This window comes from Rhodococcus sp. KB6 (assembly GCF_001445685.1).
In the GTDB taxonomy this organism is placed as follows: domain Bacteria; phylum Actinomycetota; class Actinomycetes; order Mycobacteriales; family Mycobacteriaceae; genus Rhodococcus_F; species Rhodococcus_F qingshengii.
Genome location: NZ_LNAK01000151.1, coordinates 192,031 through 249,453, shown reverse-complemented (window position 1 = coordinate 249,453; position 57,423 = coordinate 192,031). Strand labels below are relative to the sequence as shown.

Annotated in this window: 53 protein-coding genes (2 of these 53 cut by a window edge); 30 read left to right on the top strand and 23 right to left on the bottom strand. The window is 63.1% G+C overall.

What is annotated here, in order from left to right; all coding sequences use genetic code 11:
- The 3 genes in view from ASU23_RS26845 to ASU23_RS26835 are tightly spaced (at most 7 nt apart) and all read left to right on the top strand, a layout consistent with a single transcriptional unit that may run on beyond the window.
- Positions 1 to 1,265: the 3' portion of an 8-oxoguanine deaminase gene (locus ASU23_RS26845; protein WP_253741506.1), read on the top strand. Its footprint begins 49 nt before the window's first position; only the last 1,265 of its 1,314 coding nucleotides appear in the window; the start codon falls outside the window, past its left edge; it ends in the stop codon at positions 1,263 to 1,265.
- A 7-nt stretch (positions 1,266 to 1,272) separates the two neighbouring features.
- On the top strand, positions 1,273 to 2,082 hold the full coding sequence (locus ASU23_RS26840) for an FAD binding domain-containing protein (RefSeq protein ID WP_030535037.1): 810 nt from the start codon (positions 1,273 to 1,275) through the stop codon (positions 2,080 to 2,082).
- Complete coding sequence (locus tag ASU23_RS26835; protein WP_058039076.1) at positions 2,079 to 4,787, top strand: molybdopterin cofactor-binding domain-containing protein; 2,709 nt, start codon at positions 2,079 to 2,081, stop codon at positions 4,785 to 4,787. The genes ASU23_RS26840 and ASU23_RS26835 overlap by 4 nt, the downstream gene beginning before the upstream one ends.
- Here ASU23_RS26835 and lat read toward each other — a convergent pair.
- Together lat and ASU23_RS26825 are read right to left on the bottom strand one after the other, a co-directional pair.
- Positions 4,784 to 6,112: an L-lysine 6-transaminase gene (gene lat, locus ASU23_RS26830; RefSeq protein ID WP_058039075.1), complete on the bottom strand. Its 1,329-nt coding sequence runs from the start codon at positions 6,110 to 6,112 to the stop codon at positions 4,784 to 4,786. The genes ASU23_RS26835 and lat overlap by 4 nt on opposite strands.
- A gap of 65 nt (positions 6,113 to 6,177) precedes the next feature.
- Complete coding sequence (locus ASU23_RS26825; RefSeq protein WP_003940830.1) at positions 6,178 to 6,642, bottom strand: Lrp/AsnC family transcriptional regulator; 465 nt, start codon at positions 6,640 to 6,642, stop codon at positions 6,178 to 6,180.
- Positions 6,643 to 6,672: 30 nt separating this feature from the next.
- Here ASU23_RS26825 and ASU23_RS26820 point away from each other — a divergent pair, with 30 nt between their 5' ends.
- Both ASU23_RS26820 and ASU23_RS26815 read left to right on the top strand, forming a co-directional pair.
- A complete protein-coding gene (locus ASU23_RS26820) occupies positions 6,673 to 7,968 on the top strand; it encodes a VOC family protein (protein WP_047271733.1) in 1,296 nt (431 codons plus the stop codon).
- A complete protein-coding gene (locus tag ASU23_RS26815; protein ID WP_058039074.1) occupies positions 7,955 to 9,460 on the top strand; it encodes an aldehyde dehydrogenase family protein in 1,506 nt (501 codons plus the stop codon). The genes ASU23_RS26820 and ASU23_RS26815 overlap by 14 nt, the downstream gene beginning before the upstream one ends.
- On the opposite strand, the gene ASU23_RS26810 is transcribed toward ASU23_RS26815, so the two are convergent.
- The 3 genes from ASU23_RS26810 to ASU23_RS26800 are packed head-to-tail and all read right to left on the bottom strand — an operon-like array spanning position 9,411 to position 12,629.
- The gene (locus tag ASU23_RS26810; RefSeq protein ID WP_058039073.1) at positions 9,411 to 10,196 is read right to left on the bottom strand and encodes an alpha/beta fold hydrolase; all 786 of its coding nucleotides are present in this window, start codon (positions 10,194 to 10,196) and stop codon (positions 9,411 to 9,413) included. The two genes, ASU23_RS26815 and ASU23_RS26810, sit on opposite strands and share 50 nt — an antisense overlap.
- Entirely contained in the window at positions 10,193 to 11,257 is a 1,065-nt protein-coding gene (locus ASU23_RS26805) for an isopenicillin N synthase family oxygenase (RefSeq protein ID WP_058039072.1), read from the bottom strand. The genes ASU23_RS26810 and ASU23_RS26805 overlap by 4 nt, the downstream gene beginning before the upstream one ends.
- Positions 11,238 to 12,629 (bottom strand): uracil-xanthine permease family protein, encoded by a 1,392-nt coding sequence (locus ASU23_RS26800; protein WP_007727244.1) that lies wholly within the window; start codon positions 12,627 to 12,629, stop codon positions 11,238 to 11,240. The genes ASU23_RS26805 and ASU23_RS26800 overlap by 20 nt, the downstream gene beginning before the upstream one ends.
- Before the next feature lie 134 nt (positions 12,630 to 12,763).
- Between ASU23_RS26800 and ASU23_RS26795 the strand changes: the two genes are divergently transcribed.
- From ASU23_RS26795 to ASU23_RS26785, 3 genes are read left to right on the top strand one after another with little or no spacing between them, the layout of a single operon-like run.
- Positions 12,764 to 13,327, top strand: a complete 564-nt coding sequence (locus ASU23_RS26795) for a helix-turn-helix domain-containing protein (protein WP_007727247.1) — start codon at positions 12,764 to 12,766, stop codon at positions 13,325 to 13,327.
- A 55-nt stretch (positions 13,328 to 13,382) separates the two neighbouring features.
- A complete protein-coding gene (locus tag ASU23_RS26790; protein WP_082661482.1) occupies positions 13,383 to 14,387 on the top strand; it encodes an acyl-CoA dehydrogenase family protein in 1,005 nt (334 codons plus the stop codon).
- Positions 14,388 to 14,421: 34 nt separating this feature from the next.
- Entirely contained in the window at positions 14,422 to 15,513 is a 1,092-nt protein-coding gene (locus ASU23_RS26785; protein ID WP_058039071.1) for an N-formylglutamate amidohydrolase, read from the top strand.
- A 38-nt stretch (positions 15,514 to 15,551) separates the two neighbouring features.
- Here the strand turns inward: ASU23_RS26785 and ASU23_RS26780 are convergent, their stop codons facing one another.
- Positions 15,552 to 16,883 carry an anaerobic C4-dicarboxylate transporter family protein gene (locus ASU23_RS26780; RefSeq protein ID WP_003940851.1) on the bottom strand — a complete coding sequence of 444 codons (1,332 nt, stop codon included), beginning with the start codon at positions 16,881 to 16,883 and terminating at the stop codon, positions 15,552 to 15,554.
- A gap of 106 nt (positions 16,884 to 16,989) precedes the next feature.
- Between ASU23_RS26780 and ASU23_RS26775 the strand changes: the two genes are divergently transcribed.
- On the top strand, positions 16,990 to 21,537 hold the full coding sequence (locus ASU23_RS26775) for an ATP-dependent helicase (protein WP_058039123.1): 4,548 nt from the start codon (positions 16,990 to 16,992) through the stop codon (positions 21,535 to 21,537).
- 78 nt (positions 21,538 to 21,615) lie between these two features.
- A complete protein-coding gene (locus ASU23_RS26770) occupies positions 21,616 to 22,407 on the top strand; it encodes a DNA-formamidopyrimidine glycosylase family protein (RefSeq protein ID WP_058039070.1) in 792 nt (263 codons plus the stop codon).
- On the opposite strand, the gene ASU23_RS26765 is transcribed toward ASU23_RS26770, so the two are convergent.
- A complete protein-coding gene (locus ASU23_RS26765) occupies positions 22,394 to 22,963 on the bottom strand; it encodes a TetR/AcrR family transcriptional regulator (RefSeq protein ID WP_007727263.1) in 570 nt (189 codons plus the stop codon). The two genes, ASU23_RS26770 and ASU23_RS26765, sit on opposite strands and share 14 nt — an antisense overlap.
- A gap of 87 nt (positions 22,964 to 23,050) precedes the next feature.
- Here ASU23_RS26765 and ASU23_RS26760 point away from each other — a divergent pair, with 87 nt between their 5' ends.
- The 3 genes from ASU23_RS26760 to ASU23_RS26750 all read left to right on the top strand — a co-directional run bounded on the left by ASU23_RS26760 (position 23,051) and on the right by ASU23_RS26750 (position 25,533).
- Positions 23,051 to 23,992, top strand: coding sequence for an oxygenase MpaB family protein (locus ASU23_RS26760; RefSeq protein ID WP_058039069.1), 942 nt, complete (start codon positions 23,051 to 23,053; stop codon positions 23,990 to 23,992).
- A gap of 17 nt (positions 23,993 to 24,009) precedes the next feature.
- Positions 24,010 to 24,546: a hypothetical protein gene (locus ASU23_RS26755; RefSeq protein WP_003940745.1), complete on the top strand. Its 537-nt coding sequence runs from the start codon at positions 24,010 to 24,012 to the stop codon at positions 24,544 to 24,546.
- Between the two features lie 102 nt (positions 24,547 to 24,648).
- On the top strand, positions 24,649 to 25,533 hold the full coding sequence (locus tag ASU23_RS26750) for an aldo/keto reductase (protein WP_058039122.1): 885 nt from the start codon (positions 24,649 to 24,651) through the stop codon (positions 25,531 to 25,533).
- 36 nt (positions 25,534 to 25,569) lie between these two features.
- Here the strand turns inward: ASU23_RS26750 and ASU23_RS26745 are convergent, their stop codons facing one another.
- Positions 25,570 to 26,313, bottom strand: a complete 744-nt coding sequence (locus ASU23_RS26745) for a 3-hydroxybutyrate dehydrogenase (protein ID WP_058039068.1) — start codon at positions 26,311 to 26,313, stop codon at positions 25,570 to 25,572.
- The gene (locus tag ASU23_RS26740; protein WP_003940819.1) at positions 26,310 to 27,686 is read right to left on the bottom strand and encodes an MFS transporter; all 1,377 of its coding nucleotides are present in this window, start codon (positions 27,684 to 27,686) and stop codon (positions 26,310 to 26,312) included. The genes ASU23_RS26745 and ASU23_RS26740 overlap by 4 nt, the downstream gene beginning before the upstream one ends.
- 153 nt (positions 27,687 to 27,839) lie before the next feature.
- On the opposite strand from ASU23_RS26740, the gene ASU23_RS26735 reads away from it, so the two are divergent.
- Entirely contained in the window at positions 27,840 to 28,787 is a 948-nt protein-coding gene (locus ASU23_RS26735) for a LysR family transcriptional regulator (RefSeq protein WP_058039067.1), read from the top strand.
- Here ASU23_RS26735 and ASU23_RS26730 read toward each other — a convergent pair.
- The 3 genes from ASU23_RS26730 to ASU23_RS26720 form a co-directional block, all read right to left on the bottom strand.
- Positions 28,756 to 29,472, bottom strand: a complete 717-nt coding sequence (locus ASU23_RS26730; protein ID WP_058039066.1) for a GAF and ANTAR domain-containing protein — start codon at positions 29,470 to 29,472, stop codon at positions 28,756 to 28,758. The genes ASU23_RS26735 and ASU23_RS26730 overlap by 32 nt on opposite strands.
- A gap of 50 nt (positions 29,473 to 29,522) precedes the next feature.
- Positions 29,523 to 29,990: a hypothetical protein gene (locus ASU23_RS26725; RefSeq protein ID WP_228232568.1), complete on the bottom strand. Its 468-nt coding sequence runs from the start codon at positions 29,988 to 29,990 to the stop codon at positions 29,523 to 29,525.
- 174 nt (positions 29,991 to 30,164) lie between these two features.
- On the bottom strand, positions 30,165 to 31,907 hold the full coding sequence (locus ASU23_RS26720) for a glycerol-3-phosphate dehydrogenase/oxidase (protein ID WP_003940825.1): 1,743 nt from the start codon (positions 31,905 to 31,907) through the stop codon (positions 30,165 to 30,167).
- 108 nt (positions 31,908 to 32,015) lie between these two features.
- Here ASU23_RS26720 and glpK point away from each other — a divergent pair, with 108 nt between their 5' ends.
- A complete protein-coding gene (gene glpK / locus ASU23_RS26715) occupies positions 32,016 to 33,506 on the top strand; it encodes a glycerol kinase GlpK (RefSeq protein WP_058039065.1) in 1,491 nt (496 codons plus the stop codon).
- 170 nt (positions 33,507 to 33,676) lie between these two features.
- Positions 33,677 to 35,092, top strand: coding sequence for an MFS transporter (locus ASU23_RS26710; protein ID WP_042449618.1), 1,416 nt, complete (start codon positions 33,677 to 33,679; stop codon positions 35,090 to 35,092).
- Here the strand turns inward: ASU23_RS26710 and ASU23_RS26705 are convergent.
- Positions 35,089 to 35,985: a LysR substrate-binding domain-containing protein gene (locus tag ASU23_RS26705; RefSeq protein WP_030535055.1), complete on the bottom strand. Its 897-nt coding sequence runs from the start codon at positions 35,983 to 35,985 to the stop codon at positions 35,089 to 35,091. The genes ASU23_RS26710 and ASU23_RS26705 overlap by 4 nt on opposite strands.
- An 83-nt stretch (positions 35,986 to 36,068) precedes the next feature.
- On the opposite strand from ASU23_RS26705, the gene ASU23_RS26700 reads away from it, so the two are divergent.
- Both ASU23_RS26700 and ASU23_RS26695 read left to right on the top strand, forming a co-directional pair.
- On the top strand, positions 36,069 to 36,983 hold the full coding sequence (locus ASU23_RS26700) for a CoA transferase subunit A (protein WP_003940930.1): 915 nt from the start codon (positions 36,069 to 36,071) through the stop codon (positions 36,981 to 36,983).
- Complete coding sequence (locus ASU23_RS26695; RefSeq protein WP_050654880.1) at positions 36,980 to 37,765, top strand: CoA-transferase subunit beta; 786 nt, start codon at positions 36,980 to 36,982, stop codon at positions 37,763 to 37,765. Before ASU23_RS26700 ends, ASU23_RS26695 begins: the two co-directional genes overlap by 4 nt.
- Here the strand turns inward: ASU23_RS26695 and ASU23_RS26690 are convergent.
- Positions 37,746 to 38,927, bottom strand: a complete 1,182-nt coding sequence (locus tag ASU23_RS26690; protein WP_007727308.1) for a PLP-dependent aminotransferase family protein — start codon at positions 38,925 to 38,927, stop codon at positions 37,746 to 37,748. The two genes, ASU23_RS26695 and ASU23_RS26690, sit on opposite strands and share 20 nt — an antisense overlap.
- Positions 38,928 to 39,108: 181 nt before the next feature.
- On the bottom strand, positions 39,109 to 40,512 hold the full coding sequence (locus tag ASU23_RS26685; protein WP_003940987.1) for an NAD(P)H-quinone dehydrogenase: 1,404 nt from the start codon (positions 40,510 to 40,512) through the stop codon (positions 39,109 to 39,111).
- A 154-nt stretch (positions 40,513 to 40,666) separates the two neighbouring features.
- Here ASU23_RS26685 and ASU23_RS26680 point away from each other — a divergent pair, with 154 nt between their 5' ends.
- A complete protein-coding gene (locus ASU23_RS26680; protein ID WP_003940753.1) occupies positions 40,667 to 41,137 on the top strand; it encodes a gamma-glutamylcyclotransferase in 471 nt (156 codons plus the stop codon).
- Between the two features lie 13 nt (positions 41,138 to 41,150).
- Here the strand turns inward: ASU23_RS26680 and ASU23_RS26675 are convergent, their stop codons facing one another.
- The 4 genes from ASU23_RS26675 to ASU23_RS26660 are packed head-to-tail and all read right to left on the bottom strand — an operon-like array spanning position 41,151 to position 45,299.
- Positions 41,151 to 42,227 (bottom strand): hypothetical protein, encoded by a 1,077-nt coding sequence (locus ASU23_RS26675; protein WP_030535059.1) that lies wholly within the window; start codon positions 42,225 to 42,227, stop codon positions 41,151 to 41,153.
- A 55-nt stretch (positions 42,228 to 42,282) separates the two neighbouring features.
- The gene (locus ASU23_RS26670) at positions 42,283 to 43,431 is read right to left on the bottom strand and encodes a M20 family metallopeptidase (RefSeq protein WP_003940741.1); all 1,149 of its coding nucleotides are present in this window, start codon (positions 43,429 to 43,431) and stop codon (positions 42,283 to 42,285) included.
- Positions 43,428 to 44,588 carry a M20 family metallopeptidase gene (locus ASU23_RS26665; protein ID WP_003940688.1) on the bottom strand — a complete coding sequence of 387 codons (1,161 nt, stop codon included), beginning with the start codon at positions 44,586 to 44,588 and terminating at the stop codon, positions 43,428 to 43,430. The genes ASU23_RS26670 and ASU23_RS26665 overlap by 4 nt, the downstream gene beginning before the upstream one ends.
- A gap of 12 nt (positions 44,589 to 44,600) precedes the next feature.
- Positions 44,601 to 45,299, bottom strand: coding sequence for an enoyl-CoA hydratase-related protein (locus ASU23_RS26660; protein ID WP_003940710.1), 699 nt, complete (start codon positions 45,297 to 45,299; stop codon positions 44,601 to 44,603).
- A 67-nt stretch (positions 45,300 to 45,366) separates the two neighbouring features.
- On the opposite strand from ASU23_RS26660, the gene ASU23_RS26655 reads away from it, so the two are divergent.
- Positions 45,367 to 46,164: a purine-nucleoside phosphorylase gene (locus ASU23_RS26655; RefSeq protein WP_007727315.1), complete on the top strand. Its 798-nt coding sequence runs from the start codon at positions 45,367 to 45,369 to the stop codon at positions 46,162 to 46,164.
- On the top strand, positions 46,161 to 47,753 hold the full coding sequence (locus ASU23_RS26650; RefSeq protein ID WP_058039064.1) for a phospho-sugar mutase: 1,593 nt from the start codon (positions 46,161 to 46,163) through the stop codon (positions 47,751 to 47,753). Before ASU23_RS26655 ends, ASU23_RS26650 begins: the two co-directional genes overlap by 4 nt.
- Here the strand turns inward: ASU23_RS26650 and upp are convergent.
- Complete coding sequence (gene upp / locus ASU23_RS26645) at positions 47,750 to 48,373, bottom strand: uracil phosphoribosyltransferase (RefSeq protein WP_007727319.1); 624 nt, start codon at positions 48,371 to 48,373, stop codon at positions 47,750 to 47,752. The genes ASU23_RS26650 and upp overlap by 4 nt on opposite strands.
- Before the next feature lie 82 nt (positions 48,374 to 48,455).
- On the opposite strand from upp, the gene ASU23_RS33610 reads away from it, so the two are divergent.
- The 5 genes from ASU23_RS33610 to ASU23_RS26620 are packed head-to-tail and all read left to right on the top strand — an operon-like array spanning position 48,456 to position 51,710.
- Positions 48,456 to 48,770, top strand: a complete 315-nt coding sequence (locus ASU23_RS33610) for a hypothetical protein (protein WP_082661481.1) — start codon at positions 48,456 to 48,458, stop codon at positions 48,768 to 48,770.
- Positions 48,767 to 49,777 carry a C40 family peptidase gene (locus ASU23_RS26635; RefSeq protein ID WP_058039062.1) on the top strand — a complete coding sequence of 337 codons (1,011 nt, stop codon included), beginning with the start codon at positions 48,767 to 48,769 and terminating at the stop codon, positions 49,775 to 49,777. The genes ASU23_RS33610 and ASU23_RS26635 overlap by 4 nt, the downstream gene beginning before the upstream one ends.
- Positions 49,778 to 49,786: 9 nt before the next feature.
- A complete protein-coding gene (locus ASU23_RS26630; RefSeq protein WP_007727323.1) occupies positions 49,787 to 50,128 on the top strand; it encodes a hypothetical protein in 342 nt (113 codons plus the stop codon).
- On the top strand, positions 50,125 to 50,424 hold the full coding sequence (locus ASU23_RS26625; RefSeq protein WP_037129075.1) for a YbaB/EbfC family nucleoid-associated protein: 300 nt from the start codon (positions 50,125 to 50,127) through the stop codon (positions 50,422 to 50,424). The genes ASU23_RS26630 and ASU23_RS26625 overlap by 4 nt, the downstream gene beginning before the upstream one ends.
- A gap of 47 nt (positions 50,425 to 50,471) precedes the next feature.
- Positions 50,472 to 51,710 carry a hypothetical protein gene (locus ASU23_RS26620; protein ID WP_003940713.1) on the top strand — a complete coding sequence of 413 codons (1,239 nt, stop codon included), beginning with the start codon at positions 50,472 to 50,474 and terminating at the stop codon, positions 51,708 to 51,710.
- 15 nt (positions 51,711 to 51,725) lie between these two features.
- Here the strand turns inward: ASU23_RS26620 and ASU23_RS26615 are convergent, their stop codons facing one another.
- Genes ASU23_RS26615 through ASU23_RS26605 form a run of 3 tightly spaced genes read right to left on the bottom strand, consistent with a single transcriptional unit; the run spans position 51,726 to position 54,513 of the window.
- Positions 51,726 to 52,811, bottom strand: coding sequence for an adenosine deaminase (locus ASU23_RS26615; RefSeq protein WP_050654872.1), 1,086 nt, complete (start codon positions 52,809 to 52,811; stop codon positions 51,726 to 51,728).
- A 9-nt stretch (positions 52,812 to 52,820) separates the two neighbouring features.
- On the bottom strand, positions 52,821 to 54,116 hold the full coding sequence (locus tag ASU23_RS26610; protein WP_003940738.1) for a thymidine phosphorylase: 1,296 nt from the start codon (positions 54,114 to 54,116) through the stop codon (positions 52,821 to 52,823).
- Entirely contained in the window at positions 54,109 to 54,513 is a 405-nt protein-coding gene (locus tag ASU23_RS26605) for a cytidine deaminase (protein ID WP_042449639.1), read from the bottom strand. Before ASU23_RS26605 ends, ASU23_RS26610 begins: the two co-directional genes overlap by 8 nt.
- A gap of 253 nt (positions 54,514 to 54,766) precedes the next feature.
- Between ASU23_RS26605 and sdhC the strand changes: the two genes are divergently transcribed.
- The 4 genes in view from sdhC to ASU23_RS26585 are tightly spaced (at most 15 nt apart) and all read left to right on the top strand, a layout consistent with a single transcriptional unit that may run on beyond the window.
- The gene (sdhC, locus tag ASU23_RS26600) at positions 54,767 to 55,171 is read left to right on the top strand and encodes a succinate dehydrogenase, cytochrome b556 subunit (protein WP_020969155.1); all 405 of its coding nucleotides are present in this window, start codon (positions 54,767 to 54,769) and stop codon (positions 55,169 to 55,171) included.
- A gap of 1 nt (position 55,172) precedes the next feature.
- Complete coding sequence (locus tag ASU23_RS26595) at positions 55,173 to 55,628, top strand: succinate dehydrogenase hydrophobic membrane anchor subunit (RefSeq protein WP_003940699.1); 456 nt, start codon at positions 55,173 to 55,175, stop codon at positions 55,626 to 55,628.
- Positions 55,629 to 55,643: 15 nt separating this feature from the next.
- On the top strand, positions 55,644 to 57,395 hold the full coding sequence (sdhA, locus tag ASU23_RS26590) for a succinate dehydrogenase flavoprotein subunit (RefSeq protein WP_003941011.1): 1,752 nt from the start codon (positions 55,644 to 55,646) through the stop codon (positions 57,393 to 57,395).
- On the top strand, positions 57,395 to 57,423 hold the start of the coding sequence (locus tag ASU23_RS26585; protein ID WP_003940925.1) for a succinate dehydrogenase iron-sulfur subunit. It continues 739 nt past the right edge of the window; the window shows 29 of its 768 coding nt (coding positions 1-29); it begins with the start codon at positions 57,395 to 57,397; the stop codon falls past the right edge of the window. The genes sdhA and ASU23_RS26585 overlap by 1 nt, the downstream gene beginning before the upstream one ends.

The window sequence follows — 57,423 nt, the reverse complement described above, 5'->3', positions numbered from 1 at the left end:
GCAACAAGATCGTCGACGTCGGCGCCGGAACGCTACCCGAATACCCGGGTGCGCAAGTGATCGACGGGAGTGGTTGCCTGATCACGCCGGGTCTGGTCAACACACATCATCATCTCTACCAATGGATCACCCGAGGCCTGGCCGCGGACTCGACGCTTTTCGAGTGGCTGACCACCCTGTACCCCGTCTGGGCGGGTATCGACGCCGACGCCGTCCACGTGGCGGCCACCGGCGGCCTCACGTGGTTGGCGAAAACCGGATGTACGACCACCACCGACCACCACTACGTCGTTCCCCGCGACGCCGGCGACGTTTTCGAGGCCGAGATCACCGCGGCTGCGCAGGTCGGCCTTCGATTCCACCCGTGTCGTGGGTCGATGGATCTCGGCCAGAGTTCCGGCGGCCTGCCACCGGATCACGTCGTGGAAAAACTCGATGACATCCTGACCGGCACGCAGTCGGTGATCGACCGTTGGCACGACCCGAATCCCGGATCGATGCTGCAGATCGCGGTAGCTCCCTGCTCACCCTTCTCGGTGACGGAGGCATTGCTCCGCGAGTCCGCGACGCTGGCCCGCGAAAACGGCGTGCGTATGCACACGCATCTGGCCGAGACACTGGACGAGGAGAGATTCTGCCGCGAGCATTTCGGTTGCACGCCGGTCGAATACATGGAACGAGTCGGCTGGGTGGGCCCGGACGTCTGGTACGCCCACGCAGTCCATCTCGACGACGCCGGTATCGAGACGATGGCGCGAACCGGAACTGCGGCGGCGCACTGCCCGACCTCCAACGCGCGCCTGGGAGCCGGTATCGCCCGTGCCGCCGATCTGGTGAACGGCGGGGTCACCGTGGGGCTCGGCGTGGACGGCGCGGCGAGCAATGAAGCTTGCAGCCTGATCGAGGAGTCTCGTCATGCACTTCTGTTTGCTCGCGCGAAGGGCGGACCGCAGACGATGACGGTGCGAAAAGCCTTGGAATTGGGAACGATCGACGGCGCACGAGTTCTGGGCCGCGAGGGCGAAATCGGATCGATCGAGGTCGGAAAACTTGCCGACCTGGCGGTGTGGAAACTCGACACCGTCGCGCATGCCGGCATCACCGATCCGGTGGCGGCGCTCGTACTCGGCTCGACTCCCCCGCTGAAGTTACTGCTCGTCAACGGGCGAATCGTAGTTGCCGACGGACGAGTCACCACCGTCGACGAGGACGTCGTGGCCTCGGATGTCGCACGCGCACAACGCGATCTACTCGGAAAGGCTTGAGGTCGCGATGGACCTGCACAGCGTCGACGAAGTTCTGGTGCCGCGGACCCGCGCCGAACTCCCCTGTGCCTCACCCGGCATCGGGTTCATCGGTGGCGGCACCTGGCTGTACTCGGAACCGCAGCCGCACCTGACCACCCTTGTCGACCTTGCGGGCTTCGACTGGGAAGCTGTGGCGGTCGGCGATCTCGGTCTCGAGATCGCGGCCACCTGCACCATCGAGGAACTGTGCCGCGCCGAACTTCCCGCATCCTGGCGCGCCGCAGCGCTGTTCCAACACTGCGCTGACGCACTACTCGCATCGTGGAAGGTGTTGCGATACGCGACAGTCGGCGGCAACATCGCGCTCTCCTTCCCGGCCGGAGCGATGACGACTCTGTGTACCGCTCTCGATGCCGAACTGACGATCTGGCGTCCGGACGGTACCGAATACTCGTTCCCCGTAGTCGATTTCGTTATCGACGATTCTCGAAACGTACTCAGGTCCGGCGAGATCATCCGCAGTATCCGGATTCCCGTGCATGCATTGACTGCCCGTACCGCGATGCGAAAGCTGGCTCAGACGTCACTCGGGCGATCGGCCGTAGCCGTGGCCGGACGCTGCGGCGCCGACGGTTTCACGCTGGCGATCACCGCCGCGACCCGCCGTCCGTACGCTCTCAAATTCGACGAACTCCCCGACGCCACAGCACTTGCGGATGCGTTGCGCAGCAGGATTCCGGAAGACGCCTACTTCACCGATGTCCATGGAACTGCGCCGTGGCGGAAGGCGATGACCGAGCTTCTTGCCGAAGAAATCCGAGGTGAACTGGAATGAAGTACTCGGTGGACGGAGTTCCGCGCGACGACCAGCCCCGCCCAGGACAGTGCCTGCGAACTTTCCTCCGCGAGCACGGAGCGAACTCCGTCAAGAAGGGGTGCGATGCCGGAGACTGCGGCGCCTGCTCGGTGCTGGTCGACGGACACCCCACCCATTCGTGCATATTTCCCGCCCATCGCATCGACGGCCGCGACGTCGTCACCGCCTCCGGTCTCGGAACACCGGAGAAACCTCACCCCATTCAACAGGCATTCGTGGATGCGGGCGGATTCCAATGTGGTTTCTGTACAGCGGGAATGGTAGTCACCGCATCAGCGTTGTCGGTCGAGCAAAAATCCGATCTCGCGTGCTCGATGAAAGGTAACCTGTGCCGCTGCACCGGTTATCGGTCCATTCGTGACGCTCTCGCCGGTACATCCAATACGGAGACTGCCAAAATAGGCGGGGCACAAGGGCGTTCGATCGCAGCACCGGCGTCCGCGCGCATCGTCACGGGAACCGAGCAGTACACCATGGACTTCTCCCCGGGTGAGAAGCCGGTCGACCTGCTTCACGTCGCAGTACTCGGCAGTCCGCACGCACACGCACACATAAGCCGGATAGACACGGCAGCAGCCGAAGCGGCGCCGGGCGTCACCGCGGTCCTCACTTTTCATGACAGTCCGGACGTGCTGTTCTCGACCGCCCGGCACGAGGACCGCAACGACGATCCGGACGACACGCGCGTGTTCGACAGCACCCTCCGTTTCCGCGGCCAGCGCGTAGCCGCGGTCATCGCCGAAACCCCGACGCAGGCGGAACGTGCACTCTCGCTGATCGAAGTCGACTACGAGGTACGCGACGCGGTATTCGAACCAGATCTGGCGCGTTCCCCCGGCGCTCCACTCCTGCACGGCGACAAGGACGAGAGCTCGCGGATCGCCGAGGCCCCCCGCAACGTGGTTGCCGCGCTTCACGATGGCGTCGGCGATCTGGACCGTGCGCTCGCGGATGCGACTGCAGTCGTCGAAGGTACGTGGAAAACTGCGCGAGTCCAGCACGTGGCCTTGGAAACTCACGGCGCAGTGGGGTGGCTCGACGAGGAGGGCCGTCTCGTCATCAGAAGCAGCACACAGGTGCCGTTTCTGGTTCGGGACGAATTGGCCCACATCTTCGATCTCGATCGCAGCCGAATCCGGGTGTTCGCAAAACGGGTAGGCGGGGGTTTCGGCGGGAAGCAGGAACTACTCACCGAGGATCTGGTCGCACTGGCCGTCTTGAAGACCGGCAAGCCCGTAGCCTACGAGTTCAGCCGCAGCGATCAGTTCACCATCGCACCGTCACGGCATCCGATGCGAGTATCGGTGCGTGCGGGAGCCGACGCCGACGGAACTCTCACTGCGCTCGCTATCGACGTGCTTTCCGACGCGGGGGCGTACGGGAACCATTCGATCGGAGTCATGTTCCATGGGTGCGCCGAATCCATGGCGGTCTATCGCGCTGCGACCAAACGCGTCGACGCCGAAGCGGTCTACACGAACAACGTTCCCTCCGGGGCCTTTCGTGGTTACGGGCTCGGTCAGATCATCTTCGCCGTCGAGTCGGCCATGGATCAGCTCGCGGATCGTCTCGGCATGGACCCCTTCGAGTTTCGGCGGCGCAACGTCGTCGTTCCCGGAGACGATTTTGTCGACTGGCACGTCGAGGACGGTGATCTCGAGTTCGGCAGCTACGGGCTGGACCAGTGCATCGACCTCGTCGACAGTGCACTGTCAAGCGGACGCGGAGAGGCTGCACCGACTGGGTCGCGTTGGCGGATCGGTCGGGGCATGGCAATTGCCATGATCGCGACGATCCCGCCGCGTGGTCACTTCTCCGACACCACCGTCGCGCTCGAGGCCGACGGTCGGTACGTCGTGAACATCGGCACCGCTGAGTTCGGCAACGGAACCACTACGATTCACCAACAGATCGCGGCCACCGAATTGCGGACGACAGTCGATCGCATCACGATTGTTCAATCCGACACCGATGCCGGCGGATACGACACCGGAGCGTTCGGGTCGACGGGAACGGTGGTCGCCGGAAAGGCGCTCCTGATCGCCTGCGAGCGCCTTCGCGAGCGGATACTGACCCGTGCGGTGCGATCGAGCGGTCGCGGCGCGCAGATCGACGACCTTTCGCCGGACGGTGTCGAAACATCCCACGGTTGCCTCGATTTCGCGACGCTACTCGAAGGTGGCCCGCTCGCCGCTGACGGTCGCCACGACGGTACACCGCGCTCGGTCTCGTTCAACGTTCACGGTTTTCGCGTTGCCGTCGACACGAACACCGGCCGGGTGAAGATCCTGCAGTCGGTTCAGGCCGCCGATGCCGGCACCGTCATGAACCCGGCACAACTGCGAGGGCAGGTGGAAGGCGGTGTGGGACAAGCGCTCGGCGCTGCGCTGTCGGAGGAGATCGTCATCGAAGAAGGTCGGGTGATCAATCCGCAGTTGCGCAATTATCACGTTCCCCAGATCGGGGATCTGCCGATCACCGAAGTACTGTTTGCCGACACGTACGACAAGCTCGGGCCTTTCGGCGCGAAATCGATGAGTGAGGCCCCCTTCAATCCTGTAGCACCGGCGTTGGCAAACGCGATTGCCAACGCGTGTGGAGTGCGTATGTACTCCACACCGATGACACCGGATCGAGTGTGGGAACAGCTACAGAGGCCCTAGGTCTCGCGTGCGAGCACGCGCTCGACCGCGTCGACCGCGTCGTCCAGCTCACTGGTGGTCACCGTCAGCGCGGGCCGGAATCTGATTCCCCTCTTCCCGGTGGGCAGTATCATCACGTGCTCGTCTTCACGCAGTCGCTGTACGACGCGATCGCGAAGGTCACTGTCCGCCAACGTAATCGCGCACATCAGACCACGACCGCGCGGCTCGGTTGCCGCCGCGTACCGCCCGCAGACTTCGGTCAACCGGGCAAGGAGATGCGCACCCGTGAATCGCACGCGGTCGATCAGTCGGTCCTGCTCGACGACTTCGAGTATCCGCCGGGCACGAACCATGTCGGTGAGGTTGCCACCCCACGTCGAATTGATCCGAGAACTGACGTGAAACACGTTGTCATGCACTTCATCCACGCGCCCGCCGGCCATGATTCCGCACACCTGCGTTTTCTTGCCGAACGCCACCACATCCGGACTCAGACCCAATTGTTGGTAGGCCCAGGCAGTTCCGGTGATTCCGCAACCGGTCTGCACTTCGTCGAGAATGAAGAGGGCGTCGTTTTCGTGGCACAACTCCTGCATCGCCTGCAGAAATTCCGGCCTGAGGTGATGGTCGCCGCCCTCGCCCTGGATCGGCTCGGCGATGAAACAGGCAATGTCGTCGGGGTTGTCGGCAAAAGCTCGGCGCGCTTGATCGAGAGCTTGCCTCTCCGCAGCTTCGACATCGCGGCCGTCTGCCAGGTACGGCGAGTCGATACGTGGCCAGTCGAACTTGGGGAATCGCGCGACCTTGCCCGGTTCGGTGTTGGTGAGCGACATCGTGTAGCCACTGCGGCCGTGAAAAGCCTCGGTCAGGTGCAGGACCTTTGTCCCCAGATCTGCTGACAACCCACGGCTTTCGTTCCACCGACTCTTCCAGTCGAAGGCAACCTTGAGTGCATTTTCCACCGCCAGGGCTCCGCCGTCGACGAAGAACAAGTGTGGGAGTGCCGAATCCCCCAGTACCCGAGCGAAAGCCGCAACGAAGCGCGCCATGGGTTCGGTGTAGATGTCGGAGTTACTCGGCTTGTTGGAGGCCACAACAGCCAACTCCTGTTGAAACTCCTCGTCGCCTGTGATCGCAGGGTGATTCATACCCAGGGCCGAAGAGCCGAAGAAACCGAACATGTCCAGATACTCGGTTCCGTCTCGCAGGTCACGGAGATAGGAACCCCGCGACCCTTCGACGTCGAGAATCAGATCGAATCCGTCGACGAGGATGCTGGCCTTCAACACGTCGTAGACCGGAAAGAGCGCACTGTCACCGAAGTCTCGCATCGCAGTACTCATACGCGAAGGCTATGTCAATTTTCCGGGAGTGTCGATAGAGGACCGTAAAAGTTATTGAACAAGCGTCATTCGTCGTAAAAAGTTTGTAGGATGATGGTGCTTCGTGTGTTGACGTTGGCTGCCGTACGAATCTCCTGCAGCAATCGCTCCAACGCCCGAGGTGACGCCACCCGGACCAGGAGGACGTAGCTTTCGCTCCCGGCTACCGAGTGACACGAGACGACCGCCGGCAGATGACGCAAGCGGGCAGGCGCATCGTCGGGCTGCGAGGGATCGAGAGGAGTGATGGCGACAAATGCGGACAGATTGTGACCGAGTGCCTCCGGATCGATCTTCGCGGAGTACCCACGGATCACCTTGCGAGATTCCAAACGACGCACTCGCGACTGGACTGCGGAGATCGAGAGTCCAGCCTTCTCAGCAAGACTTGCGAGAGTGGCACGGCCGTCCAAGACCAATTCACGCATCAAGAGTCGATCGGTTTCGTCGACCGGAACACCGGCAACGTCACTGGTTTCTGTTTCTCGCACCTGCGCAGGCTAACGCAATCGGACATTCGTATGGTTGAAACCTGGGAGCTACGTGCACGGTTCGCAGCGGCCCTCGCCAAGATGTATGGCGACGAGGTCCCCGCTTACAACACCTTGGTAGATGTAACGATGCAGGTGAACCGTGATTTTGCCGCCGAACATCCGGATTCTGCGGAGCGCCTGGGCAGCCTGGCGAGAGTCAGCGCCGAGCGTCACGGCGCCATCAGACTGGGGACTCTCGACGAACTACGTGACGTAGCCACCGTCTTCGGCGGATTCGGTATGTTTCCGGTCGGCTATTACGACCTCCGGCTCACCGACTCCCCCATTCCCGTTGTCTCGACGGCATTTCGCCCCACCGATCCCGCCGAACTCGCCCGGAACCCGTTCCGCGTTTTCACCTCGGTGCTGACCAGTTCCGATTCCAGGTTCTTCGACACCGACCTCGAGCGTCGGATCACCAGGTTCCTGCGTCGCCGGACCCTGTTCTCTCCCGAACTTCTGCAGTGGGCACGGCAATCGAGTCGCGAGGGCGGCCTGACGGAGCCCGAGGCGACACAGTTCGTCGATGCAGCGACCTCGGCGTTTCGGCTCGGCACCGATCCCATCGACGCGGGCTGGTACCGCGAACTCGCCGCAATCTCGCCTGTCGCTGCAGACATTGCGGGGCAGGGCTCGACCCACGTCAATCACCTCACCCCGCGAGTGCTCGACATCGACGAGTTGTACCGCCGCATGACCGAGCGCGGTATCACCATGATCGACCGCATCCAAGGCCCGCCGAGATGGAGCGGACCACCACTACTTCTGCGGCAGACGTCGTTTCGTGCATTGGCCGAAGACAGACTCTTCCGTCAGCACGACGGATCGGTCACCACTGAGCCCGTCCGCGTCAGATTCGGCGAGGTGGAGGCACGCGGAATCGCGTTGACCCGCAGCGGGCGAGCGATCTACGACCGACTGATCGCCACGCCCGAGGACGCCGATTGGGACAGCGAATTTCCGCACTCCGAAAGCGAACTCGATGCCGCGGGGTTGGCGTACTTCACGTTCCGAACCGAAGGAACTGTTGTCGTCCGCGATCCGATCGTCTACGAGGACTTCCTACCTGCCTCCGCGGCCGGGATCTTCGCATCCAATCTCGATTCCGTGACCGGATTCGTTTCCGATGCGCCCGGCGCCGAATACGGGCAGGATCGATTGGAGGGCGCCGTCGACCGCACCATCGAAGATCCGTTCGAGCTGTACCGCGCACAACAAGAGGCGTCACGTGCGGTGCTGCCTCCCGCCCACAACAACAGAGGACTCCCCAGTGAACCTGCCTGATTCTTCGAGCCTCGCCGATCGCGCCGAAAGCGCCCTTGCCGCGTGCGGTGTCGAGTGGCCCGCCGGCGACCTGAGCGCACGAACCCCCATCACCGGTACACAACTGCGTACCGTTCGGCAGCACTCCGGCCGAGAGGTCGACGACGCCGTCGAGGCGGCTCATCGTGCGTTCCTCACCTGGCGAACCGTTCCCGCTCCGGCGCGCGGCGCGGTCGTACGCCGGCTGGGCAGCTTACTGACCGAGCACAAGGATGACCTCGCGGAAATCGTGACGTTGGAGGCCGGGAAGGTCACCTCGGAGGCTCTCGGCGAGGTACAGGAGATGATCGACATCTGCGAGTTCGCCGTCGGTCTCTCCCGGCAGCTCTACGGACGCACCATGCCGTCCGAGCGTCCCGGACACCGGTTGACGGAAACGTGGCACCCTCTCGGCGTTGTCGGGGTTATCTCCGCGTTCAACTTTCCCGTCGCGGTGTGGTCGTGGAATACCGCCATCGCTCTCGTGTGCGGCGACGCCGTCGTCTGGAAGCCTTCGGAGACCACGCCGCTGACTGCACTGGCATGTGACGCCCTCCTCCGACGCGCCCTCGCCGACTGTGATGCACCGATCGACGTTCACCAGTTGGTCGTCGGCGGACGTGGCGTCGGTGAGGCTCTCGTGGACAACCCACTCGTGGCCTTGGTCAGCGCCACCGGTTCCGTGAGGATGGGCCGCGCCGTGGCTCCGCGGGTCGCCGAGCGCTTCGGACGAAGTCTCCTGGAGCTGGGTGGAAACAACGCCGCAGTCGTCACGCCGTCGGCGGATCTCGAGCTTGCCGTACGCGGAATCGTGTTCTCCGCCGCCGGAACTGCGGGGCAGCGGTGCACCTCACTTCGTCGGCTCATCGTGCACGAGTCGATCGCCGATCACGTCGTCGAGCGCGTTGCGGCCGCGTACGCACAGCTCGAGGTCGGCAGTCCCTTCGATTCCGGTGTTCTGGTCGGGCCGCTGATCAACGAAGCCGCGTTCGAGACGATGCAGAAATCGCTCTCGGCCGCACGCGCGGACGGCGGAACTGTGGTGTGCGGCGGGGACCGCGTCGGCGATTCCGGGTTCTACGTGACACCTGCCCTCGTTCGTATGCCCGCACAGACCGAGGTGGTGCGGGCGGAGACTTTTGCACCCATCCTCTACGTCTTGACCTACACCGACTTCGACGACGCCATTGCGCTGCACAACGGCGTGCCTCAAGGACTTTCGTCCTCGATCTTCACACTCGATCAGCGAGAAGCAGAGCGCTTCCTCGCCGCCGACGGCTCCGATTGCGGCATCGCGAACGTGAACATCGGAACGTCCGGTGCGGAGATCGGCGGCGCATTCGGCGGGGAGAAGGAGACTGGCGGCGGACGCGAGTCGGGTTCGGATTCGTGGAAGGCATACATGCGCCGAGCCACCAATACCGTCAATTACTCGGACCAGCTTCCGCTGGCTCAAGGGGTCGAGTTCGGCTGAACACCTGCCGGGCGAAATCGGTGATCGCGTCGATCAACTCCGGGAGCGCCGACAACTGCGGTGCATGGTCGGTGCCCAGGCTGACCACCTGGGCACCGGGGACAAGTCTCTGCATGGCGCGTTGAGCCTCGATCGGCACGGTTCGATCCAGCGTGCATTCGACATACAACCTCGGCACGGTTCCGAATCGCTCTTCCGTCCAGACCGGTGCCATCAGGCGGGCTGACTCCAGTTGTGGAACGAGCATGCGCGCGGCGAAGATCGCATCAGCCACCGGCGCTTCGTGGAAGAACACAGCGGCACCGGCTTCGGGCGGAACAGCCGTCGCATCCCCGTCGTCGGCGGGGACCAACCAACGTGAGATCCCGACCGGACTTTCCAGACCGAGTTCGATGCAGAGCATCCCGAAGTCCGTCTGCGATGGAAGCATCATCCCTGCAACGTACACAAGACCCGTTACCCGCGAAGGCAGCAACTCAGCCACCTGTGAGGCCACGATGCCACCGCCGGAGTGACCGACGAGGGCGCACTGTCCGTCCAAGGACTCGACAACTGCCACAACATGTTCGGCAACGACATCGAGATCGATCACGTCGTCTGGGTTCCAACTTCCCGAGCCGGGAAGCTCCACCACAACGGGATTGAAGCCGGCTGATTTCAGTGGGCCACACACACGATCCCAGACCCACCCGCCGGCCCACGCTCCGTGGATCAGGACGATGTTCCGTGCACTCACTGCTTGACCTCGAGCTCTGCAGCCGAAAGTACCCGAGCCGCCTCACGACCTGCGGCGGCGTTGGACTTCCCCTGCCTCGACCCGGCCAATTTGGCCTTGATGTGATCGCGAACGGTAATGGGTTCGTACTCCAAGCCGGAGTCGTCCTGAAAACTCGGCAAGGTCGCAATCACCGCGTCGACGTTTCCGTCATGGAAGAAGGCCGCCGATCGCCGGCGCTTGATGGTGCCGTTCACCACCGGAGGCGCAACTCGGTGCAGCGTGGACATCCACCTGTCGTTGGTCAGTCGCGCGGTGAGATCCCCGAGGTTGACCAGTAGCGCGCCGTCGTGCGGCCAGACATCGTGCCAGCGTCGGTCGGTCCCGAGCACTTGCAAACCTTCGACCTGATCCGCCCACAGCACGGTGACCAGCCCGAAATCGGTATGTTCACCCATCCCCTTCAACTCACCGTCCAACGTCACCGTCCCTTCGGGTAACGCGTAGTTGTTCATCCGCAGTACGTCGATGGAGTGGTCGGTGATCGACTCGAAGAATCCTGGGGTCAGCCCGAGCGCATCTTCGAAAATGGCGGTCAGTGTGCGTGCCACCCGCTCGCCATGGGCGTAGTAATTCTCCACCCGCTCCGTGAAACCGGACACTGCGGGCCACAGGTTGATTCCGTAATCGTCCTCCGACAGTTCGAGTTCGGTGAATGATCGGGCTTCGGTTCCGACGTTGAAGGCCTCGAAAAAGTCGTTCATTCTGGTCGCGGATTCGACGCCGAGGCTCAGGCTCAGCGACTCGCTCTTGGGTGGGCTGTACCCACGATTCGCGCCCTCGATTCGGTAGCCCGACTTCGTCTCCATCGGCAGCCCGAAGAAGTCGTCCATCGCTTCGGCGAGGCCGGAAGAAACGGCGGCCGGAACACCGTGGCCCCGAATCTGCATGAAACCTACAGTCCGACAAGCATGGTCGACTTCGGCCGCCACTCGCGCCTTGTCCTGGTCGGCACCACCGAGCACGTAAGGCGATATGTCGACTACGGGCACTTCGAAGGGATCAGACTGGGACTGTGACACTGGCGTCTCCTGCAGAGCTGGTGGCGGGTTCAGATTTTGCAGTGGCATGGAGGCTCTCTCGCGATCGCCTCGCGAGTTCACCGAGTCGGGTGTGATTGAACAGCAGATTGAGCGAAAAGGCCGAGGCCGCAGCCAAGGTGATGCCGCTACCGAGGAGGATCTGAGCCGAGGAGGGGAATCGCTCGAACATCCCCTCCGCAAATTCCGGAAGAATACCGATCCCCACCGATACAGCGGCGATCGTGGTGTTGATCGGGTCACTGAGATCGACCTTGCGCAGCGTGTTGATTCCGACCACGGCGACAGTGGAGAACAAGATGATTCCGACACCGCCGACCACCGGATCAGGCAGGGCTGCAACCACTTCACCCATTCGCGGGATGAGGCCGAGGACGATCAGAATGGCACCGCTGGTAGCGGTCACGTACCGGCTGTACACCCGGGTCGTGGCAACGGCGCCGACATTCTGCGAGAAAACGGTGTCGACAAAGGCATTGAAGATTCCGCCCAGAACTCCCGACATCCCGTCGGCCACCAGCCCTCGTGCGAGATCTGCTTTCTTCAAAGGCTTTCCGGTGATCTCGCTGACTGCCAGCATGCTCGCCGTCGATTCTGCGAAGACGACTGCCATGACGATACTCATCGCCACCACGGCGGTGACGGGAAACTCCGGAGCGCCGAAGTGGAACGGCATCGGGAAGCCCACCCAGGCCGAGCCGCCGACGCCACTCAGATCGATCAGGCCCATCGGGATGGCGATCACGGTGCCGATCACCAGCGCCATCAGTACACCGAGCTGCGTCCACATCCCGCGGCCGAGGCAGATGAAGGCCACCGCGACCACAACGACTGCGGCAGCCAGCGCCAGATTCTTCGGGTCGGCGAACGACGGGGAGGTGGGGTCGTTTCCGACGATCAGTCCTCCTGCGACACCGATCAACGAGATGCCGATGACTGTGAGGACGACGCCGGTAACCAGGGGTGGGAAGTATCGGACGATCTTGGCGAACGGCACGGCCAAGGCAATGCCGACTACGCCACCGACCAGCATGGACCCGTACACCGCCTGCAGGCCGTACTCCTTGGCGATCAGAATCATCGGCGTCAGCCCGGCGAAGGTCGCCCCGCAGACGATCGGCAGCCGGACACCGGCGACCTTCCCGACGCCCAGGCTCTGAATGATCGTGATGATGCCTGCAACGAGCAAGTCCGCGCTGATCAGCATCGCGACTGTGCTGCGGTCCAGCCCTACGGCGGCACCGAAAACCAGCGGAACCGTGATGCAGCCGGTGTACATGATGAGGACGTGCTGAAGAGCAAAAGCAGACTGGCGGGCAAATGGGAGCCGCTGGTCGACAGGATGGATGGCCATGCGCCGATCTCCGTCCGAAGCTGGAAGTGTTTCGTGTACGGGACTATTCAGCACGTCGATAATTTCTTACCGTGGTCGAATTTGTTTCGTCTGTGTAATCAAAACTTTCACCAGAGCACTGCTATCTTCGGCACATGGACGACGACCAGAAGGCGATAGCGACCGCAATCGGGGCTGCCGTGCGGACGGCGCGAAAAGAAGCCGGACTGACGTTGCGCGAGGTTGCCGTGAAGTCGGGCTTGTCCCAGCCCTTCCTGAGCCAGACCGAAAACGGCCACGCAGTACCCAGTGTCATGAACCTTCATCGCCTCGCGCAATCGCTCGGCACCACGGCGCACGCACTCTTGGCACAGGGTGAGCGAACTCCGTCCAGCCTCGTCCGCGCCGGCGAGGGGCGAACCTTCGAACTGGCACACGATTCGGTGATTCGATTCTGCTCCACCGGCTCACGGACCATGGAACCCAACGAGATCACGGCAGCACCTCATTCCGAGGCAGGTGAGCACACCGAGCACGCCGGCGAAGAGTTCATTCATGTTCTCGAAGGATCTGTCGAGGTCGAGGTGGGACTGGACGAGCATCACGTTCTTCACGTAGGCGACACCCTCCTCTACACCTCGACCATCCCGCACCGGTGGTTCAATCGCACCGATGCGGTCGCGAGGTTCCTCATCGTGAGTTCGCCGCCCTCGTTCTAGATGCGCGGCTGAGGTTCCACACCACAACCCCCCGCTCACGGCTTACCCTGACAGCGTGACCATGTGGCCGGAACTTGCGCGCGAAATCGCCGATACCGTTCTGTTTCCCGTCGCCGACAGCGTCGACGCCGACGGAGAAATCCCCAGCAGCCATTTCGACGCGCTCGCCGCCGACGGCTTCTACGGCATCGCCGCCCTCGGTGAGGGTGGCCCCAGCAGCGAAGAACTGGTCGAGGTCCTCGAAACCTTGTGCGGCGGTTGCCTCGCGACGACGTTCACCTGGATGCAGCATCACGGCGTCGTCGGAGCCCTGGCGGCGAGTCCCAATGCACCTCTGCGCGAACAATACTGGGACGGTCTGGTTTCCGGCACGATTCGCGGTGGGGTTGCCTATGCCGGCGCCATCCCCCGCCCACCGCTCCTGTGGGCGAAGCGGGTGAACGACGGCTACGTCCTCGACGGGATCGCCCCCTTCGTCACCGGTTGGGGCATCGTCGATGTTCTCTTGGTGTCGGCGCGCGACGAGTTCGACAATTCCATCGTTCATTCCGTCGTACCGGTGGGCGAGGCCCCGGGTCTGACGATCGAGGAGCTTCCACTGATCGCGGCGCGCGGAAGCAACACCGTCCGAATCGTGTTCGACGCTTTCGAAATTCCCGATACCGACGTCTGTGCTGTCGTCAGCGACGAACAATTCCAGAGCACCCAGCTCCCCGGCTTGTGGCTCAACGGCGCGATGGCCATGGGCATCACCCGCCGCGCTGTCACCGAACTTGCGGATCTGGGAGTCGACACCGACGCGTTCGAGGAACAAGCCACCCGGGCGCGCGCCGATCTCGATGCAGCACTGCGCGACGGCGGCGACATGTCGGCCGCCCGCGCCCGAGCGTCGGAACTTGCGATACGCGCGTCGGCCGCACTCGTGGCTGCGACCGGAAGCCGCGCTCTGGTCGGCAGCAACACCCCCGAGCGGCTCATGCGTGAAGCCACCTTCACTCTTGTCGCGGCTGGTCGCCCGGAGATCAAAACAGCTCTCGTGGAACGACTCAGCGGATACTGAGTACGCAAGGTTGTACTCGATTACGCTGGGGCTCATGACCAGTGGAGAACCAGTACTCATCCCGGCCGGAACCGTGTTCACGCCGGAGGACCTGACGTTCTATGCCGATCGCGACTCCCGCAGTCTCGACGACGCCATCGCCGACGCCGACCTTCTTGTCAGTTGCCCACACTCGGGTTCCGCGATTCCAGCAGAACTCTCACGTTTTCTCGCACCCGAGTTCACACAGCGGCTGCAATTCGACTTCACCGACATGTCCACCAGTCCCATCGTGCGCCGTTGGGCCGAAATCGATTCGCGCATCGTATACGTGGAGAATCCGCACCCTCGCATGATTCGCGATCCCAACCGTGCGAAGCCCGAAAACCTGGAAGCGTCACTGCGCGAAGCATTCGCCCGCGTCGACAAGGCCGGTGCCGGCAACAAAGCAGACCTCACCGGCGTCGACGCAGTTCGCCCTGTCACCTTCTCGTTCTACCCCCTGCTGCTCGAGCCGACCGACGACGCGGGCTGGAAGAACCTCGCCGAGACCTTCACCGAGACAGCCGAACACGGTTTGGGTGTCTACGAAAGAACTCGCGACACACTGATCGAAGCCATGGTGGAGAAGAGCTTCGAACTCGGTCGATCGTTCACGACGTTGTCGTTCCACGACACGATGAACCACACCACCCGGCGGGACGGCGCCGTCAATGTCGAACGGCCGGAAGCAGATCGACTCCCCGACGTCGTCGCACTCTCCAATCGTGGCGATCACGACGGTAATCGACGCGGCGACAATCCCGTGACGATGGATCCGGAGCTCATTCGCACACTTGCGGTCTCACATCGCAAGGGATTTCAGGTCGACGATCCGGATGCGGTCGCTCTCAATCAGCCGTACCTCGGCAGTTTCGAAATCATCCGAGCCGGAGCGAGATTCGCCGAATTGAGCGCCCGCGCCGCCGAAGCCGGGATCACGTTGAGCGCGGTTCAGGCCGAATTCAAACGAGAATTCCTACTGGGAGACGAACTGGCCGCCTACATCATGGAACCCGGCGTCGACTGGCCGACACCCGATGCCGAGCGGGTGGACCAACTCGCCCACGCGTGCAAGGCGAGCTGGGACCACTACCGCAACAGCTGACTCAGCGCTGTTACTCAGGGCTGACTCAGCCGCAATACTCAACCGAGCACCACTCCGAACAACGCGCCGGCCGCAATCGTCGTGACGGCCAAGATGATGGTCGGCAGGAAGAACGAGTGGTCGACGAGCTTGGAACCGAGCTTCGTGCTGCCCGAGAGGTCGAAGTTCGCAGCCGCGATCTGCGAACCGTTTGTCGGCAACAGATAGACGCCGGCAAACGCTCCGGCCCACATTCCGCTCACCAGACCGGGTGCAATCCCGGCAGCGAGACCGATCGGCACGATGGTCCTCGTAGCGGTCGACTGACTGGTCGTCAGTACACAGACCAGGAAGACACCGAGCGCGAAGATCCACGGCGCGGCGTTGACCCAGTCGCCGACGGTGCTCGTGATCAGCTCGGAATGGGCGCTGATGAACGTGTCCGTCAGCCATGCCAGACCGAACAGCGCGATGGCCGAGACCATACCGGCACGGAACACCGTCGACGACGGCACGTCGGCGACATTCGGGCGGCACACCAGCAGGATCAACGTACCCACGACGAACATCAGCATTTCGATGATCGGTGTCATCCCCATCGGAGTACCGTCGGCAGCTTCGGGACGAATCCCCTTGAACAGGCCGAAGATCACGATAGCCAGGACGCCGGCCAGGAAGATCAGTGCCGCGTTTCGTCCGGTCTTCGTCGAGACGAGTTCGGTCTTGGAAGCTGCACCAGGTCCGGCCAATTCGCCCGACTTCATCTTCGCCTGTATCTCCGGGTCGTCGTCGAGATCTTTGCCGAGTCGGTTGACCGCGATGGAGGAAAGGACGATGCCGACAACAGCAGCCGGGAAGGTGATCTTGATGATGTCGATGAGTTCGAAATCGTAGGGCGGCACGTCGGTCAGCGTGACCATTGCCGCCATTGCCGCGGACACCGGACTACACGCCAGCGCCACACCGGTCGAGACAACTGACAGCGACAGCGGTCGTGACGGCCGCACACCGTTCTTGTACGAGACGTCGTAGATGACGGGGAGCAGTGGGTAGAGGATGTTGGACGTGCCGGCACCGACCGAGAACAGGAATGACACCAACGGCGCGATCAGCGTGATCTGTTTCGGGCGAGATTCGATCAACTTGGCCGCGATGGTGACCATCCAGTCGATACCACCGGCCGCCTGCATCATCGACGACGCGAGGACGACGGACAGGACGATGAGGAGAGCGTCGACCGGCGGACTGCCGACGTCCTCTCCGAAGACGAACACGAGGACGGCAACACCTGCGCCGCCCCACAGACCGAGAGCGACACCGCTCGATCTGGTACCCATGACAATCGCCCCGAGCACTACCGCCAGCTCGAGGACAATCTTGACTGCTTCCATCAGGCACTCGCCTTCTCGATAACAAGAGAATCGCTATAACAGGGCAAATAGTATGCTCTGCACTTCGGCTGCAGGCACGAACACGCTGTCGGTGGGAAGGGGCAATATGGTGGTCGTGACCAACGTCCTCGGTAGGTTCTCGCCCGCCACACGCGAGTGGTTCGGCGGGGCTTTCAGCGCGCCGACTGCTGCGCAGCTCGGTGCCTGGGAATCCATCGCGAGTGGCTCTCACACTCTTGTCGTCGCACCCACCGGCTCCGGCAAGACATTGTCGGCGTTCCTGTGGGCGCTCGATCAACTCGCCGCCAAGGACGAAGGCGAACGCGCCACCAAAGTCCTCTACATTTCGCCGCTCAAAGCGCTGGGTGTGGACGTCGAGCGGAACCTTCGCGCGCCGCTGGTCGGCATCACGCAGACGGCGAAGCGTCTGGGCCTCACCCCGCCCGAGATCACCGTCGGTGTCCGTTCCGGCGATACGTCCCAGGCCGATCGACGCTCGTTGATCAAACGTCCTCCGGACATCCTGATCACCACGCCTGAGTCGTTGTTCCTGATGCTCACCTCCGCTGCCCGGGAAACACTGGTCGGTGTCGACACCGTGATCGTCGACGAGGTTCACGCGGTGGCGGGTACCAAGCGTGGCTCGCACCTTGCGCTCTCACTGGAACGCCTGGACGGCTTGCTCGAGCGTCCGGCGCAACGCATCGGATTGTCGGCCACTGTCCGTCCGCACGAGGAGATCGGGCGGTTCCTCGCCGGTTCGGCACCGATCCGAATCGTGGCACCGCCTGCCGCCAAGACATTCGACCTCACGGTCCGTGTTCCCGTCGAGGACATGACCGAACTGGGGATCGCGACGCCGGACGACGGTTCCGAATCTCCCACCCCGCAAGCCGGTTCGATCTGGCCCCACGTCGAGGAACAGATCGTCGACCTCGTTCTCGACCACCGATCGTCCATCGTGTTCGCCAACTCTCGCCGCCTCGCCGAACGATTGACAGCCAGGCTCAACGAGATTCATGCAGAACGCATCGGTCTGGCCGTCGAGAAAACATCTCGCCCGCCCGCGCAGATCGGGGCTCCCACCGAGGTCAACTACGGCGCCGAACCCCTCCTTGCTCGCGCCCACCACGGATCGGTCAGCAAAGACCAGCGAGCCCTCATCGAAGACGACCTCAAATCGGGTCGATTGCGATGCGTCGTCGCCACCAGCAGCCTCGAACTCGGAATCGACATGGGCGCCGTCGACTTGGTCATCCAGGTGGAGGCACCGCCTTCTGTTGCCAGCGGCCTGCAACGTGTCGGTCGCGCCGGCCACCAGGTCGGCGAGATATCGCGAGGCGTCGTCTTCCCCAAGCATCGCACCGACCTGATTCATTGCGCGGTGACCGTCGAGCGCATGGTCGAAGGCAAGATCGAAGCGATGGCCGTTCCGGCCAATCCCCTCGACATCCTCGCTCAGCAAACTGTTGCGGCCACCGCTCTCGAACCGATCGACGTCGACGACTGGTTCGAGACGGTGCGCCGAAGCGGTTCCTTTGCAACGCTTCCCCGTTCGGCGTACGAATCGACTCTGGACTTGCTGGCGGGGCGGTACCCCTCGGACGAGTTCGCCGAATTACGTCCTCGCCTTGTCTGGGATCGTGAGTCCAACACGCTCACGGGCCGCCCGGGTTCGCAGCGTTTGGCCGTCACTTCCGGCGGCGCAATCCCCGACCGCGGCCTCTTCACCGTCTACATGGTTGGCGAGAAAGCGTCCCGCGTCGGCGAACTCGACGAGGAAATGGTCTACGAATCCCGGGTCGGCGACGTCTTTGCGCTCGGCGCCACCAGTTGGCGGATCGAGGAGATCACCTTCGATCGGGTTCTGGTCAGCCCCGCCTACGGCATGCCGGGTCGTTTGCCCTTCTGGCACGGCGACGGACTCGGTCGCCCCGCCGAACTCGGACAGGCGTTGGGACAATTCGTTCGAGAGACCGCGCTGGGTAACGAAGCCGACGTCGTCGAGCGTTGTCGCGTGGGCGGGCTCGATCACAACGCCACAACCAATCTGATCCAACTCGTCGGTGAGCAGAAAAATGCCACCGGGCAGGTGCCGTCGGATCGAACCCTGGTGGTCGAACGCTTCCGCGACGAACTCGGCGACTGGCGTCTGGTGCTGCATTCCCCGTACGGCCAACGGGTTCACGCACCGTGGGCCCTCGCCATCGGGGCGCGCCTGCAGGAACGATACGGCGTCGATTCCAGTCCGACGGCCTCCGACGACGGCATCATCATCCGTCTCCCCGACACCGAGAACGAACCTCCCGGCGCCGAACTGTTCACCTTCGACGTCGAGGACATCGAAGATCTGGTCACCCAAGAGGTGGGCGGCTCCGCGCTCTTCGCTTCCCGATTCCGCGAATGTGCCGCCCGCGCACTGCTTCTCCCCCGCCGCAATCCCGGAAAACGTGCACCACTGTGGCAGCAGCGTCAGCGGTCGGCGCAACTGCTGGACGTCGCCCGCAAGTTCCCGACCTTCCCGATCCTGCTCGAGACCGTACGCGAGTGCTTGCAGGACGTTTACGACCTGCCTGCACTGAAGGAATTGTTCGGCAAGATCGAGAAAAGGCAGATTCGAATCGTCGAGGTGGAGACGGCCTCTCCGTCTCCGTTCGCCAGTGCGCTCCTGTTCAACTACGTGGGTGCGTTCATGTACGAGGGCGACAGCCCCCTCGCCGAGCGACGCGCCGCCGCTTTGTCCTTGGACTCCACGCTGTTGGCCGAACTCCTCGGCCGCGTCGAACTGCGCGAGCTCCTCGACGCCGGAGTGATCGAGCAGGCCGAACGTGAACTGCAACGGCTCGTCCCTGACCGAAAGGCCAAAGACCTCGAGGGTGTTGCCGACCTCCTCCGCATGCTCGGCCCGCTGACCACCGAAGAAGTCACCGAACGCTGTCTCGAGGACCCGGTCTCATGGCTCGAGAAGTTGGTTACGGACAAACGCGCCCTCCACGTCTCGTATACGGGCGAGAGCTGGTGGACCGTCGTCGAAGATGCAGCGCGGCTTCGCGATGGACTCGGCGTTCCCCTACCCATCGGCGTTCCGGCCGCGTTCATCGAGCCGGTCGATCAACCACTCGACGACCTCTTGAGCCGGTACGCCCGCACCCACGGTCCCTTCACTCTCGCCGACGCGGCTGCACGCTTCGGTCTCGGAGTATCAGTCGCGCGTGACGTTCTCGGTCGGCTCGCGCTCGAAAAGCGGGTCCTGGAAGGTGAATTCCGCCCGTCTGCAACCGGGAGCGAATGGTGCGACGCCGAGGTCCTGCGTCGCTTGCGGCGTCGCTCGCTCGCCGCGGCACGGCAGGAGGTCGAGCCGGTCAGCACCGCGACCCTCGGGCGATTCCTTCCCAGTTGGCAGCACGTGGGCGGCACGCTGCGAGGAATCGACGGTGTTGCAACGGTGGTCGATCAACTTGCCGGCGTTCCGATTCCGGCGTCCGCTCTCGAATCGTTGATCCTGCCGAGCCGAGTTGCCGACTACTCTCCCGCGATGTTGGACGAACTCACGTCGACGGGTGAAGTCCTGTGGTCCGGATCGGGAGCTATCTCGGGCAAGGACGGGTGGGTAGTGCTGCACCCCGCCGACCTGGCACCGATCACGCTCAATTCACCCGCCGACACCGACGTCTCGGAATTGCAGAAGCGCATCCTCGACCTGCTGTCCGGCGGCGGTGCCTACTTCTTCCGCCAGTTGGTCGACGCGTTGCGAACTACGGAGTCGGCTGCGGACACGGTCGACAGTGCGGTGACAACGGCACTGTGGGAGTTGGTGTGGCTCGGACACATCGGTAACGACACCGTTGCGCCGCTGCGCGCACTTCTCTCCGACACCACCAGAACAACAACCAGTCACCGATCACCTCGCCGTGTTCCGCGGGCCCGTCCGTACCGCGGAATGGCCCGCGCTTCCACGCCCGCGCGCACGGGACCGGCAACCGCCTCCGGTCGGTGGTTCCAGCTGCCAGGTATCGAACCTGACCCCACTATCCGGGCGCACGCCACGGCTGATCTGCTGCTCGAACGATACGGCGTCGTCACCCGCGGTTCGGTGATGAGCGAGAACGTGCCGGGCGGTTTCGCGTTGATCTACAAGGTACTGAGCACGTTCGAGGACAACGGGCGCGCTCGACGCGGATACTTCGTGGACACCCTGGGCGGCGCTCAATTCTCGACGCCTCCCGTGGTGGACCGCTTGCGGACGTTCGGTGATTCCATCGAGGGGCGCCACACCTCCTCGGCTGCAGTCACTCTCGCGGCGTGCGATCCGGCAAACCCGTACGGCGCGGCGCTGCCGTGGCCGGCGTCGGGGGGCGAAGAGTCACCAGGACACCGACCCGGGCGAAAAGCCGGCGCATTGGTAGTTCTGGTGGAGGGTGAGTTGGTTCTGTTCGTCGAGCGCGGCGGTCGCACGATCCTGACATTCACCGACGACGGCGGAACGTTGCGCCTGGCAGCACTGTCACTTGCTCAGAAGGTGACTTCTCGCGCCATCGACAAGTTGGTAGTGGAGAAGGTCGACGGAGAGACCATCCACGGCAACGATTTTGCTCCGGTCCTGGTCGAAGCCGGCTTCGCGGCCACCCCTCGCGGATTCCGGTTGCGGTCATGAGGATTGGGGTCATGATGATTGAGGTCATGATGATTGAGATCGTGGAAGTTGAGATCCTGAAGTGTGGGTGCGGCGACCATGCCTGAGGGCGATACCGTGTGGCGGGCCGCCAATGAACTGCGCGCTGCCCTGGCCGAGAAGGTACTCACCACCTGCGACGTCCGCGTTCCTCGTTACGCCACGGTTGATCTGTCGGGCCATCGCGTGGATTCCGTCGCCAGCCGCGGAAAACATCTCCTGATCCGAGTGGGCGATGCGTCCATTCACACGCATCTGAAGATGGAAGGTCAGTGGCAGATTTATCGCCCCGGCGAGCGCTGGCGCCGACCCGCCCATCAAGCGCGCATCATCTTGGCCACCGAAGACTCTGTAGCAGTTGGCTTTTCACTGGGAATCACCGAGATCCTCGAACTCGGGCAGGAACAGGAGGCCGTCGGACATCTCGGACCGGATCTGCTCGGGACCGATTGGGACAGTTCCGTGGCCGCCCGAAATCTACGGGCCGCCGACTCCGTACCGATCGGAATCGCGCTCCTGGATCAGCGGGTGATGGCCGGACTGGGCAACGTGTACCGAAACGAGATCTGCTTCCTACGAGGTATTCACCCGAAAACGCCGACACATCTCGCGGGGAATCTCGACGCGATAGTGGATCTGTCTTTTCGCACCATCAACGTCAACAAGTCACGTCGCATCCGGGTCACCACCGGCGACACCCGCCCCGGTAGGCAGACATGGGTGTACGGCAGACGCGGAAAACCATGCCGCCGTTGCGGAACTCGCATCAGAGAAGACACCCTCGGACCGGATCAGCTCACCGAGCGAAATATCTTCTTCTGCCCGGCCTGCCAGCCCTTCACGCCTGGTTAGCGTTGATCAGCAGCCTGACGCAGTGGCGGACAAATCGATCACGGTCCACGACGATCGTGCCGTCCAGATAACCGATGAACAGTGTGAACAACGCCCCGACCAGTCCGACTGCCACCAGTTGCTTGTCCACGGGATCAGCGATCTCGGACAACTGGTCGTACACCAGGTCGACGAACGCCGGCATCGATTCGATACCGCGGCCGCTCAGAACGGGTTCCGAGAGCGGGGCGATCAGGAGCACTCTCCCCATCGCCGGATCGTCGACCATCAGCTTGACGAAAGCGTCGACCGCAGCGGTGGCGACGGCCTCGGATGTCGTCTCCGACTCCACTGCCGACGCAAGCGCCGACTGCGCGCGCTCGGCGACAAACGTGTGGACCGCGACAACGTACTGATCGCGATCGGTGAAGCTTTCGTAGAAGTACCGCTCGGTCAGACCGGCAGCCTTGCAGACCGCACGCACGTTGACGGCCGGACCGTCGACCGCACCGAGCAGTGTCACTCCGACGTCGAACAACGTCGCCTTTCGAGTGGCCCTGCGTTCTTCGATGCTCACAACTTCCCCACTTCGCCGACACTTGATCTTCAATGCACCCGGTATTCGATCCTTGACTACCGCTGTTGTCGATCCTAATCTGACAACATGCGTAGTCAACTTGACGACAGCAGCACCCCGGTTCCCCTCGGTCCGGATTCCCTGACGTGGAAGTATTTCGGCGACTGGCGCGGGATGCTGCAAGGCGTCTGGGCCGGTTCGATGCAGAACATGCACCCCGGCCTCGGCGCCGGAGTCGAGGAGCATTCACAATTCTTCGACGAGCGGTGGGAACGGCTGTACCGCTCGCTTTATCCCATTGCAGGCGTGGTCTTCGACGGCGATCGCGCGCAGCAGACAGCCGAAGAAGTCCGCGGCTATCTCACACGAATCAAGGGCGTCGACAAGTTGGGGCGTCGGTATCACGCACTCGATCCCGATACTTTCTATTGGGCGCACGCAACGTTCTTCATGGGCACCATCGTCACTGCCGAGAACTTCTCCGGTGGCTTGACCGAGGCCCAGAAACGTCAGCTCTTCACCGAGCACATTCAGTGGTACCGCCTGTACGGGATGAGCATGCGCCCTGTTCCCGAGACCTGGGAAGCATTTCAGGAGTACTGGGACCACATGTGCCGCAACGTACTCGAAGACAACAAGGCGACCCGCGACGTCCTCGACCTGTCGGGACTCGGCAAGCCCCCGTACATGACGTGGCTACCCGATCCGTTGTGGCGGCTCGCCCGAATCCCCCTCGCCCGCGGATTCGTGTGGCTGACGGTCGGAATGTACGACCAACCGGTTCGAGACCTACTCGGCTACTCGTGGACCAGTCGCGATCAGAAAATTCACAACGTTGTCGGCCGCACCGTCAACGCCGTCTTCCGTCTGGTGCCGTGGCGATACCGGTATCAGCCACGTGCTCGCGCGGGATGGGATCGAGCTGACGGCCGAATCCCCGCCGATGCACCACTGGTCCACACACCGGCGCGCAACCTGCCCCCGCTCGAGCAGCGAGATAACCCGATGCACTACAGCCCCAGGGTCTGATCTGCCATGCTCTGAACATGGAGTGGGACCTGCGAACCCTGCTGAACCGTCCGATCACGTCTCACGGTGCGCCGCTGGGACAAGAACGTGTGGCGGCGAGGACCACCGCGTACATCTACGGCAACATTCTTGTCCTCGCCGCACTCATACCGGTGACGAAATCTCAGGAATCGCTCGGCGCCGCGATTGTGGTCGGCACGGCATTGTCGACATACATCGCCCACACATTTGCCGAGGGTGTCGGCGAGAGCATTCGCAACGATCGCCGACTGACGACCGCGGAGAGAATCGACTCGCTTCGCGATTCCGTCCCGATCCTCACCTCTGCGGTTGTTCCTGTCGTCATTCTCGCGACGGCGTGGTTCAACTTCCTGGAACCACGGACGGCGCAGTTGATCGCGGAAATCGTCTTGATCCTGCGGATCGGTTCCACCAGTTACGTGATCAGCCGACTGCACGGCGAGAAAGTCAGTACGAACACCCATCTGGCAGCGTTCGGCCTCGCCGCCGTCGCCACCCTCATAGTCGGGTTGAAGATAGTGCTCACTCATTGACGAGTCCCCCGATCGCGAATCCCCAGGCCTGAAGGGGTACTGCCGTTACCCGGCTGAGCAGTCACTCCCGCCGAACCCCCGGCCGCCGCTACCGTGGACGACATGAGCATCCCGAGTCTGAAACTGAACAACGGCGTCGACATCCCCGCGCTTGGCTTCGGCGTGTACCAGACGCCGCCGGACGAAACGGTCGCCGCCGTCGAGTCCGCGCTGTCGACGGGTTATCGCCATATCGACACTGCCGCGGCCTACGGCAACGAGAAGGGAGTCGGTGAGGCGATCCGGCGATCCGGACTCGACCGCGCGGACATCTTCGTCGAGTCGAAGGTCTGGATCACCGACTACGGATACGACGAGACTCTGCATGCCTTCGACAAGAGCGCAGGCAAACTCGGTGTCGAACAACTCGACCTTCTGATCCTCCATCAGGCGTTGCCGAGCGAGTTCGAGCGCACGATCGACGCGTACAGGGCGTTGGAAACGCTTCTGGACGACGGCAAGGTCCGCGCCATCGGAGTCAGTAACTTCATGCCGGATCACCTCACCCGACTCCTGGACGCAACGTCCGTGGTGCCGGCGGTCAACCAGATCGAGGTTCATCCGTACTTCAGGCAGTCGACTTTGCTCGAGGCCGACGCCGATCACGGGATTCTGTCTCAGGCATGGTCACCGATCGGCGGAATCACGTTCTACCGCGACGGCTCCCACGGCTCGACCCTCGAGGACGCCACCATCGGCGCCATCGCGACCGCTCACGGCAAGTCGCCTGCACAGGTGATGCTGCGCTGGCACCTCCAGCAGGGCCGCCAGGTGATCCCCAAGTCGGTGACTCCCTCGCGGATCGCGGAGAACTTCGACGTGTTCGACTTCGAACTCACCGCCGAAGAACTCTCCGCAATCGACGCACTCGACACCGGAGTTCGCGGCGGTCCCGAACCCGAGGTCATCACCCGCGAGAGGTTCGGAATCGAGATTCCCGAAGCCTGAACCCGGCAGCTTGAACAACACAGCAGCCCCAGTGATCTAGCTGGCGCTCCACCCGCCGTCGATGGTGTACGAAGCCCCCGTCACCATCGACGCCTCGGTCGATGCCAGCCACCCCACCAGCGATGCCACTTCTGTGGGCTCGACCATCCGTTTGATCGCGCTCTCAGTGAGCATCACCTTCTCGACAACCTCGGATTCACTGATTCCGTGAACCTTTGCCTGGTCGGAGATCTGGGATCGCACGAGTGGTGTCAGGACGTAGCCCGGATTGACACAGTTACTGGTGACACCGTGTGGGGCACCCTCGAGCGCAACAACTTTCGACAGGCCTTCGAGTCCGTGCTTTGCCGTGACGTACGCACTCTTGAATGCCGAAGCGCGGAGCCCGTGGACCGAGGAAATGTTGACGATGCGCCCGAATCCTTTGCGGTACATGTACGGCAGGGCCGCTCTGACCAGGAGGAACGGCGCTTCGACCATGAGGCGTTGAATCTTCCGGAAGTCCTCGACGTCGAAATCCTCGATGGGACTGACCCGTTGAATGCCGGCGTTGTTGACAAGTACGTCCGTCTCGAGTGCCAGATCCACGAGTTGGTCGGTGTCGAGGAGATCGACGGCCCACGCAGTGCCGTCGATCTCGTCGGCCAGCGCCTTCGCGGCGACGTCGTCGAGATCAGCGACGGTGACGTGGGCGCCGCGGGCGGCAAGGAGTCGAGCACACGCCTCGCCGATACCGCTGGCACCACCGGTGACCAGTGCCGTTTTGCCGGAGAGCGTCATGCGGAAACACCGGCCCGCTCGTCGGCGAGCACTCGTGCGTCGGCGGCATCGACGGACTCGAGCGAGATTCCCTTGGTCTCCCGCGCGAAAACGACTGCGACGATGGTGACCAGGGATGCCAACAGGAGATAGATCGCGATGGGGACCGAGGAGTCGAACTTGCTCAGCAGTCCGGTCGCGATGATCGGAGCCAGTGAACCTGCCACGATCGACGTGACCTGATATCCCAGGGAGACACCGGAATAGCGCATCCGGGTCGGGAACATCTCGGCCATGATCGCGGGTTGGCCGGCGTACATGAACGCGTGGAACACAAGCCCGATGATGATTGCCGACAATATGACTGCATTGTGCCCGCTGTTCATCATCGGAAAGGCGAAGAATCCCCATGTTCCGGCGGTGACGGCGCCGATCATGTACACCGGGCGTCGACCGATCGTGTCGGACAGTTTGCCCACCAACGGAATCACTGCGAAGTGCACGGCATGTGCCATCAGCATCCACCAGAGGATGTGCGCCGTGTCCGCATGAACGACGACCTTGAGGTAGGTGATCGAGAAGGTCACCACGAGGTAGTACATGACGTTTTCGGCGAAACGCAGGCCCATCGCGGTCAACACTCCGCGCGGGTAACGCTTGACCACCTCGAAAACGCTGTACGAGGTTGCCTTGACCAGTTCTGCTTCCTTCTGCGCCGCAATGAAAATGGGAGCGTCGGTGACCTTGGTCCGAACGTAGTACCCGACCAGAACGATCACCGCGGAGAGCCAGAAGGCAACGCGCCAGCCCCAACTCATGAAGGATTCGTCCGAGAGCGTCGACGTCAGGATCAACAGCACGACAGTGGCCACCAGGTTGCCCATCGGTACGCCGGCCTGAGGCCAGGACGACCAGAACCCGCGAGATCGATTCGGGCTGTGCTCGGCGACAAGGAGTACCGCCCCTCCCCATTCGCCGCCGACAGCAAATCCTTGGATGAAGCGCAGCGTGACCAGCAGTGCCGGCGCCCAGTAGCCGATCTGACCGTAGGTCGGTAGGCAGCCCATCAAGAACGTTGCGGCGCCGACCAGCAGCAAACTGAACTGCAACAACTGCTTCCGGCCGAACTTGTCTCCGAAATATCCGAAGACGATTCCGCCGAGTGGCCGGGCGGCGAATCCGACGGCGTAGGTGATGAAAGCCGCGATGATCGCATCCAGCTCGTTGCCGCCGCCAGGAAAGAAGACTTTGCTGAAGACCAGAGTGGCCGCCGTGCCGTACAGAAAGAACTCGTACCACTCGACCACGGTGCCCGCCATCGAGGCGCCGACCACCTTCTTCAGCCCCGATGGTGGGGCTTGGCTCTCGGGTTTCGGCATGTTGTCGACACTCATCGTGGACTCCCTCGTCTTCAGTTCGCGATTCGCCTGCTCTTCACGATCAGGAATGTGACCGCTCGCACATTTTTTGTGACTCGATGAGTATCGGTGCAGATTCTTGGCACGACAATGACAAATCTCGCACCATACAGGTGCAAAAATGCAGATATGACACTCGGACTGAGCCCGGACGACCTACTGGTGCTTCTCGCGGTCGGTCGCACCGGCCGCTTCAACACCGCCGCCGACGACCTGGGCCTCAACCACACCACCATTTCGCGCCGCATCGCCTCGCTCGAGAAGAGCCTCGGCGGCCGTGTACTGGTCCGCTCGTCCGGCGGCTGGGAGTTGACCGACCTGGGCAGACAAGCCCTCAGCGCGGCCGAGCGCATCGAGGCCGCGGTGAACGAACTGGCACTCGACTCCACCGGTCAGCAGCAACTCGACGGCGTCGTGCGGGTCTCGGCCACCGACGGCTTCAGCGCATACATCGCGGCCCCCGCCGGCGCAGCGGTTCGCAGACGCCATCCTCGCGTGAGCGTGGAGATAGTCGTCGCGACCAGAAAGGCGTCGCAGATACGCTCGGGGCTCGACATCGAGGTTGTTGTCGGCAAACCTCAAGTTCACCGCGCCGAGGCCGTCCATCTGGCCGACTACGCGCTGGGTTTGTACGCCTCCCGAGAGTATCTACGTCAGAATGCAGTGCCCGAAAGTGCCGAAGAGCTGGCCGAACACTCGCTCGTGTATTTCATCGACTCGATGCTGCAGGTCGACGAACTCGATCTGGCCCGCAAGCTCACGGTTTCCATGCGCGAGGCCGTCACGTCCACCAACGTGTTCGTCCACATCGAGGCAACGCGCGCGGGTGCCGGCATCGGCCTGCTCCCCTGCTTCATGGCCGAGCAGCACGACGATCTGATTCGCGTGCTGCCGACTCACATCGAAGTCAGACTTTCGTACTGGTTGGTGGCTCGTTCTGAATCCTTGCGCCGACCGGAAGTCGCAGCGGTGGTGACGGCACTTCGAGAGACGGTGGATCGCAAGCGATCTCAACTCCTCGGCTCTCCCGGGGCGAACGAAGCGCTCAGTCCAGAGTCGAACGATGCTGGACGATGACCTTGCGCGCCAACTCGGCGATCTTGACGTTCATGTTCTGCGAGGTTCGCACCAGAATGTCGAAGGCCTCGTCGTCGGACACCCGATGCAATGCCATCAGCAGACCGACGGCCTGACCGATTTCGCGACTGCTCGCCAGACCTCGCCGCAGCGAGTCGGCAGCCTCTCCTCGGTTCAGCGCGGTGACGGCCACGGATGCAAACGATGCCAACATGATCGCGTGGTCGGCAACAGTTTCCGTGAATGCTCCCGGAGTGTCGGAGAAGAGGTTGAGGGCGCCGAACTTCTGACGATCGACCATCAGTCGGAACCCCATCGAGCCACGAATGGGTGTCTCTGCCACTACTTTCCGAGCGAACTCGGGCCACTGATTCGGAGTGCGAAGATCTGACTCGAGCTGCGGCGCCTCCGTGTCGAGGGCGTCGATGCACGGCCCCTCACCAGTCGCACGTTCGAGATCGTCTGCATGCTCGGCGATCTCGTCGCTTGCCGCTACCGTGACGTTGGTGTTTCCCCGTCGCAGCATCAGGCTTGCGTGATCGCAACCGGGAATCAACTCGACAGCCGCCGAACAGATCGCGGAGTACACCTCGGCGCTGTCTGCGGCGGAGTAGAGGATCTCCGCCAACGCCGCGAACACTGCCGTGGGTTCTGTCAGTGCTTGGTCGCGCTCAGCCATCTCCATACACCTCGGGGTCTACCGTTCATCGAATTCTTCACCGAACGGTACAAACCTTACTTACTCGAGCGGATGGGGTCGCCGCCGCTCGCCGATTCCCGCCCGTCCGTCCCCTGAAAAGCTTCCGTAGCCGCGCGGTGATGCAGAGCCGTGACGGTGGTGATCTGCTTGGACACCAGGTCGTTGAGCTCGCGGTACTGCTCCTCCGTCTCCCCGGCCGGAATGTCTCTCAGGACCTCCCACATCGCACTCTTGCCGCACAGAGCGGTCCGCATGATCTCGAGAGTTGCCAGCTTCACGAGACGGTTGCGCCAGATGGCGTCGACATGGACGAGGCGCCTGATCCGATTGACCGTCGCGTCGATCTTGGAGTACCGCGGCAGAGATATGCCCTGGGTGTCCTCGATCAGTTGCAGCAGCTGCTCGATCTCGTACTCGAGCTCACCCGGCAACGAGTCCAGCTCACCGTCGGCCCACGCGCCGTACGAGTCCGAGAGTGACCGCGAGAGTTGCAGCCCTACCATCGCTCCGCACAGGTGAGTGACCAGATAAGCAGTGGCTATGTGTTCCTCAGCAGATCTCGACCGACTACCGAACATTGGGATCCTCCTGGGCGACGCTCGACCGGTCTGTGCTGACACGGGTGGTGATTCGACATCCGCCTACCCGCGACAGACCGAGAACAAACGACGGGCGACTCAGACCCGATCCGGCACCACGACGACGGGTTCGAGGATCTCGGCCCGAGACTCCGGCGCTGCGGCGCGCAAGGCGTCGGCCGACTCGTCGTCCGGCTGGGTCTGCGACTCGATCTCCGCTTCGACGCGCGCTCGGTACGTGTCGACCTCGCGCTCGACGGTGGCGGCATCCCAACCGAGAATCGGGGCAACCAATCCGGCAACCTGTTGCGCACAGTTGACACCACGATGCGGGTACTCGATTGCGATGCGCATGCGGCGAGCCAGGATGTCGTCGAGGTGCAATGCACCCTCGGCCGCGGCGGCGTACACAGCCTCGACCTGAAGGTAATCGGGGGCATCTGTGATGGGCTGCAACAACTCCGGCGTCTGTCGGCCGAGTTCGAGGACCTCCGTGATGAGTGAACCGTAGCGGTCGAGCAAGTGCTTGACGCGATACGGATGCAAGCCGTACTGCTCGCCCAGTTGCACAGTCTGATTGATCAACGCGAAGTATCCGTCGGCGCCGACGAGCGGCACCTTCTCCGTGATCGACGATGCCACTCGCGCCGGAATGTCTTCTGCTGCGACGTCGACGGCGTCTTCCGCCATGACCCGATACGTCGTGTACTTTCCACCGGCGATGGCGACCAGGCCTGGAGCCACACGGGCAACGGCGTGCTCGCGCGAGAGCTTCGACGTCTCGTCGCTCTCACCGGCAAGCAGCGGACGCAGGCCTGCGTAGACACCGTCGATGTCGGCGTGCGTCAGCGGCGTGACCAGAACGGAGTTCACGTGGCCGAGGATGTAGTCGATATCTGCTTTGGTTGCCGCTGGGTGAGCGAGATCCAAGTTCCAGTCGGTGTCCGTGGTGCCGATGATCCAGTGACTGCCCCACGGAATGACGAACAGCACCGATTTCTCGGTACGCAGGATGATGGCGGCTTCACTGACGATGCGATCGCGCGGGACGACGATGTGTACGCCCTTCGACGCTCGCACCCGGAACCGTCCGCGCTGACGTGAGAGGGCCTGGATTTCGTCCGTCCAGACACCGGTTGCATTGATGACGACGTGACCCTTGACCTCCGCGGTACGGCCGTCTTCGCAGTCGCGAACACGAACTCCCGAGACCCGGTCCGCTTCACGCAGAAATCCCACGACCTGCGTCGACGTTCGGACGACCGCGCCGTAGTGGGCGGCGGTCCGTGCAACGGTCATGGTGTGCCGAGCGTCGTCGACGACGGTGTCGTAGTACTGGATGCCACCGGTCAGTGAACTGCGCTTGAGGCTCGGCGACATGCGCAGTGCGCCCGCCCGCGTCAAGTGCTTCTGGGAGGGGACCGACTTGGCGCCGCCCATTCGGTCGTAGAGGAAGATTCCCGCGGCCATGTACGGGCGCTCCCACACGCGGTGAGCCAGAGGGAACAGGAACTTCAGCGGCTTGACCAGGTGCGGAGCGAGCGTGGTCAGCGAGAGCTCGCGCTCACGCAATGCTTCACGAACGAGGCCGAATTCGAGTTGCTCGAGATAGCGGAGACCGCCGTGGAACATCTTCGACGAGCGACTGGACGTACCGGATGCGTAGTCACGGGCCTCGACCAACGCAACCTTCAGCCCGCGGGTGGCCGCATCGAGGGCCGCTCCGACACCGACGACACCACCGCCCACCACGACGACGTCGAATTGCTCGGTCTGAAGTTGTTCCCAAGCAGCTTCGCGCTGCTGCGGGCCGAGAAACTGCGCACCTTGCTGCTTACTCAACCCGGTCTCCTGTAAGTCGACGACGAATCCGTTTACAGGCTAGTAGCTTGATCCACATACTGCGACAGCGCACGGATTACTGCGAACACGCCCGAACCTAGGAGCACAGTGAATCAATACATCGCCGCCATCGACCAAGGCACGACGTCGAGCCGCTGCATGATCTTCGATCACGACGGCGCCGTGGTGAGCGTTGCGCAGAAAGAACACGAGCAGATTTTCCCGCGAGCAGGTTGGGTCGAGCACGATCCGGCGGCGCTGTGGATCAACACTCGGGAGGTGGTGGCCGGCGCTCTCGCGAAGGTCGATCTCACGCGGGCCGACATCGCTGCCGTCGGAATCACGAATCAGCGTGAGACGACCGTCGTTTGGGAGCGTTCGACGGGTGAGCCGATCTACAACGCGATCGTGTGGCAGGACACGCGCACGGATCAACTGTGTGTCGAACTGGGCGGCGACGAGGGTCCGGACAAGTATCGAGACAAGACCGGACTACCACTCTCGACCTACTTCGCCGGGCCGAAGATCCGCTGGATTCTCGACAACGTCGACGGTGCGAAAGCAAAAGCGGAGGCCGGCGAATTGTGCTTCGGCACTGTCGACACGTGGATCGTGTGGAACCTGACCGAGGGCGTCCACGTGACAGATGTCACCAATGCGTCACGCACGATGCTGATGGATCTCGAGACCCTCCAGTGGGACGAATCGATCTGTGCGGACTTCGGAATCCCGATGTCGATGCTCCCGGAAATCCGTAGTTCCTCAGAGGTCTACGGCACAGGACGTCCACGCGGCAATCTCGCCGGTGTGCCGGTCGCCGGAATCCTCGGTGACCAGCAGGCAGCCACATTCGGCCAGGCCTGCCTCTCCGAGGGTGAAGCCAAGAACACCTACGGCACCGGCAATTTCATGCTTCTCAATACTGGCACGAAGCCGGTGCACAGCAAGCACGGACTACTGACGACCGTCTGCTACAAACTCGGCGAAGCCCCTGCCGTGTACGCACTCGAAGGTTCCGTCGCCGTGACGGGTTCCTTGGTCCAGTGGCTTCGAGACAATCTCGGAATCATTCAGAACGCCAAGGACATCGAGCCGCTCGCCGCAAGTGTCGACGACAACGGCGGCGCCTACTTCGTGCCCGCGTTCTCCGGGCTGTTCGCACCTCGGTGGCGACCGGATGCCCGGGGTGTCATCGTCGGTCTGACGCGCTTCGTCAACAAGGGACACCTGGCCCGCGCAGCGCTCGAGGCGACGGCATACCAGACCCGCGAGGTCATCGACGCCATGCGAGCGGATTCGGGAGTCGAACTGTCCGCACTGAAGGTCGACGGCGGCATGGTGGTCAACGAAACCCTGATGCAGTTCCAGTCGGACATCCTCGGAGTTCCCGTCATCCGCCCGGTGGTCAACGAAACGACAGCTCTCGGTGCTGCATACGCAGCGGGCCTCGCCATCGGTTATTGGGCCGACACCGAAGACATCCGCAACAACTGGGCCGTCGGCCAAACCTGGGAACCGGCGATGGACGAGTCCGAAAGGTCACGGCTGTACGCGGAGTGGAACAAGGCCGTCGAGCGGACGTACAACTGGTCCGAGTAATCACCCGATCCTTCCATACCGGAAGAGCTGATCATGGTCGTCTATTGATGCTCCTGAGGTATCAATAAGCGACCAAGTTGGTATTGGACGTGACCTACACCACTCTGCGAATCTCATTCAGGCACGCCACGTTTCGGCGCCGCGAATGTTGCAGAGAAAGGTCGCCACGCATGAGTTCACCCACTCGCAGTTCCGAGGAGATCAACGCCAAGGCGCGAAGAGCCGGTATCGCTTCGTTCATCGGAACCACTATCGAGTGGTACGACTTCTACATCTACGGCACTGCCGCTGCCCTGGTATTCGGCGACATCTTCTTCTCCGACACTCTCCCGAACGGAGTCGGCACTCTCCTCGCCTTCATCACACTCTGGGCAGGCTTCCTCGCCAGGCCGATCGGCGGGATCATCTTCGGTCACCTCGGCGACCGGATCGGACGCAAGAACACTCTCGTCATCACCTTGATGATGATGGGTGTCGCCACGGTAGGCATCGGACTCCTCCCCACCTACGCACAGGTCGGGATCTGGGCGCCGATCGGTCTGGTCACCCTTCGCGTCATCCAAGGAGTCGCGGTCGGTGGCGAGTGGGGCGGCGCAGTGCTCATTGCCAGCGAGAATGCCCCGAAGGGCAAGAGCATCCTCTACTCCGCGTTCGCCCAACAGGGCTCACCCGCCGGAAATCTGTTGGCCACCATCGCGTTCTTCCTTCTATCCTCGATGCCGACGCCGTCGTTCCTCCTGTACGGATGGCGCATCCCGTTCATCATCTCGGCGGTGCTGGTCATTCTCGGGATGATCATTCGCCTCAAACTCGAAGAGTCGGACGAGATGAAGGCCGTTCTCGCACGCAAGAAGGTCGTCAAGCTTCCGCTCGCCGAAGTCTTGCGCAAGCACTGGGTACTGGTTCTCCTCGGCGCCGGCGCACTCCCCCTCGCCCAGGTCACCTATTTCAAGAACACCTTCGCATTGTCCTGGGCTACAAAAGAACTCGGATACGATCGAGGAACCTTCCTGGCCGCCATCGCGATCGCGCTCGTCGTGCAGTTCATCGTCCAACCTTTCGGTGCCGTCCTGGTCTCCAAGATCGACATGCGAAAAGCCATGTGCCTGATGGTGATACCGGAGTTCGTCCTCATGCCCGCTATGTTCTTCGCGATCCGAACCGGGAACTTCACCATTGCAGTCGTCGCAATGTGTCTGGCCACGATCCCGCACTCGATGTTCTACGGCGCCATCGCCGGCGTTCTCGCTCGGGCCTTCCCCGCCAACATCCGTTACACCGGTCTGTCGACGGCGTACCAATTGTGTTCCCTTGTCGTCGGCGGCGGAACTCCCGTACTGGCGCAGTGGATGCTCAACACGTCAGGCAATATCGTCGGGGTCGCGATCGTATCCGGGCTGTACGCCCTTGTCTCACTGATCTGCACCCTGCTCCTGCTCCGACGTACAGGCTACAACGCGGGCGAACTCTCGACGGCCGAACAAGCGGACTACGACGAACTCGAACTCGAAAACACTCTTGTCGATATTGCGAACTCGCCGAAGTCCGAAGCGGGTGAGATTCCTACCGGTCGGGCAACCGTCTAGGCCAGGGACGGCAGCGCCTGCTCGGACAATTTCAACACTTCGAGAAGAGCAGGTCTGTCGTCTCCCTCTCGCCAGGCGATACGCAGTTGAAGAGGAGGAGGTGGGTCCATGACCGGAACAAAGACAACATCAGGATTCACGATGCTCTGGGCCACCGAGGAAATGGTCAACGAGCATCCGATTTCCGCGGACACCAGCGCGATCAACGACATCGAATCCGGTGCCGTCTGCACGATTCGAGCCAGGAACCCTGCGTTCTTCGAGGCAGTGAGCAGAGACTCCCGCAGAATCGAACCTGGCTCCGCCGGAAGCGTCACCCAATTCTCGGACTCCAATTCGATCAACCGAACCGAGTCCCTCGACGCCAACGGGTGGTCTTTGGACATGGCCACCAGAAAGTTCTCCTCGGCGATCAATCTCGACGTGATCCCGAGCGGCGGTACGGTCCACCGCACCATCCCGATGTCGAGTCGTCGATCGAGCAGCATCAACAACGCCTCGTTCGCGAAAGCAGAACTGTCGAGCACGAATTCGATACCGGGATTGGTCTTTCTCACCAATTTCGCCCACCGCCCGACGAGCAGATGCGAAGAAGTCCCCGCGAAACCCAGGCGAACGCGACCTGTCGTTCCCTTGCCTGCCGCAGACACCGCGATCTCGGCCATCCGGCACGCGTCCAGAATCTCGCGCGCCGGAAGCAGCAGCGCTTCACCGGCAGCAGTGAGCCGCACAGTTCGAGTGCTCCGATCGAACAACGGCGAACCGAGCTGTTTCTCGAATTGCCTGATCGTTCGACTCAGCGGCGGTTGCGCAATCCGAAGCCGCTGCGCCGCACGGCCGAAATGTAGCTCCTCAGCCACCGCGAGAAATGCGTTGATCTGATGAATTTCCACCCGACATTGTTGCGCCACACCGGCCGAACATGTCAAGTTCCGAAACCGACCGAGTGCGCGAAAGAACAAGAAGAGGTACACACGTGGACAAGACCCTCTCGATGAAAGAGGCCGTCGGCCGATACGTCGAAGACGGGATGACCGTTGCGCTGGAGGGATTTTCACATCTCATTCCTTTTGCCGCGGCACACGAGATCATCCGGCAGGGCAGAAAGGACCTCACGCTCTGCCGGATGACGCCGGACATCGTTTCCGATCAACTCGTCGCCGCCGGCTGCGTCCGAAAGCTGGTTGCCTCGTTCTTCGCCAGCGGCTCCGCAGGTTCTCTGTACGAGTTACGCAGACGCATCGAGAACCAGGACCCGCTCCCCCTCGAAGTCGAGGAATACAGTCATTACGGCATGGTGTGCCGGTATCAGGCGGGAGCGGCCAGGCTTCCCTTCTTCCCGCTGCGGTCGTACGCCGGTAGTGATCTACCCGCACTCAACCCACAACTGAGACTCGTCGAGGATCCGTACGGCGGCGGGAGCGTCTACGTTGTGCCGCCGTTAAATCCGGATGTGACGATCATCGGCGCACAGCGAGCGGACACGTCCGGGAACGCACAGATCTGGGGCATCGCCGGGGTGCAGCAAGAAGCCGTTTACGCCGCGAAGAAGGCGATCGTCGTTGTGGAAGAGCTGGTCGACGACGAGGTCATCAGGTCAGATCCGAGCCGAACTCTGATTCCCTCGCACGCCGTCGACGCGGTTGTCGTCTGCCCGCGCGGCGCGCACCCGTCGTACGCACAGGGATACTACGACCGCGATTGCGGCTTCTACCGACGCTGGACCGAGATTTCCAAAGACCCTTCGTTGCTGAGAAATTGGCTCGACGAATGGGTGTACACACTCGGCGATCACGACGAATATCTCGCCAAGCTCGGAGCTGACTACTGGTCGGATCTCGAGGTCGGATCAAAACTCTCCACACCTGTCGACTACGGGAGCAGACTGTGACCACCACGATTGTCAGCGGTAACACCACCTCCACCGAAACGATCGTCGCCGTCGCGGCACGCGAGTTGGCGGGTAAGCGCCGGGTCTTCGCCGGAGTCGGGCTCCCCACGCTCGCAGTCGATCTCGCGCGCCACACGTCGAATCCGGACGTAGAACTGATCTACGAATCCGGAGTGTGCGGCGCGCATCCGTCGGCGATGGCCGAAGGTATCGCCGACTCCGTCGTGGTCTCCGGCGCCGAATCCGTGCTCAGTATGGCCGCACTCTTCGGTTATGTCCTGCAAGGTGGCAACGTCGACGTCGGTTTTCTCGGGGCCGCTCAAATCGATCGAACGGGAAGCCTGAACACAAGTTTCATCGGTGACTGGAAGAACCCGACGGTCAGACTGCCCGGAGCAGGCGGGGCCGTCGAGATCATCGCGAACGCGGCCGAGATCTTCGTCGTGATGCGTCGCCACGACCTCAGTTCCTTTCCGGCCGCGCTCGACTTCTGCACCTCACCCAGCCCCGCCCGCGCCCACGCCAGCGGAAAGGGCATCATGCCGGCAGGTGCAGGAGTGACAAAGGTGTTCACCAACCTCGGTGTCCTGACACACCAGGGCCCCGGCGGCGAGTTGGAGCTGACCAGTGTCCACGAAGGCATCTCGGTCCATCAGGTGCGAGAGGCGACGGGATGGGATCTGGCCGTCGCCGACCACGTCACCGTCACCACCCCGCCGTCCGGTACGGAGATCGATCTGCTCCGCAACACTATCGACAAAGTCAGGCTGTACCTGCGGTGACACTGTCCCGGAGCCTGCCGACGGCGTCGACCAGCACCGCTTCGGGATACGTCGCGAAACACAGTCGAGCGCTTCGACCAAGGTCCGCTTCGACCGCGAAGGCCGAACCTGGGACAAATGCCACGCCATGCGCGAGCGCGGCACCCAGGAGTTCGGTGGTGTCGACGTCGTCGAGGAAATCCATCCAACAGAACATCCCGCCGCGGACCTCGGAAAAGCGTGCACGCCCACTCAATTCCGTCTCGGCGGCCGTGACCAACGCCTTCGCCCTCGCGCCGTACCCCGCTCGAAGCACGTCGAGATGCGCGTCGAACCATTCGACGTCGGAGAAGAGGTCTGCGGCGATCTGCTGTGTGAGCGAAGACCCGCACAGGTCAGCGCCTTGCTTGATCAGTTCGACCGCCTCGCAGACCTTTCGGTCGCCGTGCAGCCAGCCGACGCGCAGCGCCGGTGCCAACACTTTGGAAGCACTGGACAGCCGAATCACCCTGTCCGACAACGCCGCCAGCGGTGCGGGCGGTTTCTCGCCGAAGTACAGTTCGCCGTACGGGTCGTCCTCGAGCACCCAGAACCCGTATCGGTCCGCCAGTGCCGCCAAGTGCGCTCGCCGCTGCGCCGAAAGCACCGCGCCGCGCGGGTTGTGGAAATTGCTCACGGTGTGAACAACTTTGGGCCGAAGACCGGCGTCGAGTTTCGCTTCGAGCGCGTCGGTGTCCATTCCGTCCTCGTCGAGCTGGACGGGAACGAGACGGGCCTGCGCCGTTCGAAAGACCTGCAGCGCACCGGTATATGCCGGTTCCTCCACGACCACGACGTCACCGGCGTCGAGGAGGACCTGCGCGAGCAAGCTCAAACCTTGCTGAGAACCGTGGGTGATCACGACTTCGGACACGTCGAGTGTCCGCCCGATCTTGGATGATTCGCGCTCGGCGATCACCTCACGGAGGCGCAGCAGGCCGGAGGTCTCGCCGTACTGAACGGACGAGGGGTCACCGAGTGCGTCGTGGGCTGCCTTCGAGATTCGCTCCCGCGGAATGAAATCGGGATCGGGCAGTCCGCCGGCCAAGCTGATGACGTCGGGCCGGGCAGTCAGGGTGAGCAGATCGCGAATTGCAGAACTACGGAGTCCGTCCATGCGAGCGGACAGCGCGGCGTGTGTCATATGAAGCTCCCAGGCACGCAGAATGAAGGTCAGAGGAAAAACACCCTGAGCCGTCCTGGGTCAACGGGGCGGGAGAGCGCCGAGATACCGACCCTTGATTCGGTCGGTATCTCGACTATCCCACCAATACTTCAGTATGTGAAACAGAGTTCCCACATTGTAAGAAGACTCTGGTCGGTTGTCAGTCCAGGTCGTCGTGACGCATGAGCTGACGAGCAGCCTCGGTGATCGATCCGGTCAGCGACGGGTACACCGAGAACGTCTGCGCCAGGTCGTTGACCGTCAGGTTGTTCTGTACGGCGATCGCGATCGGCAGGATCAGTTCCGAAGCAGTGGGTGCGACCACAACACCGCCGATGACCACGCCGGTAGCCGGGCGGCAGAAAATCTTCACGAATCCGCGACGCAAACCGGACATCTTGGCGCGCGGGTTGGTGTTGAGCGGCAACATGACGGTGCGCGCAGGCACCTCTCCGTTGTCGATCGCTGCCTGCGAAACACCCACCGTTGCAATTTCGGGGCGTGTGAAGACGGCCGACGCGACGGTCTTCAACTTGATCGGGCTGACGCCTTCACCCAGTGCGTGGTACATCGCGATACGTCCCTGCATCGCAGCCACCGACGCGAGCGGGAGCAGTCCGGTGCAGTCACCGGCAGCGTAGATACCGGAAACCGTGGTGCGCGAGACCCGGTCGACACGCAGGTATCCACCCTTGTCCAACTCGATGCCGACCCGCTCCAGGCCGAGACCGTTGGTGTTGGGGACGGAACCGACGGTCATCAGAGCGTGGCTTCCTTCGACCGTGCGGCCGTCGGAGAGCTTGACGACGATGCCCTTCTCGGTGCGCTCGACGGCGTCCGCGCGGGCGTGCTTGACGAGGGTGACACCGCGCTCGGCGAGGGCGTCCTCGAGCACGAGCGCCGCATCGGCATCCTCGCCGGGCAGAACACGGTCGCGACTGGACACGAGCGTGACCTTGACGCCCATCTCGGTGTACGCGGAGACGAACTCGGCACCGGTGACACCGGAACCGACCACGACCAGGTGCTCGGGAAGCTCGTCCAAGTCGTAGAGCTGGCGCCACGTCATGATTCGCTCACCGTCGGGCTCGGCTCCCGGGATGATGCGGGGGCTGGCGCCGGTGGCGATCAACACGACGTCTGCGTCGATGGTCTTCTGCTCGCCGCTTCCGAGCGTCGCGCGAACCTGGTGTGCTGCCATGCCGAGGAGTGGATCGGTCAGTTCGGCGGTGCCGGAGAGAACCTCGACGCCTACCGTCTGCAACCGTGCGCGAATGTCCGAGGACTGGGACAACGCGAGACTCTTGACTCGGGAGTGGATCTTCGGCAGTGACACCGAAGCCTGCTCCGGATCCAGAGTGATGCCGAGGTCGGATGCACGACGCATGTCGGTGCGGATTCCGGTGGACGCGATGAACGTCTTCGACGGGACACAGTCGAACAGCACACACGCACCGCCGACGCCGTCCGAATCGACCAGGGTGACCGTGGCCCCGTGCTGCGCGGCTACCAGTGCCGCCTCGTAGCCGGCGGGTCCGCCACCGATGATCACGATCCGGGTCATGTGTCCTCCAAGTCCTCGCGTGGCCGGCAGGGGTCTCCCGTCGACCAGTGTCACGCTATTCGAGCACCACGTGTCGCGCAGTGCTTGTACCAGATTACTTGCGTCCGGTGGTCCGCTTCGCCACACCCTCGGACCACGGTTTAGGCTTGCGCCCGTGTCGATTTATGCCGCCTACGGTTCCAACATGCATCCCGAGCAGATGTTGTTGCGCTGCCCACACTCCCCCATGTCCGGGACAGGGTGGCTGCGAGGCTGGCGCCTGACCTTCAGCGGCGAGGACCTCGGCTGGGAGGGTGCTCTCGCCACCGTGGTCGAAGATCCCGATTCCAGTGTTTTCGTGGTGCTCTACGACGTCCCGGAAGAGGACGAAGTGAGTCTGGACCGCTGGGAAGGTGCCGAACTGGGTCTGCACCGCAAGATCCGCGTGCGGGTCGACACCGCCGGCGACGCGGTACTTGCGTGGCTCTACGTCATGGATGCGTACGAAGGCGGGCTGCCGTCGGCCCGCTACATCGGTGTGATGGCCGACGCTGCCGAGATTGCCGGAGCGCCGGCCGAGTACGTACGAGAGTTGCGGACGAGAAACAGCCGCAATGTCGGTCCGGGTAACGGTGTTACCGATTAGATAGCTGTCCTGCTCAAAGCAGCAGGAAATACGCGAGCACTGCCAGTGCTGCGAGCACCACCACAACCGTCACGCCGATGAGCACACGCTTGGAACCGCGCGACTCCGATTCGCCTGCGACAACTGCAGTTTCCGGCTCGGCGGTCGCCACCCCGGCAGCGGTTTCTGCCGCCACCTTCTCGCGTCCCAGGGTGTCGAACACCTCGGTCACGTCGTGTGAAGGCGGCAATCCGATCGGCACGATAGTGTGCGACGTCGAGGTGAATCCGGCAGCCAGAATTGCGGCTCCCAGCGCAGCCGACTGCTCAGGTCCGGGACCGAGTTCACATCTGACACCGAGCTTTTCGGCAATCCCGGCCGCTATGGACATCATGGCCGCTTTGTCTGTCGCCGGTTCGCCGTCACCGGTGACGACTACGGCGTCCAGGTTCTCCGGCATCCAACCGAACGCACCCAGAGCCGTCGCGAGGCGTGAACTCGGCGAACTCCCGTCGCCGGCAAAGCCGAATGCACGGCCGGCCGCGACACCAGAACGCACGAGGGTGACCGCTGCCCCGGTGTCGTCCACGTGATAGATGCCGATGAGCGTGCCGGCGAGTGCCGCGATTTCCGACTCGAACCACGCCGACACGGCCTCGGCATCCGAGACGAGTGTGACCCGTTCGAGGCCCGCGTAGACCAGCGAATCCTGCATGAGGGCCGCTGTCGACGAGTCCCAGCGTGACGGGTAGGTCGCGACGATGTCGGGCGCTCCCCCGCTTCGACCACCACGATCGGGCAGCGGCTCGCATTCCTGCAACAGACAGCGAATCGAGGTCGCCACCAAATCCTCGGCGCGGTAACGAGTATCGGCAGTTCCCGCGACGCCACTCGGGTCCCCGACGCGACCGACAAAGCCCGACCAGCTCTCGGCGAACTCACGGCCGGCACCCAGTTGCTCGGTGCCACCGAGCACCGTCGTTCCGTCCTTGCGTTGATTGAGGATCGTGTCCCGAACCAATACCACCGGATCGGCCGAACCCGGATCGTTCGACGCAACGACAGCCGTCGACACCAATGTGCCGATTCGCACTCCCACACCTATGGACATGCCCGTACCTTCACTCGAACGACACGAAAAACGGTACCCCCGACGGGAACCGGAACTATCCCAGAACCAGGCTCGTCAGAACCTTCACACCGACGCCGAGTGCTCGCTCGTCGAGATCGAAAGTGGGTTGGTGGATGTCGAGCTGATCGCCCTCACCCGACCACACGCCGAGCCGCGCCATGGCACCCGGCACGGTTTCGAGGTACCACGAAAAGTCTTCGCCACCACCGGATTGCGGGGTGTCCGCCAAAGCATCTTGTCCGACGGTCGCGATGGCGTCCTCGAACATCCGAGTGGACACCTCGTCGTTGACGACCGGAGGCACTCCGCGACGATAGTTGAGTTGGTAGCGAACTCCGGTGGGTGCGAGCAGTCCGTGGACGATTTCTTCCACGAGCGGTTCGAGCAACTCCCAGGTGTCGTGATCGCCGGTACGTACCGTGCCCGTCATCATGCCGGTCTGCGGAATCGCGTTGGGCGCCTGACCTGCGCTGACCGCGCCCCACACCATGACGGTTCCGGTACGCGGATCGATACGACGGCTGAGCATTCCCGGCAGCCCGGTCACGACGGTGCCGAGCGCGTAGATCAGATCCGTGGTCAAATGCGGCCGCGACGTGTGCCCACCCGGAGAGTCGAGGACGACCTCGATCGTGTCGGCAGCAGAGGTGATCGCGCCCAGGCGCATTCCGACCTGGCCTGCCTCGAGTCGCGGATCGCAGTGCAGAGCAAAGATTCTGGACACACCGTCGAGCGCGCCCGCGGCGATGACGTCGAGTGCTCCGCCAGGCATGACTTCCTCGGCGGGCTGGAATATCAGCCGAACCCCGACGGGAAGTTCGGGCAGCGTGGCCAGAGCCAGTCCGGCGCCGAGCAAGATGGTGGTGTGGGCGTCGTGCCCGCATGCATGGGACACACCGGGGACCGTGGACGAGTACGTCGCCCCGGTCGCTTCCTGCATCGGCAAAGCGTCCATGTCGGCGCGCAGTGCGATTCGTGGACCCTCCGGTCCGATATCGCACGTGAGACCGGTGCCACCGGGAAGGATCTTCGGCGACAATCCAGCGGCAGTGAGGCGGGTGGCGACGAATTCGGTGGTCGCGTATTCGCGGCGAGCCAACTCCGGGTTGGCATGGATGTGTCGACGCCACGCGACGAGGTCGTCGGTGTGCGCGTGAATCCACGTGTCGATTGCCGCGTTCACCGGCGATCTACCCCTTCCAACAGACGGGCGCGTTGTTCTGGATCGGACGCTACCCGGACAGCAGTGCGGGCCAACGCAATTGCACCGTCGACTACCGCTCGATCTGCGGAGGTGGTGATACACGCAGCCGCGAACTCCGGCTGATGTGTCACTGCCCCCGATGAATCCAAGCCTATGACCGGGTGAATTCCCGGAATCACATTGGTCACATTACCCATATCCGTACTACCCAGTGGACGGGAGCGCTCCCATTCCGCTGCCAGTGGCACCCGCCCGAGATCGACGATCTGTTCACGGTACGCCGCCGCCAGCCACGGATCGGGGGTCAGCTCGGTGTAAGTAGGCGATACCGTGCGGATTTCGTGGGTGCACCCGGTGCCGAGTGCACCCGAGGCGAAGCACGCGTCGGCACGCTCGGACAGATTGGCCAACGACGCGGCCGTTTCGGCACGCAGGTAGTAGAGCAATTCGGACCGAGCCGGAACGATGTTGGGAGCCGTGCCGCCGTCACTGACGATTCCGTGAATCTGTTGACCTGGCTGCAGGTGCTGACGCAACAGTCCGACCGCCACCTGAGCGAGCGTCGCTGCGTCGGCGGCGTTACGACCGAACTCCGGCGCAGCAGACGCATGCGCCTCGCGACCGTGATAACTCACGGCGATGTCCGCCAAGGCCAGCGAGGTCGCACCGATGATGTCGATCGGCCCTGGATGAACCATCATGGCAGCGCCGACGCCGTCGAAGGCACCACGCTCGAGCATCAGGACCTTGCCGCCACCGGTTTCCTCCGCGGGAGTACCGATCACTCGGACTGTGATACCCAGTTCGTCGGCCACGGTAGCCAACGCGATGCCGGCCCCGACCGCGGCGGCGGCAATGATGTTGTGCCCACAGGCATGACCGATCTCGGGCAACGCGTCGTACTCGGCGCAGATCGCGATGACCAACTCTCCGCTGCCGTAGGTGGCATCGAAGGCCGTCGGCAGATCGACGATCCCGTGAGTGACCGCGAAACCGTGCTGCGCCAGCAGGTCCGACACTTTGGCAGCGCTGCGGAACTCCTCGAAGGCGAGTTCCGGGTCGCTGTGAATCGAATGCGACAGCGCAATCAGATCGGCCTCTACGGACCTGACTGCGCTGTCGACATTCTGGTTCACGCGATCATTGTCTCACCCGAAGGAGAAGTTGCTCTTGTCAGTCACCTGAGCGAGGTCTGCAAGAGCATCGCGGTGGATGCCTGCCTTGATTCCCGCCAAGTTCTTGCCGTGAGTCGACGTAAGTGCCGACGCCTTGGCCACAGCAGCGGCGAGCACTCCGTCTCCGTCGACCGTTTCCTGCACGATGCCCGCAGCAAGTGCGTCGGCACCGCCGAAGCGACGCCCCGTCGTCATCGCGTCGACTGCCGTCTGCTTGGGCAGACGACTGTTCAACAGTGCTGACATGCCGACAGTGAACGGCATGTTCAGTCCGACCTCGGGGAGGCAGTAGAAGCCGCGGTCCGCGCGCATGATCTGGAAATCGTGCGAGGACGCGAGCATGGCGCCGGCGCCGAACGCGTGCCCCTGCACGGCCGCGACCGTGGCCATCGGGAAGGTCAGCAAACGGCTGTAGATGGTGTGGACCTTGTCCAGGTAGCCGGGCAGACCGTCGAGATTGCCGAAGATCCACGTCGTGTCCAGGCCGTTCGTGTAGAACTTGCCCGTCGCCGTCGTCACCAGGGCTGCGGGACCCTCGTGCGCTTCGACCTCGTCCAACTTGCTGTGAACAGCGTCGATCCACTCGGGGCCGAAGCGGTTCTCGTTGTCCGTTTCGCCCTCGTTGCCGAGGTACAGGATGAATACGTCGCCGTCGCGTTCGAGATAAGGCATGGATGGGAGAGTAACGCCCGCCAACTCACCCGGCGAACCGACCCGACTCCTCAGTAGGGTTGCTCACATGGGAACGATCGCCGAGGCCGCCGCCGCTGCTCTGTCCGCCATGACTGGCTCTTCGTCACCGTCAGTCGCCATCGTGCTCGGGTCGGGGTGGACCGATGCCGCAGACGTGTTCGGCGACGCCGGTGCGGACGTGACAGCCGAAGTCTCGATGGCGGATCTTCCTGGCTTCGCCCCACCGTCCGCCCTCGGCCATGCGGGCACCATTCGTTCGGTGCGCGTCGGAAACACCGAAGTCCTGCTGCTGCTCGGGCGCGCGCACGCATACGAGGGCCACGATCTCGGTACCGTCGTCCACCCGGTCCGGACAGCCATTGCTGCCGGCGCCGACACCGTCATCCTCACCAATGCGGCCGGCGGTATCCGCGAGGACTACGCAGTGGGACAACCAGTGCTGATCAGTGACCACCTGAACCTGACGGCCCGCTCTCCCCTCGTCGGCGCAGAGTTCGTCGACCTGGTCGACGCCTACTCGCCGGAACTGCGTGCGCTGGCTCGCTCGATCGACCCGGACCTTGCCGAGGGTGTTTACGCCGGGCTTCCCGGTCCGCATTACGAGACTCCGGCCGAGATTCGAATGCTTCGTACACTCGGCGCCGATCTGGTCGGCATGTCGACGGTTCACGAGACCATCGCGGCCCGCGCGCTCGGCGCCCGCGTTCTCGGCATCTCCATGGTCACCAATCTGGCCGCCGGAATCACGGGCGCCCCACTGGACCATCAGGAGGTGCTGGCGGCAGGCAAAGCTTCGGCGGCCCGGATGGGAGTGCTGCTGCGCCAACTGGTCGAGCAGCTGTGACACCACTGAACGTCAACGAGTGGATCGACGCCGATCCGGACCCGGTTACCCGCGCAGAATTAGCCGCCCTTTCCGAACATGAACTGGCCGAACGCTTTTCCTCACCGCTGACGTTCGGCACTGCTGGGCTTCGCGGGCCGGTACGCGGCGGACCCAACGGCATGAACCTCGCGGTCGTCATCCGGACCACGGCCGGTCTGGCGGCCTGGCTGACAGCTCGCTGCCAGGGCGGGTCCCGCGTTGTGGTCGGCCGCGACGCCCGGCTCGGTTCAGAGGCATTTGCTCTGGCCGCCGCCGAGGTCATGGCAGCGGCCGGGTTCGAGGTGACCCTGCTCCCCCGCCCACTGCCGACACCGCTGGTGGCGTTCGCGGTGCGCAGGCTCGGGGCAGCGGCAGGTATCCAGATCACCGCCTCCCACAATCCTGCCGCCGACAACGGTTACAAGGTGTATCTCTCGGGCGGAGCGCAACTCGTCTCCCCCGCCGATCGTGAAATCGAGAGCGAGATCGCTCGCATCGGTAGTGCCGCCGACGTCGCGCGAGCATCGGTGATTCCGGCCGACGATTCTCTGGTCGAGGAGTACATCGCCCGCATCGCGACCCTCCCGCACGGCGACGCCCGCTCGATCCGGATTGCGCTCACGGCAATGCACGGCGTCGGGGGTGAGACTGCGACCGCGGCTCTGCGAGCAGCAGGATTCGAGGACCTGCACGTCGTGGCGGAGCAGTTCGATCCCGACCCCACGTTTCCGACCGTCGAGTTCCCCAATCCCGAAGAGCCCGGCGCCGCAGACCGCCTGCTCGCCCTTGCCCGAAGTGTCGACGCGGATCTGGCGATCGCACTCGACCCGGATGCCGACCGCTGCGCCGTCGGAGTTCGCGACGGTGATCAGTGGCGCATGTTGCGCGGCGACGAAACCGGGGTGCTCCTGGCCGACCACGTACTGAGCACGGCGCCCGAAGATTCGTTGGTGGCGACGACGATCGTCTCCTCGACCCTGCTCTCGAAGTTGGCGAGAGCCCGCGGAGCCAGGTTTGCGCAGACACTCACCGGTTTCAAGTGGCTCACGCGTGCCGGCGACGGACTCGTCTACGCCTACGAGGAAGCGATCGGGCACTGCGTCGATCCGGATGTGGTGCGGGACAAGGACGGAATCTCGGCTGCCGTGCTGGTGGCCGACTTGGCTGCCACCCTCGCGGTCAGCAACAGAACCCTGCTGGACGTTCTGGGCGACTATGCCGTCGAATTCGGACTGCATCGTGGGGACCAAGTATCCCGCCGCGTCGAGGATTCGAGCGACATCGCCGAAATGATGAAACGACTACGCACCGATCCGCCAAGCCAACTCGCGGGCGAGCCGGTCACCGTCGAGGACTTGGCCGAGGTTCGCGGTGGTATGCGCACGGACGCAGTGATATTCGACGGACCGTCGATCCGCGTGGTGGTGCGACCGTCCGGAACCGAGCCCAAGCTCAAGTGCTATCTCGAAGTTGTCGTCCCGGTGGCGAACCGCGACGACCTCGCGAACGCACTAGAGCAGGCGAAGGCCCGGCTCGCCGAACTCCGAACCTTCGCCCTTTCGCTCTAGCGGGGTCCGAACTGCCGATCGCCGGCGTCACCGAGACCGGGGACGATGAAAGCGTTCTCGTCGAGTCCGTCATCGATGCTCGCGATGACCAGACGAACCGGGTGGCCGGACGCTGCCAGCGCGTCGACGCCGGCCGGAGCGGCCACGACGCACACTGCCGTGACATCCGTCGCGCCACGCGCAACCAGCAAGTCGATGGTGTGCACCATCGAACCACCGGTGGCGAGCATCGGATCGAGCACGAACACCGGGATCCCGGACAGATCCGCCGGCAGGGATTCGAGGTACGGAACCGGCTGATGAGTCTCTTCGTCACGTGCCATTCCGACAAAGCCGACGCCGGCCGACGGAATCAGCGCACTCGCCTGTTCGACCATGCCCAGACCGGCCCGCAGCACGGGTACCAACAACGGCGGCTTCGCGAGCCGGATGCCCGTCGTCGCTGCCACCGGGGTGTCGACCGGGAACTCCTCGACCTCCGCGTCACGCATGGCCTCGTAGACCAGCATGTGCGTGAGCCTGCGAAGTGCGGAACGAAAAGTTGCGTTCTCACTGCGTGCATCACGCATTGTCGTCAAGAGGGCCGCCGCGAGCGGATGGTCGACTACGTGCGTTTGCATGACCATCAGAATAGTTCCTCGGGAACCGGAGCACCCCGCGCGGCGTCCAAGAAGGAGTAAGCGCAACGGGGGGAAGACAAAGTTGACAAGTCTGGATCTACACACCGAAAGCATCGCGGAGTTCGCCGCGCGGTTGGGCACTGTTGCCGACAACGTCGCGCAAGCTCGACAGGACGCGTCCGGCGGCGATCACACGGCTCTGTCCGCTGTGCTGGGGCTGATCGGCGGCGACTTCGTCGGCGTCGCGGGCCGGGCACAACAAGCGCACATCGACGACATCGATCGACTGTCCACTGTAATTTCCAGTGTCCGGTCGGCCGCCCTCGGCGCTCATGCCGTCTATCTCGACTCCGAGGAATCGGTACGAAGGACTCTCGCTGAAGCCGCACGCTCATGATCGACGTCGACGCACTCGCACGACCGATCATCGACCTGGTCGACACTGTCGGGACTGGTGTCCCCAGCGCAAGTGGACCCGACGTCGGCATCCGAATCGCCACGGACGCCCTCGAGATCGCCTACCAACTGGGAAGCGCGGCACTGAGCGAACTGGCGTCCTCTCAGAGTTCGTCCACGGCACTCACTGCTGCGGTGACCAAAACCGAGCAGACGCAGACGTCGACGCGAAACCTCGCCGATCGCGGAAACGACATCGCCGGCGTCGTGGACGAAGCGACAACGTCCGTGTACGCGGGAATGACCGAACTCGGTGAGATTCTCCAGTCGTTTCTGACACTCGCGATCAAGGCCGGGCCGACGCTGATGACACCGACGGGCCAATTGATGTTGTTGTCGGCCGCGTTGGAGCACCTCGGAAGCGCGGTATCGGTTATCGAGCGGGTACGCGGTGAGTTGGCCGGGTCGACCGACAAGATGTCCGCACTCGTCCCGTCCGTCCCGATACCCGATCCCGCACCTGGAGTCTCCGGTTCGGCGGGTGGTTCCGGCGATTCTGTCGATTCACTCCTCGCGATACCGCGCTCCGGAGCAACCGGCGCCAGCAGTTCAGGTGGCGTTGAGGTCGAACTTCCCGACGGCTCGATTGCCACCGCACCGAACGCCGAGGCCGCTGCTGCCGTACGCAACGCGCTCACTCAACAGGGTGTCCCGTACGCCTGGGGAGGCACTACGCCGGGAGTCGGTCTGGACTGCAGCGGGCTGACTCAATGGGCGTACGGCCAGGCCGGAGTCGACATTCCGAGGTTGGCTCAGGAACAGGGAATCGGGAACCAGGTCGATCAGAACAATCTGATGCCGGGCGACCTCGCGGTCTGGGACGGCCACGTCGCGATGGTGATCGGCGGCGGCCAGATGATCGAAGCCGGCGACCCAGTCGAAATCAGCGCCATCCGAACCACGAACAGCGGCATGGGCTTTCACGGCTTCTACCGTCCGACGGAATGACAGGGAATCATGCCCGAGAACAAGCGCGAATCACCGCCGATCACCACAGCCGTAGCCGTCAACCGCAACGGAACCATCGCGGTCCGCGCCACGGAGCACGCCGTGCCCGTGGACCTGAGGATCAGCCAGGACGAACTGCGGTACGGCGGGCAGCGGTTAGCGCAGCAGATACTCACGCTGTGCTCAAATGCAGCAATCGAAGCCGGCGCCCGCCATCGTGTGGAGCTCGAGGAGACCGGAGTCCCGGCAGCGATCCTCGATCGGCTCGGTCTACCGACCCGAGACGAACTGGCCGATGTCGACGCCGCCGAGGGCCAGAACCTTCCGTCGAGCTGGATGCGTTCGATATGAGCGAGATTGATCGAATCATGGAGCTGGCGAAACACCGGACCGGACTCTTGCAGGAAGCCGTCGACGGGGTCGGCGCTCTGCGGGCAGTCGTCTCGAGCGAGGGCGGGATAGTCACGGCGACTGTCGACGGGCTGGGCGCTCTGGTCGACCTACGGATTACCGACGCAATCACCGCGATGAATTCTCGCACGGTGGCCGCATTGACGGTGGCAACAATTCACCAGGCAGTTCAACAGTCCAACGACGAACGAGAGCGACTGGTCAGTGAGCTCCGAGTGGCACTGAAACAAACGTGACGAACCCCCGCTATGCCTTTCGCTCTGCGGTGGATAGGCTTCCGCCCATGGCTGGAGACATCGTCCCTATCGAAATCGGACTCACCGACGGAGACCTCGTCACTTTGTGGGCACCCCGCTGGCGCGAGGGCGACGACGAGTGGGAAGCGTTTCTCGGCCATGAGGAAGACCTCTACGGGTTCTCCTCCGTCGCGGAACTCGCGGCCTTCATCCGAACGGACTCCGACAACGACCTGGTCGAGCATCCGGCGTGGGCCGTCGTCTCCGGACTGTCGGCAGCCGAGTTGGAACCGGAAGAGAACTTCACGTTCGACTTCGTCGGCGTGCCGGAACTGGCCGCAGGTGACCCTGAGGCACTGGTGGTCTCGGAACTCGAAGACACCCTGAACATGGCTCGCAACATCGGTGAGGTGTGCGAACTCGACGCGGTCATCCGCTTCTTCAGCGGCCATCCGGTACTCGGCGCGCTTGCCACCGGCGCCGGCACCTTCGAAGGCCGCGAAGGCCTGGAGCTGTGGGACCAGGTCGGCGCTGCGATCGTCAAGGACTGGGACGCCGTTCTCGACGCCATCGACAAGGTGGTCACCTCCCCGAAGGTCGATGCAGCTGCTGTGGCGGTCGCCGAAGCTGAACTGCTCGCTGCCGCCGAGAACACCGTCGACGCCGACGATGTCGCCGAGGAGGGCGAGGACGAGGAATTCGACGAAGACGACCTCGAAGAGGACGAAGACGAAGTCGAGACCTTCTGGGGTGAGGTCGGTGTCGACCCGATCCGCATCATCACCTCGGCCGAGACGTTCTACACTCTGCGCTGCTACATGGGAGATCAGGCGATCTTCCTCGGCAAGGACGGACTGATCACCGTCTTCCGTAGCGAGCGCGCACTCGCTCGCTACCTCGCCGACAACCACGAACACGATCTCTCGCAGGTCAGTACGTACGGCGAAATTCAGAATGCGGCCGTCGACGGTTCACTCGAAATCGAGGTCACGGACGAGAACGTCTACGTTCTGCCCGGTATCGCCGACGACCTCGCCCAGGGCCCGGACGTCGTAGATGCCGAGCAGCTGGAACTCGCAGTCGAATTGTTCACCGATGCAGCAGATTTCGCCGACGACGACTCCACCGAGGAGGCTCTGTCCGCGTCGAACGAGCTGGGTTGGTACGTCTCGTACCTCCTCAACCCCGATCCGTCGCGGATGGCTCCGAGTGCGCCGTTCACCAAGGAATCCGAGGCCTGGCGCGAACTCGAACGCGAGTTCGAGGCCCGGCTTCGATCTGAGTAGTCGGGCGCACGTCATCTAGCCGATGAGCACGGCGTAGCCCGGCTTGATGACGTCGTCGATCAACGCGAGGCGCTCGTCGAACGGGATGAAGGCCGACTTCATCGCGTTGATGGTGAAGCGTTCGAGATCGGTCCATCCGTAACCGAAGGTCTCGACCAACGCGGCCATTTCCCGGCTCATGGTGGTGTCGCTCATCAGCCTGTTGTCGGTGTTGACGGTCACTCGGAAGCGCAAGTCCGCCAAGAGTCCGAACGGATGGTCCGCCAGGGCGGCTACGGCCCCGGTCTGCACGTTCGAACTCGGGCACAGTTCCAGGGGAATGCGCATGTCACGGACGTAGTTCGCGAGCCGACCCAACTCTGCCCCACCTTGCACTCCTACGTCGATGTCGTCCACGATCCGCACGCCGTGGCCCAACCGATCCGCTCCGCAGAAGGCGATGGCTTCGTGGATCGACGGCAACCCGAAAGCCTCACCCGCGTGAATCGTGAAGTGAGCGTTCGCATCACGCATGTACTCGAAAGCATCGAGGTGCCGGCTCGGTGGGTTACCGGCCTCGGCACCGGCGATGTCGAACCCGACAACCCCGCGGTCCCGGAATCGCACCGCGAGTTCGGCGATCTCCCGCGACCGCGCGGCATGCCTCATCGCCGTGAGAAGACAGCCGATGCGGATCTCCCGTCCCGCGACCCTGGCAGCGGATTCGCCGGCCCGGAAACCTTCGAGAACGTGCTCGACGACCTCGTCCAAACTCAGGCCTTGTTCCAGGTGCTGCTCGGGCGCAAAACGGACCTCGGCATAGACGACGTTGTCGTCGGCCAGATCCTCGGCACACTCACGTGCCACCCGTGCAAGCCCTTCGGGGGTCTGCATCACGGCGACTGTGTGCGCGAACGTTTCGAGGTAGAGCTCGAGCGATCCACTGTCAGCGGCAGTTCGGAACCATTGCGCCAGTTCGGATGCCGTATTCGCCGGCAGCTCGTCGTAGCCACATTGCTCGGCCAGTTCGAGAACGGTCTCGGGTCGGAGTCCTCCGTCGAGATGATCGTGGAGAAGAACTTTGGGTGCGCTGCGGATCGTGGTCAACTCCGGTGCGTTCATTCGCCAACGCTAACGCGAATCACCCACAATTCGCTCGATGAGCAACGGTCGCGAAACGGTGTCGGAATCGGTCCCGATCGACCATCCACCGCCGAGGCTTCGTCGCGCTGCATCAAATCTCTCGGGAGTGTCGGTGTGCAGTGTCATCAGCTTCTGCCCGGCACGGACCACGTCGCCAGGCTTTGCATGCATCTCGATGCCGGCACCGGCCTGAACGGCTTCGCCCTGCCGTTCGCGTCCGGCTCCCAGTTTCCAGGCCGCGATGCCCACCGCCATGGCGTCGAGTCGGGTCAGTACGCCGTCTCGGTCCGCGGTGACGACGTCGCTGTGCCGGGCCACCGGCAGCGTCGCGTGTGGGTCCCCACCTTGTGCGGCGATCATCGCGCGCCACCGGTCCATTGCCGTGCCGTCGGCCAGTTTGTCGGCGGGGTCGATACCGTCGATCCCAGCCGCTGACAGCATCTCCCGAGCCAGGACCAGGGTCAGCTCGACGACGTCCGACGGCCCGCCGCCTGCCAGCACCTCGACGGATTCACGTACCTCGAGGGCGTTGCCCGCCGTCAATCCGAGCGGGGTGTCCATCCCGGTGATGAGAGCGCTTGTACGCACGCCGGCGTCGTTGCCAAGCTCGACCATCGTGCGTGCCAACTCTCGCGCGTCGCCGAGGTCCTTCATGAACGCTCCGGAACCGACCTTGACGTCGAGCACCAGGGCGCCGGTTCCCTCGGCAATCTTCTTGCTCATGATCGAACTTGCGATCAGCGGAATGGATTCCACCGTTCCGGTCACGTCGCGCAGCGCGTAGAGCTTCTTGTCCGCGGGGGCCAGATTCGCTCCGGCAGCGCAGATCACCGCGCCGATTTTCGGATCCGAGAGAATGTCGACCATCTCCGTCGCCGTGAGCTCGGCTCGCCAACCTGGAATGGCCTCGAGCTTGTCGAGAGTTCCACCGGTGTGGCCGAGTCCGCGGCCCGACAACTGCGGGACTGCAAGACCACAGGCAGCGACGAGGGGTGCAAGCGGAAGGGTGATCTTGTCCCCCACTCCACCGGTCGAATGCTTGTCGACGGTGGGCAGCGGCAAGTCCGAAAAGTCCATCCTCCCGCCGGATTCGATCATCGCCTCGGTCCATCGGCCGGTCTCTGCTCGCGACATTCCTCGGAAATAGATCGCCATCGCGAGCGCCGACATCTGCTCGTCACCGACGATCCCCTGTGTGAACGCCTGAACTATCCAGTCGATCTCGGTTCCCGACAGCTCGCGGCCGTCACGCTTGGCGCCGATGATGGAAACTGCGTCAAACATGGCGGAGCCCCTCTGCTTGTTCCGGCCCGAAAGCATCAGGCAACAGCTCGCTCAGCGGCTTGAACCCACTGCTCGTGTCGACAAGCATCTCACCCCCGCCGTGCTCGAGGAGAAGCTGTCTGCACCGGCCGCACGGCATCAGAATCGAGCCCTTCGCGTCGCAGCACGTGAAGGCAATCAGCCGCCCGCCCCCGGTGGCGGCCAAGTTACCGACGAGTCCACATTCGGCACACAGGCTCAAACCGTATGAGACATTTTCCACATTGCATCCTGAGACGATCCGACCATCGTCTACCAGGGCAGCTGCACCCACTGCATAGCCCGAGTACGGTGCATAAGCCTGCCGCATGACCACTTGCGCGTTGTGCCGCAACAACTTCCAGTCGATGTCGCCCATGGTTCGTTATCCAATCACGCCGACTGAATGGATGCAGAAACCACGCCGAAACAGTCTCGGCGAGATTGGAAAGGCAAACCTTACAAAGAGTTTGGTACGCGTACGAATCCCGCATCTGATTAGTTCCCGGTTTCACATAGGTTTAGAGTCTGAGTCAAGTCGGTTCAGGATCCCGTCGAGCCCGGGCTGAGGTACATCGAAGCTCTCTGCAGGCTCGACGCGTCCACCAATGACGTTGGAGGCACAGCACTCGATGAGTACTACGACTGAAGCCGCTCCTCAGAAGGAGCGCACGAGGTCGCTTTACCGGGGCGACCCCGGAATGTGGTCCTGGGTTCTACACCGGATCACAGGCGTCGCTACTTTCTTCTTCCTATTCGTACACGTTCTCGATACGGCACTCGTTCGGGTCAATCCCGATACGTACGACGCCGTCATCGACACGTACAAGAACCCCCTCGTCGGCCTCATGGAGATCGGCCTCGTCGGCGTAGTCCTCTACCACGCCCTCAACGGCGTGCGCGTGATGTTGGTGGACTTCTGGTCGAAGGGCCCGAAGTACCAGCGCGTCATGCTCTGGACCATTCTGACGATCTGGTTCCTGGTGATGATCCCAGGCGCCGGACGCATCCTCATCAACATGTTTGCGGAGCACTGACATGGCGACTACTCACGGACCCGAAGCCAAGAGCCTGGGCACCTCATACGACCGTCCCGCAAGCCTGGACAACCCGCGGTCCCCGCGCGCGAAGGCTCGGAACAACTTCGAGTTGTACGCATGGCTGTTCATGCGCTTCTCCGGCGTCGCCCTGATCGTTCTGGTCCTGGGCCACATGTTCATCATGCTGATGCTCGACGGTGGCGTTCACCGTCTGAACTTCGCGTTCGTCGCAGGTCGCTGGTCCAGCCCGTTCTGGCAGTTCTGGGATCTGACGATGTTGTGGCTGGCACAGCTGCACGGCGGTAACGGTCTGCGCACGGTCATCGCGGACTACTCCCGCAAGGACTCCACGCGCTTCTGGCTGACCACGATCCTCGTTCTCTCGATGATCCTGATCATGGGCCTGGGCACGTACGTCATCTTCACCTTCGACCCCAATATCTCGGCGAGCTAGGGGAGCACAGACTTCATGCAGGAACATCGTTATGACGTGGTCATCGTCGGCGCCGGTGGCGCAGGCATGCGTGCGGCAATCGAAGCTGGCCCCCGTGCCCGCACGGCCGTACTGACCAAGCTCTACCCCACCCGCAGCCACACCGGCGCGGCCCAGGGCGGCATGTGTGCCGCACTGGCGAACGTGGAGGAAGACAACTGGGAGTGGCACACCTTCGACACCGTCAAGGGCGGCGACTACCTCGCCGACCAGGACGCCGTCGAGATCATGGCCAAGGAGGCCATCGATGCGGTGCTCGACCTCGAGAAGATGGGTCTGCCGTTCAACCGCACGCCCGAAGGCAAGATCGACCAGCGTCGATTCGGTGGCCACACACGCGACCACGGCAAGGCACCCGTCCGCCGTGCGTGTTACGCCGCCGACCGCACCGGTCACATGATCCTGCAGACGCTCTACCAGAACTGCGTCAAGCACGACGTCGAGTTCTTCAACGAGTTCTACGCGCTCGACATCGCCATCACCGAGACCGAGGACGGCCCGGTTGCCACCGGTGTCATCTGCTACGAGCTCTCGACCGGCGAGCTGCACATCTTCCACGCCAAGTCGATCGTCTTCGCGACCGGCGGCTCGGGACGCATGTACAAGACGACGTCCAACGCGCACACCCTCACCGGTGACGGCATGGGCATCATCTTCCGCAAGGGCCTGCCCCTCGAGGACATGGAGTTCCACCAGTTCCACCCGACAGGACTCGCCGGTCTCGGCATCCTGATCTCGGAAGCCGTCCGCGGTGAAGGTGGCATTCTCCGTAATGCCGACGGTGAACGCTTCATGGAGCGTTACGCACCCACCATCAAGGACCTCGCTCCGCGTGACATCGTGGCCCGTTCGATGGTCCTCGAGGTTCTAGAAGGCCGCGGCGCCGGCCCGAACAAGGACTACGTCTACATCGACGTGACGCACATCCCCGAGGAAGTTCTCGACGAGAAGCTCCCCGACATCATGGAGTTCTCGCGCACCTACCTCGGCGTGGACCCCGTCAAGGAGCCCGTGCCCGTCTACCCGACGTGCCACTACGTCATGGGCGGTATCCCCACCAAGATCAACGGTGAGGTGCTGCGCAACAACGACGAGATCGTCAAGGGTCTGTACGCGGCCGGCGAATGCGCCTGTGTATCCGTACACGGTGCAAACCGTCTCGGTACCAACTCGCTCCTCGACATCAACGTGTTCGGCCGTCGCGCCGGCATCGCTGCCGCCGAGTACGCGAACTCCACCGAGTTCGTCGACATGCCGGAAACCCCGGCCGCGATGGTCGAAGACTGGGTCGGCGTCATCCTGTCCGATCACGGCCACGAGCGCGTTGCGGACATCCGCACCGAGCTTCAGCAGTCGATGGACAACAACGCCTCCGTCTTCCGCACCGAAGAGCGCCTCACCCAGGCACTCAAGGATGTGCGTGCTCTCAAGGAGCGCTACAACCACATCACGGTCCAGGACAAGGGCAAGCGCTACAACAGCGACCTGCTCGAGGCCATCGAGCTGGGCTTCCTCCTCGAAATGGCAGAGGTCACCGTCGTCGGCGCCCTCAACCGCAAGGAATCGCGTGGCGGCCACGCTCGCGAGGACTTCCCGGATCGCAACGACGCCGAGTACATGAAGCACACGATGGCGTACAAGGAGGGTGACGGCCTGCTCTCCGACATCCGTCTGGACTACAAGCCGGTGATCCAGACCCGCTACGAGCCGATGGAGCGTAAGTACTGATGTCTGCGCCTGCTGTAGATGCACCCAA

What these genes read in the sequence shown, in the direction of transcription:
- ASU23_RS26840 (WP_030535037.1), top strand. Translation starts at nt 1,273, where the DNA reads ATGGACCTGCACAGCGTCGACGAAGTTCTGGTGCCGCGGACCCGCGCC.
- ASU23_RS26835 (WP_058039076.1), top strand. Translation starts at nt 2,079, where the DNA reads ATGAAGTACTCGGTGGACGGAGTTCCGCGCGACGACCAGCCCCGCCCA.
- lat (WP_058039075.1), bottom strand. Translation starts at nt 6,112, where the DNA reads ATGAGTACTGCGATGCGAGACTTCGGTGACAGTGCGCTCTTTCCGGTC.
- ASU23_RS26820 (WP_047271733.1), top strand. Translation starts at nt 6,673, where the DNA reads ATGGTTGAAACCTGGGAGCTACGTGCACGGTTCGCAGCGGCCCTCGCC.
- ASU23_RS26800 (WP_007727244.1), bottom strand. Translation starts at nt 12,629, where the DNA reads ATGGCCATCCATCCTGTCGACCAGCGGCTCCCATTTGCCCGCCAGTCT.
- ASU23_RS26795 (WP_007727247.1), top strand. Translation starts at nt 12,764, where the DNA reads ATGGACGACGACCAGAAGGCGATAGCGACCGCAATCGGGGCTGCCGTG.
- ASU23_RS26785 (WP_058039071.1), top strand. Translation starts at nt 14,422, where the DNA reads ATGACCAGTGGAGAACCAGTACTCATCCCGGCCGGAACCGTGTTCACG.
- ASU23_RS26780 (WP_003940851.1), bottom strand. Translation starts at nt 16,883, where the DNA reads ATGGAAGCAGTCAAGATTGTCCTCGAGCTGGCGGTAGTGCTCGGGGCG.
- ASU23_RS26775 (WP_058039123.1), top strand. Translation starts at nt 16,990, where the DNA reads ATGGTGGTCGTGACCAACGTCCTCGGTAGGTTCTCGCCCGCCACACGC.
- ASU23_RS26770 (WP_058039070.1), top strand. Translation starts at nt 21,616, where the DNA reads ATGCCTGAGGGCGATACCGTGTGGCGGGCCGCCAATGAACTGCGCGCT.
- ASU23_RS26760 (WP_058039069.1), top strand. Translation starts at nt 23,051, where the DNA reads ATGCGTAGTCAACTTGACGACAGCAGCACCCCGGTTCCCCTCGGTCCG.
- ASU23_RS26755 (WP_003940745.1), top strand. Translation starts at nt 24,010, where the DNA reads ATGGAGTGGGACCTGCGAACCCTGCTGAACCGTCCGATCACGTCTCAC.
- ASU23_RS26750 (WP_058039122.1), top strand. Translation starts at nt 24,649, where the DNA reads ATGAGCATCCCGAGTCTGAAACTGAACAACGGCGTCGACATCCCCGCG.
- ASU23_RS26745 (WP_058039068.1), bottom strand. Translation starts at nt 26,313, where the DNA reads ATGACGCTCTCCGGCAAAACGGCACTGGTCACCGGTGGTGCCAGCGGT.
- ASU23_RS26740 (WP_003940819.1), bottom strand. Translation starts at nt 27,686, where the DNA reads ATGAGTGTCGACAACATGCCGAAACCCGAGAGCCAAGCCCCACCATCG.
- ASU23_RS26735 (WP_058039067.1), top strand. Translation starts at nt 27,840, where the DNA reads ATGACACTCGGACTGAGCCCGGACGACCTACTGGTGCTTCTCGCGGTC.
- ASU23_RS26730 (WP_058039066.1), bottom strand. Translation starts at nt 29,472, where the DNA reads ATGGAGATGGCTGAGCGCGACCAAGCACTGACAGAACCCACGGCAGTG.
- ASU23_RS26725 (WP_228232568.1), bottom strand. Translation starts at nt 29,990, where the DNA reads ATGGTAGGGCTGCAACTCTCGCGGTCACTCTCGGACTCGTACGGCGCG.
- ASU23_RS26710 (WP_042449618.1), top strand. Translation starts at nt 33,677, where the DNA reads ATGAGTTCACCCACTCGCAGTTCCGAGGAGATCAACGCCAAGGCGCGA.
- ASU23_RS26690 (WP_007727308.1), bottom strand. Translation starts at nt 38,927, where the DNA reads ATGACACACGCCGCGCTGTCCGCTCGCATGGACGGACTCCGTAGTTCT.
- ASU23_RS26685 (WP_003940987.1), bottom strand. Translation starts at nt 40,512, where the DNA reads ATGACCCGGATCGTGATCATCGGTGGCGGACCCGCCGGCTACGAGGCG.
- ASU23_RS26675 (WP_030535059.1), bottom strand. Translation starts at nt 42,227, where the DNA reads ATGTCCATAGGTGTGGGAGTGCGAATCGGCACATTGGTGTCGACGGCT.
- ASU23_RS26660 (WP_003940710.1), bottom strand. Translation starts at nt 45,299, where the DNA reads ATGCCTTATCTCGAACGCGACGGCGACGTATTCATCCTGTACCTCGGC.
- ASU23_RS26655 (WP_007727315.1), top strand. Translation starts at nt 45,367, where the DNA reads ATGGGAACGATCGCCGAGGCCGCCGCCGCTGCTCTGTCCGCCATGACT.
- upp (WP_007727319.1), bottom strand. Translation starts at nt 48,373, where the DNA reads ATGCAAACGCACGTAGTCGACCATCCGCTCGCGGCGGCCCTCTTGACG.
- ASU23_RS26635 (WP_058039062.1), top strand. Translation starts at nt 48,767, where the DNA reads ATGATCGACGTCGACGCACTCGCACGACCGATCATCGACCTGGTCGAC.
- ASU23_RS26630 (WP_007727323.1), top strand. Translation starts at nt 49,787, where the DNA reads ATGCCCGAGAACAAGCGCGAATCACCGCCGATCACCACAGCCGTAGCC.
- ASU23_RS26625 (WP_037129075.1), top strand. Translation starts at nt 50,125, where the DNA reads ATGAGCGAGATTGATCGAATCATGGAGCTGGCGAAACACCGGACCGGA.
- ASU23_RS26620 (WP_003940713.1), top strand. Translation starts at nt 50,472, where the DNA reads ATGGCTGGAGACATCGTCCCTATCGAAATCGGACTCACCGACGGAGAC.
- ASU23_RS26615 (WP_050654872.1), bottom strand. Translation starts at nt 52,811, where the DNA reads ATGAACGCACCGGAGTTGACCACGATCCGCAGCGCACCCAAAGTTCTT.
- ASU23_RS26610 (WP_003940738.1), bottom strand. Translation starts at nt 54,116, where the DNA reads ATGTTTGACGCAGTTTCCATCATCGGCGCCAAGCGTGACGGCCGCGAG.
- ASU23_RS26605 (WP_042449639.1), bottom strand. Translation starts at nt 54,513, where the DNA reads ATGGGCGACATCGACTGGAAGTTGTTGCGGCACAACGCGCAAGTGGTC.
- sdhC (WP_020969155.1), top strand. Translation starts at nt 54,767, where the DNA reads ATGAGTACTACGACTGAAGCCGCTCCTCAGAAGGAGCGCACGAGGTCG.
- ASU23_RS26595 (WP_003940699.1), top strand. Translation starts at nt 55,173, where the DNA reads ATGGCGACTACTCACGGACCCGAAGCCAAGAGCCTGGGCACCTCATAC.
- sdhA (WP_003941011.1), top strand. Translation starts at nt 55,644, where the DNA reads ATGCAGGAACATCGTTATGACGTGGTCATCGTCGGCGCCGGTGGCGCA.